Source organism: Akkermansiaceae bacterium (assembly GCA_019634595.1).
Classification (GTDB): Bacteria; Verrucomicrobiota; Verrucomicrobiia; order Verrucomicrobiales; family Akkermansiaceae; genus Luteolibacter.
In genome coordinates this window covers 288358-333406 of sequence record JAHCBC010000005.1, presented here as the reverse complement: position 1 = coordinate 333406, position 45049 = coordinate 288358, and the positions used below count along the sequence as shown (strand labels likewise).

The window sequence follows — 45049 nt, the reverse complement described above, 5'->3', positions numbered from 1 at the left end:
CCTGGTGTAGGTGCCGACGTGGGTGCGGTCCACCGTGCCGGCGATGGGGGCCAGCGTAAGGGGACCGTCCTCGGGATCGACCGCGGTCGCGCCATACTCCGTGTAGAAGTCCACATAGCATTCCAAGGTGATCGGGTTCGCGCCGTTGAGCGTGACCACCGGTGGGCGGTTGCCCGCCAGATTGAAGGCGGATTCCGCAGCCGCCTGGGTGCTCCCGAACGCAAGAATCGTGGTCAGGGTCCTTGTCTGACCGGGCAACAGGCTGAAGTCGTAGCCCGAATGTACGCCCGAGTCCGCGTTGGCGCCGTTGCCATCCACCGGAGAGGAAAAGAAACTGTTGAGAATGTTTCCCGAGTTAATCATGAAAGGGCCACCGGCCGCGAGTGTCACGGAAGACGTGCTGCCCAGTATGAACGTCGCGCCTGCTCCGTTCGTAGCGCGTGCCACGGACTGTGCTCCGAGGCTATAAACATCGTTGAATGTGGAATAGTCGGGATTATGGTCCGGATCGAATGTCTCAAAATAGCGAAGCGCGGCCGTGTTGGTATCCGCATTGGTGAAGGTAGTGGTGATAAGGATGGCATTTTGCCCCGCCACCAGCGAATAGGAACGCTCGAAGGTCACCGCCGTCCCGACGTTGTAAGTCCCCGCTGCAAGTATAGAACCCGCAGCGGTCGTGGTGGATACCGGAATCTGTTCCGAGCCGCCGGTCGTATTGCAGCGGAAGGTGGATGTGTCCGTGCCCAACTGGAGGCCGAAATCCGATACGGGCGTTCCGGGGTTGAAGTAATCCACGCCGTTGAAAACAATGGCGTCGATCGCGCCATTGTCGTCGCGGACGGTCAGGCTCAGCGCTCCGTTGCTCAGTGTGCCGGCTGACAGCGGAAATGTCGCGAGGAAAAGCAGGAAGGAGGGAATCAGATGTTTTGATTTCATGCGAATGCTGAAATGATATGAACCGGGGAGTTGGGGGGAGAGGGGAAAAGAGGCGGGGGGGGGAGGTGCACTTATCAAAGATAAGTGATAATTTCACATATCCTCGTCAGGCGACCAACCCCTTGTTTGAATCGACCCGATATGTCAAATGAATTCCAAAAAAAGAACCACAACTTTCACATATCCGGTGGGGAGAAGCGTTGATTCCGCCAAGGATCCGGGGAGGGCATCAGAACTGGTTTCACTTTGTTGGACTTTCATATCTGATGAAAAAGGAGAAAATCGAACCACCATCGAAGCGAATCGACATGGACGGACGGGCTGCCCGGAATCCTTCTCCAGATAACGCAGATGCATCTTCTCCATGCCCCGGAAGACGTGCTGATCTGCAGTGGAATGCCTTTTGTTGTGGGGACCGGTTGCAGCCGGTCAGGGAGGAAGGACATTGCGGCAGAGCCATTATATCCGCTGATACCCTTCCCATAGTTATTCATCAACCGGCGGCGAAGTGCCCTCCAAAGGCACCTCCGCCGCCGCTGGTTGTGAATAACTTGGCCGCCGTGCCGAAAATCCCGGTGGCCATCCCCTTGCCGCCCGGGATAAGCTCGGATGGCAGCAACGCCCCGGACGCGACACGGTCCATGTTCGCTCAGCCTGCGAGGCTCCAGCGAAGAACACCGGCCCGTCCGCGGGTCCATGCCAAGAGGTCTGAGAGGACACCAGCTCACGAAGTTCCCGTATCAGCTCGACCCGGCAAAGGACCAGCGCCGCGCATGCCCGAAAAGATAAACCGGACCCAAACCATGCAGGACGCCCACCAAACACTCAGCCACTTCGCCGGCTTCGATTGGGCGAAGGATCACCACGATGCCGTCATCATCGACCGTGACGGCAAGATCGTCGCCGATTTCCGTTTCGACCACAGCGCCGCCGGCTGGCGGCAGTGGGCCGAGACCGTCCGCCAATGGCCCGCCCCCGGCGTCGCCGTGGAGACCACCTGCGGCCATGCCGTGGACCAGTTGCTGGACAGTGGTGTCGCGCTTTATCCTGTCCATCCGATGAGCGCCAAGCGCTACCGTGAGCGCAAGACCAGCGCTGGCAACAAGACCGACCGCCTTGATGCCTGGGCCTTGGCCGATGCCCTGCGCATCGATGCCCATACCTGGCGACAACTCGGGCCGCAGGATCCGCTGGCTGCCGAACTGCGGCTGCTATGCCGTGACGAGGTCGCTCTCATCGGGGAGCGCACCGCATTGATCAATCAACTCCAACAGGCTTTGCTGGAGTACTACCCGACGGCACTTGAAGCCTTCGACGACTGGACCAGTCCCACGGCATGGGCTTTTGTCGAAGCCTTTCCGGATGCCGCGGCTCTGCTCAAGGCCGGCAAACGCAAGTGGGACAATTTCTTTCACGCCCGGCATCTTCGCTCCTATCCCTGTCCTTCAGCGGCATTGGCTATGTGGATCATGCAGGAATCACTCATTCCTCCGGTTGAGGAACTGGGGACTCCGGACGACGGCCAATACCGCGGTGGAGAATTTCCCTTCGGAAGATTTCAGCGATGACGCGATCTCCTCGATGAGCACCTTGTCGCTCGGCAGGACGGAGCGGCCAAGGGCGTAGCCGATGAGCTTGCGGGCGAGCACCTGGTTGAACTCCCGGTCATGCAGGGCGAGGTAGTCGCGCAGTCCCGCGATGCCATCCATGGTGGTCCCGTCCTTGAGGGAGCCGGTATCATCGATCGCCAGACCGTTCTCGTCCTTTTCGCGGAACCTGCCGAGGGCGTCGAATCCCTCGAGCGCGAAGCCGAGCGGGTCGATCTTGTCATGGCAGGAGGCGCAGGCTTTCTCGGCCCGGTGGGACTCGAGCTTTTCGCGGACGGTCATCGGCTTGTCGGAGTGTTCCGGGAAAGGCGGGACATCGGCGGGCGCTGGTGGGGTCGGCATGCCCAGCACGGCGTGGAGCAGCCAGTCACCGCGCAGCACCGGACTGGTGCGCTGGGGGAAGGAGGTCTTCACCAGCACGCTGCCCATGCCCAGAATGCCGCCGCGGTGGTGGGAGGAAACGGGCACTTTCCGGAACTCACCGCCGGTCACGCCGGGGATGCCGTAGTGCTTCGCCAGCCGCTCGTTGAGGAAGGTGTAGTCGGCCAGGATGATCTCCTTCACCGGGCGGTCGTTGCGGATGAGGTGGCTGAAGAACTCCTTCGTTTCGCGGTGCATGTCCGCCCGCAGTTCCGGCGTGAACTCGGGGAACTTTCCGGCGTCCACCGTGGAGTGCTTGCTGAAATTGTGGAACTTGAGCCACTGTCCGGCGAACTCCTCCGCCAGCGCGGCGGAGCTTTTTCCGGCGAGCATCCGTTTCGTCTGGGCCTCCAGCACCTCCGGCTTCAGCAGGGATCCATCCGCAGCGGCCTTCCGCAGCGCGTCGTCCGGACTGGACGACCAGAGGAAGTAGCTCAGGCGGGAGGCCAGTTCCCAGGCATCCACCGGATGGACGCCGGGCTGGTCCGATTTTTCGAGGCGGAAGATGAAGTCGGGGGAAATGAAGACGCGCATCAGCACCTCGCGGGCGGCGGATTCCCGGTCCAGCTCGCGGCTACGGGCCTCATCGTAGATGGCGTTCAGACCGGCCTTCTCCTCCGCGGCCAGCGGCCTGCGCCAAGCCCTGGACGCAAAGTGGTGGAGATGCCCCTGCACCGACTGGTCCCACTCCTTCTGGAGCTTCGCATCCGGGTTCCGTGGACTGAGGATGCGCCAGTCCTTCAGCATCCGGCGGAGGCGGTCCTGCTCCTGTTCGCTGATGAAGCCGTTGAGCTGGGCATCGCTGAAGTAATAGACGCCCTCGTTCTTTCCGTCCTTGAAGCGGTAGTTCCGCGCCACCTGCTCCAGACGGCGGGCGTATTCATCCGGAAAGACGGTCTTCATCCTGCCGAAGTCGCCCATGGTGCTGCGGGCGATTTCCGTCTGCCGCTTCCACATGACCAGCGCGCCGGGGATGATCTTCGTCGGATCGGGTGGATTCGCTCCCGTGGCGGTGAACTGGACGGTGGCGAAATCCACCTCCGGACCGGACATTTCCAGCCGTCCCTTGACGGTCACGGCCGCCTCCTCCCCGAAGGGCAGGGTGACGACCACCGGAGCCTGTAGCACCAGCATGGTTTCCTCCACCGGCTTGCCGAGCGGATGCTTGCCGAAAAGGGCCAGCGCCTTCGCGCCGTCATCCACGGCTTTCTTCAGTCCCGCGATGCGGGCGGGATCCGCGTCCTGTGCAGCCTCCAGCTTTTTCAGCTCCGTGCTGTTCCCCTCGATCCGGCGCTTCAGCCAGGTGACGTAGTTCTCGAACTTGCCGTTCCGCTTGATGGCGATCTTCTCGATGATGACCATGTCACCGCGGCTGCCATCGCCGGTATCACCGACCACGAGATGGATCGGCTGACCGGCCTTGGTGGGGGTGGTCATCTCATAGGCGCGCAGACCGTCGGAGTCCTGCTGGCGGCGCTGGGTCCGCACCCAGCCGGCGGCTCCGTCCGTGTTGGTCCAGGACTGGCGCTGGGCCTCGATGGCGGAGATTTTCGCGGCGACGGCTGCGGGGATCGCCTTAGGGTTCGCCTCATCCGGGCCCGGCAGTTCGCGCCAGTCCACGCGTGTCAGGTCGAGGAAACGCGACTTGATCTTGTCGCTGTTGAGCATGTCCCACCAGTTGGCGAGGAACGCGGCGGAAAGCCCGGCTTCCTTCGCGAGCTGGTCGAGCGATTCCGCGCCGGTCTTCTCCCGGTGCTTGAACTTCCAGCAGGCGGTCATGTAGTCGCCCTCCCGCATGTCCTCCCCGTCCTTCGGGATGTGCGGCTCCGCCATTTTCTGGTACCAGATGTAGAGCGCGCGCTCCGCCTGGTCCTTCAACTGGAGCGGACCGCGCAGGCCGACGCGGGTGTCCTGGAACATGACGCCGCGGCCCGGCAGGATGGCGGCGTGCTCGGTCAGCTTGCGTGCGGCGGCCAGGTATTTGTCGATCTGCTGCGGGCTGACGAAAAGCACGTCCCCCACATTGGAAAAGCCCTCACCACCACCGCCGTCGGGTAGGAAATCCTTCGCAAAACCATAGTCGATGCCGGTCAGCGCGCGGATGGTGTTGTCATACTCCGCGTTCGTCAGGCGGCGGACGGTGACGTGGCCGGGGTCGCCCGCATTTTCCTTCGCCGCAGCTTTGAGGGATCCATCCAACCACTTCGTGATCAGCTCCTTTTCCGGCGTGGCAAGCTGGGGATCATCCTCCGGGGGCATGTCGCCGCTCGCCATGGCATGGGCGACCTTTTCCCACAGCTCGAAATTGCCCGCCACCTGCGGATCATCCAGCACCTGCTTCAGGTCCACACCACCCCTCGTCCGCTTCCCGCCATGGCACTCGATGCAGTATTTCTCCATGATGGGACGCACCGTCTGCCAGTCCGTCCCGGCGGCGTGCGCAGTGGTCAGGGAAACGGCGGTGGCGAGGAAAGCTCCGGAACGGAAAATCATGCGGGATCGTGAAAATTCGTGGCCCCGGCGGCCAGGGGCGCGGCGAGGATAGCCAGACTACGTGCGTCCGGCCCGGAAAATCTCAACGACCTGTGATTTCCATCTCCTCCGCAGGCCGGGAAACCTGTGGCTCTCCGGATTTCGCCACCTCGACGCGGAGGTCGGCACCGGATTTCGGCAGGTGGGCCACGTAGGTGTAGCCCGATTTTTCCGCCCGGATGAGGTAACCTCCCATGAGATTGTCCGGCAGGATGGCGGTGGATTCCTCCAGAAGTTTCCATCCATCCGCCTGCAGGGTATCCCGGATGATGCCGTGGCTCTCACGGTTCATCCGTTCCTCCGGAAAGCGGTAGGTCGATGACCAGTAGCCACCGAACGGCCACCTCGACGACGACGTCGTACTTTTGGCCGAGATTGCCTCCAGCCGGTCATTGATCGGCACGACCACTTGGAAAACCTGATTGAGCGAGTAAACCGAATGTCCGGCAAGGCCCAGGACGGCGAGCAGCCCGACGATAGCGGCCCGCTTCAACGGCCTGGCCAGCACATGGCGCTTGCCACCGAGCCAATCCGACAGCCCGGCCATCACTGGATCTCCGTGCCGCTCGTCGGGTTGACCCAACGGACGACCTTGCCACCCACGATGTAGGCCTTCGCTTTCCGCGACTTCAGTCCGAGGATGGTCTGCGCCTTGTAGCTGATGGTGCCGGTGTTGAACTTCTTGCCGTCAACTTCCTCCGGTTCACCGCCGGCCCATTCGCTGACCTGGTCGAACTTGATGTCCTTGATGGTGGAGCCTTTCAGGCTGTCCTGCATCGTCTGGACGATCTCGTCCGCGGCCATGGAGGCGAATTCACCGGCAGGCTCGGCAGGGGCGTCCCCTGGCTTCAGCGCCGGGTTGGCACCGTCCGTCGGCGCGTCATTCATCGCTCCACCATTCTGGGCGGTTTCGCCACTGTCCGGCGTGCTGCCTCCCATGGTCGTGGCGGGATCATTCTTCGCCATGCCGTCCTGCGGGGCGGCGGGCTGTCCTTCGGCGGGCTGCCCGTCCATCGTCTGGCCCTGGGCGGCGACCGGGGACGGTGCCACCGGAGCCACACCGATCAACTGCTCCCGGACGTCCGTGTTCTGGACCTCCACCTCACCCTCGATGTTCGGGGAACCGGTGCCGACGATGAGCGTCCCCTCCCCCAAGCGGAGGAGTTTCAGCTTGGTGCCGGTGGGCACGGGTATTTTCAGGCCGGAGGAGGAATCGGTCAGCTCGGCCTCCTTTTTCAGGGTCACTTCCTTCGGAAGCTGCTCCGGGGCATAGACCCGTGGATCCACCCTGGAAAGATACACTTCCTCCTGGTTGCCGGGCTGCTGTGGAGGGGGAGGCGCCGTGGGCGAAAGGCCGGTGAGTTCGAGGCGCAGGGAAGGCTCGGCGAAATAGCCGAAGACACCTGCACCGCCGACCACGAGGAAATTCGCGAAAAGTTTCATGTTGTGGGGTGATACGTATCAAGCGGCCCGGATTTTGGAAAAGAATTTTTCCGGGTTCCGCACGGATCTTCGTCACACCCCTCCGATGTGCGCCAACGCCTTGTCAAAGCTGCAGTTCGCGAGGTAGTGGCGGAGCTGCGGATCGAGCTGGGAGCGGTTCCCCAGCGTCCAGGCGGAGATCCTTTCCGAAACGTCCTTGAGGGCCTCCAGGTGTCCGGCGGAGTCACGGTCGCGCCACGCGTGGTCGGAGATCACGGCAAGACGGCGGCGGAGGAGGGCGGAGAGTTCGGGGTGCATGGGAGAGGGGGCGGGTGCTTGAAGACGCGGAGCGCCAGTGAGGAGGGAGGACACTCCTGTCCTCCGGCGGCATTGGCGAGATAAGAAGGAGAAGTTTTCAGCTTTCAGGGAAGAAAAGAAAGCCGACTAAGGATCAAACGAATCCGGCGAAGTCTTGAAGGGAAACATTTCTCTCTGTGTTCTTTACGCTCTTAGCGACTTTGCGGTAAGTCTCTTGTGATTTGCCAATGCCGCCGGAGGACAGGAGTGTCCTCCCTCCTTACTGCCCCCGCTTCAATTCCTCACCACAAACTCCGGCAGGCTTTCCGCATCCTCCGGCTCCAGCGGCAGGATGGGCTTCGCCGGGTCCACGGTGACGGACGGATCGTCCGCCGCGGGGTGGCGGTGGAAGCAGAGGAAGGTGCCGCGCAGGCCGAAGAGTCCGTCAAAGCGGACGGGTCCCCAGTGCCAGTCGGTGCGGTAGGGTGCGGCGGTGGGTTTCATGGCTTTCTGCGGCGGATGAACGAGAAGAACATCCGCGGGGATATCTCGATGACCAGGAACGCGGCGTGAAGCAGGATCACGCCCAGAAGGCCCATTTTCCAGCGGGCATCCACGGCAGGCTCAAATTTCTTTCCGTAAAGGATGGTGACCGGCGGAAAGGTCGAGGCGGCGTATTCGAGGAAAAATTCGTTGCGGATGGGCTTGAGGAAGAACGTATCCGGCACCAGATGGCCGAAGGTGTCCGCCACTTCCTTCGCGGACCGCTTGTCGTTGAGAACGAGGCGGGTGATGTCCGTCCGGACCTCTGCTTCGGTCAGGCGGCGGCCTGTCTTTTCCTCCAACCGGTCGAGGAAAGCGGCGGGATCGGTTTTCCAGACATTCACCAGGGAGCGGGCGAAGTTGTAGGTTTTGAAAAGCGGCTTCAGATCCTCGTTCGGGATGATGGAGGGATGGTCGCGCAATCCGCAGATGGCGGCCTGGTAGGCCCAGCGGGACGGCATGGCCTGTGCGGGCCAGGGCGGAGGCGCGGGCTCGTCTTCCCGGATGACGGGGCGCTGGTTGGGCCAGTGGAGGTGGGAGAGATCCTTGAAATCGAAGGGCGCGGCTCCGCAGAGGATCATCTGCGGCACCAGCATGAGCGGAACGGCGGCCAGCGCCACGCGTTCCGAGATGCCCGGGAGCGCGGAGACGAACAGGCCGAGCGCCACGCTGGTCCACCCGGCGAGCGTGAGGGCCAGCCACAGCTCCATTTTTCCATACGGCAGGCCGATGATCCATGCGCCGGTCCACACCACCAGCGCGGCCTGGAGGGCGCTCTGGAAGGCCAGCCCGGGGAGCTTCGCCAGCAGCCAGTATCTGCCCGGTATCCTCAGCAGCCGCTCGCGCAGCCGGTGGGCGCGGTCTTTCACCACCTCCTGCACGGAGGAGGAAAGTGCGAGGAACTGGACGAGGATGACATTCAGGAAACAGAACGCGGGCAGATGCCGGTTCGCGGTGAAGGAGTATCCCCCCTCCCCCGTGATGATGCGGCAGACCCAGGCGACGATGGCGGCGAGCAGCACGGCGATGACGCAGGACGCGGCGACGGAACGCCAGCCGCGCACACGCCTCAGTGACTCCCGCCGCAACAGGGTGAAGGCCTTGAGGACGAGCCATGGCTTTCCGGCGGTGCCCCCCTGCGGTGCCGCGGGAGCTTGCTCCCGGCGGATGAGCGGTGGCTCATAGGCATGGCGGGCACCGGCGTAGCGCAGCTTCCAGAACGCGGGATCGAAATTCCGCCGTTGCGCCCCCCCGTCGAGCGTGGTCCGCCTGCCGACCAGCGAATCGAGGATGGCGTCAGGCCCCCAGTTCTGGCGCACCGCTCCCGCCGCATGGATGCCGAAGTAGTCCCGCGTCGCCTCCGGAGTACCGAAAAACGCGAGCCGCCCGCCGACATCCAGCACGATGACTTTGTCAAACCTGGCGAAGACCTCAGGTGATGGCTGGTGGATCACGGCCATGACCAGCACGCCCGCATCCGCCCGTGCGCGGAGGATTTTCATGACCCCTTCCGCATCCGCGCTGGAGAGGCCGGAGGTGGGTTCATCCAGCAACAGGGCATCCGGACGGCCGATGAGTTCCAGGCCGATGTTGAGCCGCTTCCGCTCGCCGCCACTGAGCACCTTTTCCGTCACACTGCCCACACGGAGCGCACCCTTCGCCTCCAGTCCGACGGCGGCGAGGGTTCCGGAAATATCGGGCGCGGCCTCCGTCGTGCGGAGGGCGGCGGCGTAGCGGAGGTTCTCCGTAACGGTGAGTTCCGCAAAAAGCACGTCGTCCTGCGGCACCAGCGCAAAGGACGGACGGCTGGCCGGCGGTGAAATGGTGACCTTGCCCGAGGTGAGGGACAGCCCTCCCGACAGCACGCTCATCAGCGTGGACTTGCCGCAGCCGCTGGGACCCATGACGGCGACCATGTCCCCGGATTCCAGGGCCAGCGTGATGTCATCCAGCCCGGACTGTCCGTCCGGAAAGCGCAGGGTGGCGTGGTCCAGGCGCAACGACCAACTACCACGTACGCCGTAGCTGGCACAGCGGATGAGCCTCGCGGCGGGAAGTTTCCGCCCGCCGATGGCGAGCTGGTCCGCGGGCAGGATGGGAACCGGCTCCGTGATCCGGCGGCCGTTCAAAAGGATGGCGGCATACGGAGTGAGGAACCATCCATTTTCCCACGACAGCCGCGCCAAGGTGCCCTCCGCAGTGGAGGAAACCGCCAGCCCATCCGCATCCGGCAGGACATGGAGGTCGGGAAAAGCGGTCGCCGCCGCGAGGGCGGACACGGTGGACAGGTCCAGCCGTTCCTCTCCGCCGATGAGGATGTGGTCCGCTTCCTTCAGCCACTGGCTGTGCCGAGCGGGCCAGCGCAGGCCGGAGAAAACGAGAGGCTCCGGGCAATCGTGCCGGACGAACCAATGGCCGCCGCTTTCCATGGCGCGGAGCTTTCCACCGGGCAAGCCGCGCAGCGCGAGGTGGCCCGTCGGTGCGGGAGAGCTGGAAAAGGAAAGGATGCCGTCCTGTCCCACGGAGGATCCGCCGATGAACGCCGCGGCTTTTTCCAGCCATGGCCTGGTCCAGCCCAGCGAGGCGATCTTTTCCGCCAGCGGCGCGGCCAAAGACGGCGGCAGCGTGGCGGCGGCTTCCACCAGGTTGATGGTGAGATAGATCTGGTGTTCCGTGGCGGCGGGCGGTTCCACGGTGGAGGGGACTTCCGCGCGGCGCAGCATCACCTCCGAAACGAGTGCCGCACGGGCAGCAGGCAGGAACATCCCGATGCGCTCCTCCGTGTAGCGGCAGAACGCCTCCAGCGCCTCCGTATCCCCCGCCGCCAACCACGTCAGACAGCGGTAGACCGACTGCAGCACCGGATCCTCGAACGAGGCGGAGGTGGCGAGCGCGGTGATGGCGGAGGGCGCGGACATGGAAGGAAAAAGGGAGGACTTCCGCCCTCCCTTCCACGGTTCAGATGAGGTTCATCAATACCACGCGTATTGCAGCACGTAGTGGGCGCCGTTAAAGGTGCTGTTCGACATGGTGATCTTCACGAAGAAGGTTCCGGTGTAGATGGGGGTCACGCGGGCAACGGCGACCGGCTGGAGGTCGGAGTCGTTGGCGACGAGGTTGCCGTTGCCATCGAACACGGCGATGTCCACATCATAGGCGTCCTCGCAGCCACCGGCGGCCAGGATGTAGTTGTTCCCCGCGTGGAGCGTGGTGCGGATGACGATGGACTGGCCGCGCTTCAGAAGGCCGTAGGTGTAGGCCGGGCGGACGTTGAGCGAATATTGGCCCGCCAGCGTCTGGAACATCTGCGCGGCACGGATCTTCGCGCCGTTCACGGAGGCATCCGCCGTGCCGGGGATCCAGAGCAGCGCGGCCATGAGCAGGCCGGTGAACAGGGAGCGGAGAGAGTTGTTTCGGAAAGTTTTCATGGAGTCGGTTGGAAAGTGGTTCGGTGTGCGGGGATGGTTCACTTGTCCGGCAGCGCGCCCTTGGCGATCTCGGCGATTTTCTTCGTCGCTTCCTCGGAGACCGTGGCGTCCTCCGCCACGGAGACGAGAGGCTTCAGAGCGGCGAGACCTTTGCCCAGCGAGGCGATCTCCGGGGTGTCACGCGTCGCCTGGGGCAGCGCGTTGAACTTCGCTTCCAGCGTCTCCAGCAGGGAGACCTGGCGGAGCGCCTTTCCACCCTCGGGCGAGTAGGATTTCGAAAGCTGGCCGGCGAAGATCTCCACGCCGCGGGTCCAGCCGGCGATGAGCGCCACTGAGGCGGAGTCCGTGTCACCCAGCTCCTCCATGGTCTTGAGGGCGTCCTGGTAGGTCAAGTCCAGCGGCCCGGTCAGTTCCTTCCACTTTCCGGCGGCTGCCTTCGCCTTGATGTCGGCGGCGTGGGCGAGGACTTCCTCGGAAGCACCGAGCTTCGCGGCGGCCTGGAAGATATCGATGGAGGCCACATCCAGCAATTTCCCGTCCTCCGCCTGGATGGCGAGGAAGGCGTCCGCCACGCGGATGCCGAGGCCGATCGCGGCGAGGCGGCTGTCCTTCGAGCCCGCCAGCTCGGACGACTTGCGGGCGGCTTCCGCGGAGGCGGCCCAGTCGGCGGCCTTCGCGGTCTTCAGCACGGAGAGGATCTCGCCCGGCAGGGGCAGAATCTCCAGGGACGCCTGCTTTTCCTCCGCGCTGAGGGATGGCGGGGCTTTCGGAGCGGCCGGGGTGCCGCCGTTTTCCTGTGCCATCAGATGTCCGGTCTGGAGGGCTGCTGCGATGGCGGCGGAGCGCCAGAGGTATGCTTTCAATGGGGATGCTTTCATGTTGCCTGGTGGTGTATCTCCAACGTGCGTGCGCCGGATTTGTTAGAAGAAAATATGGGGACTGCGGACAGGTGGCCGCCGCCCCGTGGGTATGCCATGCGTTCGGACAGGGTGTCGAGACAATCAGATCATGCATCTTTGCGTATGGAATGGCGAACCGTCTGCGTTTAGATAAGTCATGATGATTTCCACAGGCACCACCCGGCGGACTTTCCTGCAGACCTCGTTCATGACGGCGGCGGCCATGGCCGCGATGGGCCGGGAGAACGGAGGAAAGTTGCGCGTCGCCGTGATCGGCCATACGGGGATGGGTGACTACGGCCACGGCCTGGACAAGATGTGGCTGGAGGTGCCGGGCGTGGAGATGGTGGGCGTGGCGGACGCGGGCGGACTGGAGAAGGCGGCGGCCAATCTCCCCGGGGTGAAGGGTTTCAAGGACTACCGGGAGATGCTGGCGGAGGTGAAGCCGGACATCGTTTCCGTGGCTCCGCGGCATATGGCGGAGCACCACGCCATGACCATGGCCGCCATAGCCGCCGGGGCGAAGGGCATCTATATCGAGAAACCTTTCTGCCCCACCCTGCGGGAAGCGGAGAAGATCGTGGAAGCGGCCGATGCGAAGGGAGTGAAGATCGCCGTGGCGCACCGCAACCGCTTCCACCCCGTCCTGCCGGTGGTGAAGAAATTGGTGGAGGATGGCAGGATCGGCCGGTTGCTGGAGATCCGCACGCGGGGGAAGGAAGACCACCGCGGCGGCATGCTGGACCTGTGGGTGCTGGGTTCCCACGTGCTGGACCTGGCGGTCTATTTCACGGGAGATCCGTTGTCCTGCACCGCCACCGTGCTGAAGGACGGGAAGCCGGTGGTGAAGGCGGACGTCGTGGAGGGCAAGGAAGGCAGTGGTCCGTCCGCCGGAAATGAAGTGCACGCCCGCTACGAAACGAAGTCCGGCGTACCCGTGTTCTTCGACTCCATCGCCAGCGCGGGGACAAAGGAAGGCGCGTTCGGCCTCCAGCTCATCGGCACGAAGGGAATCATCGACCTGCGGATCGACATCGAGCCGCTGGCCCACATCATGGAGGGGAACCCCGTGGTGATGTCGAAGGAACCGCGGGCCTGGGTGCCCATCAGCACCGCGGGCATCGGCGTGCCGGAGCCCATCGAAAAGCTGGGCCGGAAAGTCGGCGGGCATCTCGCTGCGGCGGAGGACCTCATCGCCTCCATGCGGGATGCGGAGCGACAGCCGCTTTGCTCCGCCGCATCCGGCGCGATGACCGTTGCCATGATCTCCGCCGTGATGGCTTCCCATGTCCGCGGCGGCGCACGCGTGGAAATGCCGCTGACGGAGAAAGGGAATCCCTTCGGCGGGTGGAAGTGACGGATGATGGGACACCCCACCCGAACCAGAGTGCTGTCATTTCGCGGATCTCGACCACCGCCCCATTCCAGGCATACTCCCCGCGTGCCCGCCCGCGTCGTCATTCCTGAAATCCTCGACCGCCTGCCCGCGGATGATCCGGAGGCGCTGCGCAGCCGGAGGGATCTGCGGCGCATCAATTTCTTCATGGGAAACGAGCGCTGGGTGCTGGCCACCGCGCGGCGTTTCCCCGAAGCCGCGGCCATGGGCATCACGGAGCTGGGTGCGGGGGACGGGCATCTCACGGTGGCGCTGGCACGGCTCCACCCGGAAACAAAGGTCACCGCGCTGGATCTGGCACCGCCACCAACGGATCTGCCGGAAAACGTGGTCTGGAATCAAGTCGACCTGTTCCGGTCCCCCACCCCGCCGCAGGGCGGCATTCTGATCGCCAACCTTTTCCTCCATCACTTCGAGGGAGATGCGCTGCAGGATCTGGGCAGGCTGGCGGAGGGCTTCCGTGTCCTCATTTTCTGCGAGCCGCTGCGGGCACGGCTCCCTCATCTGCTGGGCTACGCCGCCCACCCGTTCATCAACCGGGTCACCCGCCATGACATGCACGTGAGCATCGACGCCGGATTCTCCGCCAACGAGTTGCCACGGCTGATGGATCTATCCGAAAAACGCTGGATGATCGCAGAACATTCCACATGGCGCGGTGCGCTGCGCGTGTTAGGTTGCCGCGCTTGAACCGTGAAATCACCATCGCCGGAGGCGGACTTGCCGGATTGTCGCTTGGCATTGCCCTGCGCGAACGGAACATCCCGGTGACGGTTCTGGAGGCGGGTTCCTATCCGCGGCACCGCGTCTGCGGGGAGTTCATCTCCGGGGTGGATGAAAGCACGCTCTCCCGCCTCGGCATCCTGCCCCTCTTCGCCGACGCCCGCCGCCATGAGACGTTGATCTGGCATGAACGCGGGAAGGTCCTGCACCGCAACCGCCTGCCGGAGGCCGCCATCGGCATCTCCCGCCACGAGCTGGACGAGCGGTTGAGGCTGCGGTTCGAGGAACTCGGCGGTGACCTGAGAACGGGCAACCGCGCCCGCCCGCAACCCGCGGACGGGCTGGTATGGGCGGCGGGACGCAGGCCGCGCAACGGACGATGGATCGGCCTGAAGGCCCACGTCCGCGGACTGCCGATGGAAGCGGATCTGGAAATGCACGCCGGAACCAATGGCTACGCCGGGCTGGCCGGAGTGGAGGACGGCTGGGTGAATGTCTGTGGGCTGTTCCGGATCGACCGCAAGCTGGAGGCGAAGGGACCGGACCTGCTCACCGCCTATCTGGCCGCGGGCGGTCATCCACGCCTCGCGGAGCAACTCCGTGCCGCGGAGTGGCGCGAGGGATCTTTCTCCGGCGTCGCCGGGTTTGAGCTGGGCAGACAGCCCGCGGTCCCCGGCCTGCTGTGTCTGGGGGACGCGGAAAGCATGATCCCGCCGTTCACGGGCAACGGCATGTCCATGGCATTCCAGGCGGCGGAGGCGGCTGTCGGCCCGCTGGCCGCATGGTCCCATGGAGGCATCTGCTGGGAGTCCACCCGACACACCATCTCCTCCGACCTGCGGAAACTTTTCCGCCGCCGTCTTTCCACCGCGCTCTTTTTGCATCGCGTGCTGCTGAGTGACCGGGGCAGAACCCTGCTGCAGACACTCTCCTCCGCACGGCTGCTGCCCTTCAAGCCCGTGCTCTCCCTCGTCCGTTAGATCTCCGAAATGTTCCTCCGCTCCATCGCATCGGCCGTGCCCGAATACCCCTTCACCCAGGAACAATGTTGGCATGCGATGCGGGATGGAGGGCTGACCTCCACACTGAAACCGCGCTCCGCCGCTCTGGTGGAAAAGATCCTCACCGGCGGGAACTCCGGCATCGCCACACGGAACTTCGCCGTGCCGGACATCGTCCCGCTTTTCAGCCGCGGGCCGCAGCAACTCAGCGAGGACTATGAGCGGGAGGCCCCCGCACTGGCGGCGGATGCGCTATCAAAGGCCATCGGGAAAGCGGGCATCTCCGCTGCGGAGATCGACGCGTTGTTTCTCTGCACCTGCACCGGCTATCTCTGCCCCGGCGTGACCAGCCATGTGGCGGAAAAGCTGGGCCTGCGGCCGGACGTCTATCTGGCGGACTTGGTGGGACTGGGCTGCGGTGCGGCCATCCCCACCCTGCGGGCCGCCCACGGCTATCTGGCGGCGAATCCCGACGCCACCATCGCCGTGGTCGCCGTGGAGATCTGCTCCGCGGCCTTTTATGCCGATGATGATCCGGGCGTGCTCATCAGCCTTTGCCTGTTCGGGGATGGTGCTTCCGCTTCGGTCTGGTCCGGCAAGGGTCAACCGGGTGACTGGCAGGCGGGTGACTTCACCACGCTCCATTTACCGGAAGAACGGGAGAAGATCCGCTTCGTCAATGCGGAAGGGCATCTGAAAAACCAGCTCCACAAATCCGTGCCCGGCCTGGCCGCGGATGCGGTCGCAAAACTTTATGCCCGGCGCACGGCGGGTCCCGACCAGGTGCTGGCCCACTCCGGCGGGCGGGATGTGATCGACGCGCTGGAAAACGTGCTGCCCTTTTCCCTGACAGAGACGCGTGGGGTGCTGGAGCATCATGGCAACATGAGCAGCCCGTCCGTGCTCTTCGCGTTGGAAAAGCGACTGGCGTCGTCAGCGGACGACCGGCACCTCTGGCTCACCGCCTTCGGCGCGGGCTTCGCCGCGCATGCTTGTGAGATAAGGAAGGAGTGATGGCAGGGCAAAGGCGGAGGTAACAGCGCGAAGACGGCGACCGGTGATCGCCGCCACGTCAGCTCACTTCTTCTTTATATGCCAGATCTCGCAGATCTGGTTGCGCTCCGGGGAGCTGCCGCCGAAGCGGGTGGTCTGGCCGATGTAGACGGCCTGCACCATCTGGTCCGGACGCTTTACGGTGGAGACTGCCTGCGCGGCTGCAGTGGCGCGGTCGGAGGAAAGAACGCGGTTCGATTCCGGATTGCCGGTGGTCGAGGCGTAGCCGACGACGAAAATGAGATCGCCTTCCTCCACCTGCTCCACCAGACCGGGGATGGCCTGGATGTCCTCTGGGGTGAGTTCACTGGAGCCGGTCGGGAAATCGAGGGTGCGGAGGACACGTGCACCGAGCTTCACGCCGATGTCGCTGTAGGCGGTCATGTTGTCGGCATCTTTCGTGCCCTCCAGGCCGCGCAGCGTGCGGAAAAGTTCGACGGCGGCGGGCAGAAGCTCGCTCTCCGACTTGGCGAAGATGCGGAGCTTCGCGAGTTCCGCCTCCAGTTCCTTGACGCGTTTCTCGAAGAAGTCGCTGGAACGCTTGGCCTCGGCATGCTGGCGTTGGAGGTCCGCATATTCATCCTGGGAACGTCCTCCGGCGGCGGATGCCAGGTCACGCTGGACCTTCGCCAGTTCCGCGGCGAGGCGGTCACGCTGGCCCTTGATCTCCGCCACTTCCTTCTTCGCCAGGTCTCCGTCCGCGCCACTCACCAGCAGGCGGCTGAGTTCCGTCTGGAGGCGGTTGTTCTCCGCGGCGAAACTCTGCCGCAGCTTTTCCGAAGTGATCAGTTCGCCATTCTTCGCGTCCAGCGCGGCATCCTTCTCCTTCAGCATGCCCTGGAAACTGTGCGCCAGCCCGACGATGGACTCCGCATCCTTGGTGAGGCGCTTGGTGATGTCATCAATGGATTCGCCGCCGTTCTCCAGCGGACGCAGCCCCATGGACATGCGCTGGCGGTTCAGCTCGCCGCGCATGGCTTCCACCTCCGCTTTCATCGCGGAGCGATCTTCCTCAGAGTCCGCCTTCTTCTTCTGTCCGTTCATCACGACCAGCACCACCACCAGCACGGCGGCCACAAGCAGACCGACAACGACGAAGGGGGGAATCGCCTGCTTCGGCGCGGCATCAGCTTCATGGGCCTGCGGCGCGTCATTCGCAACGGCATCCTGCTTGACGATTTCCGCTTCTTTTCCGGCGATCGTGGATTCCGCGTTCTTCTCGGGGGTTTCTGGCATGGACGGAGGTTGGTCGGTCAGCCCGCCTCCTGTCAATGCCCCGCCAACCGGAGAAGCTCGGCCGGTCTGTCCAGCAGGTGCTCCGGCTGCTCCGCAGCGAGGCGTTCCCGGGTATTGAAGCCCCAGGTGACACCCGCACAGGGGATGCCGGCTTTCTTCGCAGCCTGGAGATCCCGCACCTCGTCACCGACGTAGAGCATTTCCTCCGCCTTCAACCCGTATTGCTTGCGGGTGGCATTCAGGTGCCGGGATTTCCCGGTGAGCTTCGAGGTGGAGGAAACGAAATCGAACAGCCCGCGGATGCCATGGCTGTCCAGGAACAGCTCCACATTGTCCACCGCGTTGGAAGTCAGGATGCCAAAGCGGTCCACCTGCGCGCGCAACGCGGGCAGCACCTCCCCCACCCCAGGGATCAATGGCAGCCCGGCGATGCTCCGCCGCATGGCCAGTGTCCCCTTCGCGATGAAGAAAGGGATCTTCGTCTTGGGGATCTTCATCTCCTCGATGAACTGGTTGATGGTGTAGCTGCGGAAGCCCTCCATCTCCTCGCGGTCGATCTGGCGGATGCCATAGGCCGGGCCGATCTCGTTGAAGATCCTCCGCCCTTCCTCCATGGTGTCCGCGATGGTGCCGTCGAAGTCGAATATGATGGTCTTGTATATCATCCGTTTGTCCACCCTAACACGGAATGGGGCTTCAAACGAGCGGCAAGTTGGGAAAGATGTCCTCATCCAGCCGTGAGGACTGCCCGTCCAGATGGCGGAGCAGCGCGGCGAAGGCGATCATGGCGGCATTGTCCGTGCACAGCGCGGGTGGCGCGATGGCCAGTGCGATGCCTTTTTTATCACAGGCCTGTTGGAACGCGGCCCGCAGCGCCTTGTTCATGGTGACGCCGCCAGACAGAGCGACCATCCGGTGGCCGGTGCGCTCCACCGCCTTCATGGTCTTTCCGACGAGGATCTCGATGACCGCCTGCTGGAAGGACGCCGCCAGATCCGGCAAGCGGATGTTCCCTTCCTCCCTCTGCAGGGTGTAGAGAACCGCCGTCTTCAGACCGGAAAAGGAGAAGTCCAGATGGGGATCATGCAGCATGGAGCGCGGGAAATCATAGGCTTTCACATCCCCGCCGACGGCGGCTTTCTCGATCTCCGGGCCACCGGGATAGGGCAGGCCGAGCATTTTCCCAACCTTATCGTAAGCTTCGCCCGCGGCATCGTCCCGGGTTCCGCCGAGCTTGGTGTATTTCCCCGCACCCTCCACCTCCAGCAGCAGCGTGTGGCCGCCGGAAACGATGAGGGCGATGTGCGGCGGCACCTGGGTCCCGCCGACGAATGGGGAAAGGAGGTGGCCCTCCAGGTGGTTCACGCCGAGGAACGGCCTGCCGAGGGCGCACGCCATCGCCTTCGCCGCCGTGCTCCCGATGAGCAGGGAGGAAGCGAGGCCCGGGCCGGTGGTCGCGGCGAAGGCATCGATGTCCGTGACAGCCACGCCCGCATGGGCGATGGCCTGATCCACCAGCGGCCGGAGGTTGAGCGAATGGTTCCGCGATGCCAGTTCCGGCACCACCCCGCCGTGCTCGCGGTGCAGCTCGATCTGCGATGATATCTCCGAGGAGAGGATGTCGGTGGTCTTTCCGGGTTCCCCGCGGAGGATCGCCACCGCGGTTTCATCACAGGAAGATTCGATCGCCAGGAGTAGTGCCACGCGCGGAGGCTAACGCCGGTTCCCGCCCGTGGACTAATAAAAAATGGAAGGATGCAAGCGGTCCGCTCCGTCCCCGCATCAGAGCCTCCGTCTGCGCAGTGCGAGGCCCAGCGAGGCACCGGCGAGCAAAAACGTGACGGAAGGCTCCGGGATGAGGGCGACGATTTCCCCGGTGTTCAGGATGGAAGCCCCGAAGGTTCCCGTCCGGAGGATGCCGTCCACCTCGGGATCGACGAAGAAGATCTTCGACAACTGGCTGCCGGTGACACCGTTCGCATCACTGCCGATGAAGAACCGGTCGGATCCGTTGCCGGCCGCATTGCCATTCCAGTTGAGGATGGTAAGGCTGCTGCTCCAGGTTTGGTCCGCGGAGGACGCCATGCGGATGGTATTGGCAAGTCCGACGAGATCGAGCGTGTTGTCTCCCAAGAGGATCAGGCGGCCCATGGTCTCCGTCTGGTTGCCGACGGTGATGATCCTGCCATTCTCCAGCGTGATGTCCGCCGCATTGTTGATGACCTCGGTGGACTGCAGGCCCAGAGTGGAGTTGGCCACATGGATGGCGGTGGTTGCGGTCAGACCGCCGCCTCCGACCAGCAGCCTGCCCCCTTCAATGCGGGTGGTTCCGCCGTAGTCGTTGGTCCCGGTCAGTTCCAGCGTTCCGGAGCCGGTTTTCACGAAGCGCGAAGCAATGCCGGTGCCGGTGAGGCCCCCGGAAAGACGGGCGTCCACGGCTGCGGATCCATTCTCCACCTCGACGGTTCGCGAGCGGCCAGCGAGGTCGATCCTAGATTGGAAATCGAGGGTGGCGTCCGAGCGGACAGAGGAGAGGCGGAAGGTGAAGTCCGCGTCCTCGTTGGAGTTATTGCTGAGGAAATTCGCAGCCCCCCAGGTGACGGATGCCCCCAGCGACACTTTCCGCTCCGCACCGTAGGCGCTGAAACCCGCATCGCCGGTGAGACGGAAGTTGGTGGTGGTCCGGTCGAGATCGAGCGCCCCACCGCCATTGAGGTTGGCACCGATTTCGAACACGCCGCTGTTGATCCGGTGGGCGGCGCCGTTCAGGGTGAGGGGCGCGGTGGGCGCGTAGCGGAACAGGCCGCCGTTGAGGACGAACTCTCCGTTCGCCCCTGCGGCCAGTCCATTGCCGGTGTAGTTGGTGAAACCCGTCCCGCCCACCAGCAGGTAGCTGGTGCTGCCGAACGAACTGCTGATGTTCAGGTCCGCTCCTTCCAGATAGTTGTGGATCCACGTGGACTGGGCGATGCCGCCGCCTGCTCCGCTGATATTCACATCATGCCCGCCGGTGAACAGGATGCCCCTGCCCGTTCCATCCGAGTTGAACGTATGCCCGGCGGCTCCGAAAACCAGATTGATGGCCCCTGCGGTGGAGTCGAAGGTCATCGTCTGGTACCTCAGCGCGGCCCCGGTGGTGTAGTCGCCGGCACCGAAGCGGTAGTTGGTCGTGTTGCTGGTGACATTGCTGAAAGTGCCGGTGGATACCTCGGTTTGCCCGGAGAGTTGTCCGATGGCACCGGTGGCGGCGTCCCGTGTGGCGAAGCCGTAGGAACCGGCATTCCCCCTGACGACCATGTTCGCCCGCGTGTTGTTGTTCGCCATCAGGAGATTGTTGCTCCCCGTGCCCATCGTGGTGCCAAGGGCGGTGGCAGTGAGGGAATTCGCGTTCCCGGCAAGATCGATGAGGACGTGCCGCTGGCTCTGGGTGGTGGCGGTCAGCGTGGAGGCGGTGAGCGCCATGCCTCCGGTGATCCTCAAGGTGGCGAATCCGTTCTCGGTTTCCGACAGGCTGAGGGTGCTGATGGTTTTCGCGCCGCTGCCGAGAACCTCCAGGGTGCCGTTCTGGAGGGTGACCTGGCCGGTGGCGGAGATAGGGTTTTTCCCGCCGGAGTAGTCGAGGACGAGCGTGCCGCCACGCACGGTGGTGATGCCGGTGTGGGTGTTGTTTCCGGAGAGGATCCATTTTCCGGAGCCATTCTTGATGATGGCGGTGGTGTTGGTGCCGGTGGTGACGTTGGCCAGGTTGAGCCCCATCCGGTTGTCATCCTTGTTGTAGCCGGTCAGATAAAGCGTCCTGGCACCGTTTTCCGCGCCCATGGTCCCGGCGTTGTTGAACACCAGCGCGCCGGTCCCGGAGGCCTCGATGGTGGACGAGGCGGTCATGTTGAACAAGCGGTCGGTGGTGCTGCCCGCACCGGTGTACTGGAGGCGGCCTCCGGCGAGGATGATACCGTTGACCACATTCCCCGAAGCGCCCATCGCGCTTGCCACTCCGCCATTCCTGATGTCGGAAACGGAAAGGGTGCCGCCGGCGATCTGGGTGCCGCCGGTGTAGGTGCTCTGCCCGGTGAGGAAGAGCGTGTTCGTGTCCGCCTTGGTGAATCGCGTCGTACCGGAGTCCGGCAGGACGCCCCCGTAGCTGAAGTCCCCGTTGGCGGTGCTGATGCCGAAGTAGCTGGTGCTGGCATAAGTCACGGATGAGGACGCCCGGAACGCCGCGATGTCCGCCGCGCTGAAGCCGGTCCCGCCCGCACGGACGATGAGGGCCGCATTGGTCGCCACGCTGACATTTCCCGTGAGACGGCCGGGAGCCGCGAGAACCAGGCCACCCTCGCTGATGGTCAGGCCACCGGCGGCGTTGATGGTCCCGGTGAGCAGCAGGTTGTTGCCGCTGGTCTTGAACAGGCGTTGGCTCGAGTTATAGGTCCCCTCATAGGTTCCGCTCCCATTGTTGGTGTCCAGGGCGATGAACGCGCCCGTGGCGAAGTTGGCCCCCGCGATGTGGGCGTCGATCTGCGCGGAAGTCATCCCGCCGTTCATGCGGAAACTCAGGGTCGCACCGGCAGCCACGGAGATGGTGGACGGAGCCACGCCCACCGCGCCGAGGCGCAGGGTGCCTTCATTGATCCGGGTGGTCCCGGAGTAGGTGTTTGCCCCGTTCAAGGTCCAGACGCCGGAACCTGTCTTGAGGATGCTGAGGACGCTCTTGGTTTCATCGGGACCGCCGGCCGCGTTGCCGATGACGCCTCCGATGTAGCTTCCCGTGTTGCTCCCCGTCAGTTCGAGGGTTTGCTCGCCGAGTTCCGCCGCAAGGGTGACGTTATTGTTCACGAAGAGCGCCTGGGCGGTCCCGGTTCCGGTGGTGCGGGCACTGTTCCATTTCTGGCCGGTGGCGAGCACGACATCCACCCTCTGCCCATCCGTGCCGGAGCCGATGGTGAGGCCGCCACTGTAATGGTTGATTCCCTGTGCGCCGATGGTAAGCGTCCGGTTCGCACCCTCCCCCAGCAAGGTGTGGACGTTGGTAGCCGCTCCGGAAATGGTTTCCAGCCCTGCGACCGTCTGGTTGGCATCCAGTCTGACGTTGATCGCGCTGGTGGAAAAAGAAAAGGTCGCCACATCCGTGGAGGAAGGGGGATTTCCACCCGCCCAGTTGGTGCCGAGGGACCAGACGCCGTTGGTGGCACCGGTCCAGTTGATGGGATCCGCGTGGGCGCTGATGGCCGCCACGGCGACCGATAGCGGCAAAAGTACACGCGGGAACAGAGAGAGACGGGAGGGTTTCATCGGGGTTTATCGAAAAAGGCCGGGCTGATCCTTTCTCACTTCTGCGAAAAAAGGGTCACGGTTCGCAAGAAAATTACCAATCCCGCCGGAGGGATGATTTTCCTCCGGCGCGAATCGTACAACGGTGGACCTGCCCTGTCCGCGACAACAGTGTGTCACCAGAGAGGCAGGACTGAAATTCTCCGTCCCTGCTATTCCTTCACGGAGATGTTCCGGAATTTCACCGGATCACTGTGGCCGGCGAAGCCGAAGAAGCCGCTTTTGCGGTCCTTGCCCGGGTGGGCCTTGCCATCCATGAAGGTTGCGGCATCGAGCTTGGAAAGGTCGGTGTCGAGGATGGTCACACCGTTGAGTTCCACACGGATGGTGGAGCCTTTGACGGTGACTTCCTGGAAGTTCCACTCCCCCGCCGGGCGGGTGTAGCCGCGGTGGGCCGGCGCCATGCCGTAGGCACTGCCATGGAACTGCCGGGGATCCAGCTTGGCGTATTTCTCCGCGTTGTCGTCCAGCACCTGAAGCTCGCACATGGCGATCTGGGATGGATTCCCCTCTCCGGGATGGCGGATGGCGAGGCCGTTGTTGCCGCCGGGCGGGGTGTTGAACTCCATGCGGGCGGAGAAATCGGAAAGTTCCTTGTTCCAGTAAAGGGTACCGCTTTTCCCTTCCTTTATGAGGATGTTGCCGTCCCGCACCTCATGGTCCGCCACATCACCGGCCCAGCCATCGAAGTCCTTTCCGTTCCAGATCGGCTTGAAGCCGTCGCCACCCTTGGAAGCCAGGATGGTGTTCGCCTCCTCCGGCTTGAGTTCCTTCAGGAAGATGTTCCGCCAGCGGATCTCCCCGCCATGGGTCTGGAGCTGGATGGGACCGTGGGATGGCACGGGCACCTTCCGGTCGTAGTAATTCTCCATCACCACATGATCGACCACCAGCGTGTCGTTCAGCCAGACACTCACGCGGCTGCCGACCATGACGATGCGGAACTTGTTCCACTCACCGAACGGCTTGTCCGCCTTCACCAGCGGATCTTTTCCGGGTGCGCCGGGAGAGTTGTTCCAGAGACCGCCGGAACCGAGCGGCTTGCCCAGCTTCACTGACTTCTCGTCATTCTCGGTGGAGTCCCAGATCTGCACCTGTGGCACGCCGCGCAGATAGACGCCGGAGTCCGCCTTCGGGACGGTCTTGTATTCCAGCAGCAGCTCGAAGTCGCCGTAGTCCTTCGTGGTCGTGGCATAGTCGCCGAAGCCATCGTTCACCAGCTCTCCGTTCTCCACACGCCAGTGGGGCTGGCCGTCCTTACCCGGCTGGGTCATGGTGGCGGTCCATTTGTCGATCTGGGCGTTCCGCTCCGCTTCCGGCATGGCGAGCAGCTTGCGGTGGTCGAAGGTGCTGCCGCCGCGCCATCCGTCGAGGCTGGTTCCATTGAAGAGGCTGACGAAGCCCTCCGGCGGCTGCTCCGCCGCCAGGGATAGGGTTGTGAGAAGCGTGCCGAGGACGAGATGGCGGGCGGTTTTGAGCGGATTCACGATGGATGTTGTTGCTGGGGTTTTCCGTAGGTGGAAGAAAACGTCCGGTCGGGACCGCGACTTCTCTCTTTTCCCACCGATTTCGAGCGTTTTTATCAAGAAATGGCAAACTCTCCCGTGGAGATGCGTTACCACGTCTCCGACCTTGCCGCCTTCCACCCAGGCTGGTATTTCCATCGGCCTGAATCATAGCCCGCCATTCATCCCGTGAAACCCGTCAGAGAACAGATCCCCTCCTCCGCATCCGCCGAGATCGTTTTCTGCGAACGCATCCGGGGGAAGGACTTCGGCTGCCTGTGGCATTTCCATCCGGAGTATGAGCTGACGCTGGTGCTGTCCGGCGGCAGCTCACGGTGGATCGGCGACAAGATCTCCCCCATCACCAAGGGGGATCTCACCTTCATGGGGCCGAACCTGCCGCACGACTACCGCAACGATTCCGTGGCGGGATCCCCCGTGAAGAAAGTGGATGCCATCACCGTGCAGTTCCATCCATCGTTCCTCGGCGCGGACTGGCTGGAGCATGCGGAGATGGCTCCCATGCAGCGCCTTTTCCAACGCTCGCTGCACGGCCTCCAGATCACGGGAAAGACCCGCGATGAAGTGGCGGCCATGATGCTGAAGATGCCCGCCGCGAAGGGGGTCCGCCGCCTGATCCTGCTGATGGAGATCATGGAGCGCCTCAGCCTGTCCCGGGACTTGGTGCGCATCTCCTCCCCGGGTTTCACCCCAGAGATCCAGTCGTCCGACAACGACCGGATGGAGAACATCTCGCGCTTCATCGAGGCGAACATCGAGCGCCCCCTCTACCTGACGGATGTGGCCCGCAACGCGGGGATGACCGGCGTGACCTTCAGCCGCTACTTCCGCTCAAGGACGGGCAAGACATTTCCCGACTACGTGAACGAGCTGCGCGTAGCCCGCGTCTGCCGCCTGCTGGCGGAAACGGAGGACACCATCAGCGAGATCGCCTGGAATTGCGGGTTCGACTCCATGGCGAACTTCCAGAAGCAGTTCCGCCGCATCCACGGCTGCACGCCGAAGGCCTACCGCCAGAAGGCGCACAGGCAGGAGTGATCTCCGGCCTCTCTTTTTCCCACGTGACCTGAAAGAGGATCACTATGACGGAAAACCGTTCACGCTTCCGCGGTGTGTCCGCGTATGAATGGGACGGTTCCCATCATGAAAAAATACAACGTCGGCATCATCGGATATGGCTGGGTGGCCACCGCCCACATCCCCGCCATCAATGCCTCGCGCCAGGCACAGGTCACCGCCATCTGTTCCTCCCGCCCGCAGGATGACGCCGCGCTTTCCGCGAAGCATGGCGGGACCATCCGTTCCTACACGGATCTCGATGAGATGCTGGCGGACCCCGACATCCACATCGTCTCCATCTGCAGTTACTCCGGCCTGCACGCGGAACACGCCATCAAGGCGGCCCAGGCGGGCAAGCACCTCATCATCGAGAAGCCCATCGCCCTGTCATGGGAGGACTGCCAGCGGGTGGAGGAAGCCGTGGCCGCCGCCGGGGTGAAAGTCTGCGTTTGTTTCGAGTGCCGCTTCTCCAGCCAGCTCCTCGCCACCCGTGCGGTGATCGACCAAGGACTGCTGGGTGACCTGCACTACGGGGAGGTGGACTATTTCCACGGCATCGGCCCGTGGTACGGACAGTTCGAGTGGAATGCGAAACGGAACGGCGGCGGCAGCGCGCTGCTCACCGCCGGCTGCCATGCCCTGGACGCCCTGCTGCTCTGTCTCGGGGGTGACGTGCAGTCCGTCTCCAGCTACTCCACGAAATCAAAGAGCCCCATCTTCGGGCCTTATGAATACGATACCACCAGCGTGACCATCCTCCGCTTCGCGGATGGCCGGGTGGGCAAATGCTCCGCCGTGGTGGACTGCCTGCAGCCCTACTACTTCCACACCCAGCTCTGCGGCAGCGAGGGCAGCCTGCTTGATGACAGGTTCCACTCGATGAAGCTGAAGACGGACAAGTCCGCGTGGAGCAAGCTTTCCTTCAAGGCGCTCGATTCCGGCGACGTGACGGACCATCCCTACCAGACCCAGTTCCAGGCATTCCTCGACACGCTGGACGAAGGGAAGGACATGCCGCTGACGGACCTGAAAACCGCCCTCCACACCCACCGCATCATCTTCGCCGCGGATGAATCCGCCCGCACCGGCCGTCCGGTCGATCTCTGACGCCCACCTTCTTCCCTGAAACTCATGCCACGCAAAACCAGCGCCCTCGCCCCCGGATGGTGGGACTACACCACCCTCGACCTCTCCATCATCGAGGAAGCCGCCGCCCTCACTCCGGACGCCCTGCTCAAGCTGTCCCGCCCCGGTTTCACCGTGACATTCCATGACACGCTGGAGGATTTCTACTGCGCGCAGGCGCTCGAATACATCGAGGCATGGCGGCAGGCCACGCCTGACAACCCCACCGGCATCTGCGGCCCCATCGGCCCGACAGAGCAACTGCCACTGGTGGCCCGCATGGTGAACGCCCTGGACCTGAAACTCCACGACGCCCACTTCTGGGGCATGGATGAATGGATCATCGATGGCAAGGTCCCGTCGGTGGACCACCCGTTGTCCTTCGAGCGGTGCGACCGTGAGCTGTGCTTCAACCGCATCCGCCCGGAGCTGGTGATGCCGGATGCCAACCTACACTTCCCCACGGAGAACCATGAGGTGTTCGAGAAGACCTGGGATGCGGGGATCCGCTGCGTGGTCATGCAGGGCGGCCAGGGGGATGTGAAACACTGGGCCTTCAACGATCCCCTGCCGCGCGCAGGTGCCTACGCCGACGCACCTCCCACCCCGGAGGAATACCGCAAGCTGAAGACCCGCATCGTGGATCTGCACCCGGTCACCATCGCCCAGAACGCGCGGACCTCCGGCGGAGGAAATGTTTCACTGGTGCCCACCCGTGCCGTGACAGTGGGACCGCGCGAGACCTGGCTGGCGGACCGCGTGTCCATCTGGCAGGCAGGCGTCCATGACAACCCCTTCGGCCAAAGGCTCACCGCGCTGATGATCTCGAAACGCTACATCGACACGGCCGTGCCGATGTCATTGCTGGCGGACCATCCGGACGTGCAGTTCCACTACTACCGCGGCGGCCTCGGCACCTGCGCGGTGGAGATGCATTGATCCAGTTCGCAAAAGAAGCTGCGGACCGTTGGGGTCTCTCTTGGGCAGGGACCGCATTCCATGCGGTCAGGCTGGGGAGATTTCCATTCTCCCGGGATCCCCTTCTTATGAGCACACTCCCCCCCCCAATTCTCCGGGAGGCAAGTCAACCGGATGCCGGGATAGCCGGACATTATCCGCCGTTCCCCGCCTGACCGCATGGAATGGAAGCGAAGCGGACATAGCGGCTATGCCGCTATGCGGTCCCTGCCCCCTTTTCCTAGAAACTATCGGGACTGCGCTGGCTTCGCCCCGCCTTTCTCCATCCACCACAGATAACCGAACGCCAGCAGGTAACCCGCGAGTTCGACCGCCTTCGTCCAGTAGTTCAGCCGGGTGTCACCACCGTGGCAGCCGCAGGAAATATCGAGGTTCTTCGACCATGCCCAGCCGACGGCGGTGACGAAGGTCAGCACCAGTCCGGTCATCGCAAGGAGTGTTCCCTTCCGCAGCACGCCCAGCATCAGGCAAAGCCCACCGATGACCTCCACCCACGGCACCGTGTAGGCCGCCACCGCATCCAGCGGGGCGGAGACGAGCTTGTAGTTGCCCACATCCCGGGTGAAGCGGTCCAGCCCGGTCACGAAAATCTTCAGACCGCCGCTGTAGGTGAACCACGCTCCCAGCGCGATCCGCAGCACCAGCGCGGCCAGTTCCGGATTGTTCTTCGGGATCGGGTGCACCGGATCAGACGGGTTGCAGGAAACGGCGCTGGGCCTCGGCCTCCGGGTTGAGCGGGACCGTATCGAGTTCCCCCACCGTGTCCGCCAGCAGTTCCTCGCGGAACTTGGCGATGATCGCCTCCACCGGCCAGGACGATGCCTCGCCGAACGCGCAGATGGTCCGCCCGTCGATCTGATAGGCCACGCTTTCCAGAGTCTCAATGTCCTTCGGGGTAGCCTCCCCGGCCACCAGACGGTCGGAAATCTTGCGCATCCAGGTGGAACCCTCACGGCATGGCGTGCATTGGCCGCAGGATTCGTGCGCATAGAAAGCGTTCAGGTTGTTGAGCACCCACGACATCTTGCGCGTGTCATCCAGAACGATCACCCCACCGGAGCCGGCCATGGAACCGCAGGCCGCCAGCGTGTCGAAGTCCATCTGGATGTCCCAGAATGGCAGGTCGCGGGTGGAGCCGTCCGGGTTCTTCAATTTGAATACCTCATCGCAGCGGAGGATCTTCGAGGAAGATCCGCCGGGGATCACCGCCTTGATCTCGCGCCCATCCTTCGGACCACCGCAGAGGTCGTAGATCACCTCGCGCATGGTGAGCTTGCCCACCTCCACCTCGAAGTAGCCCGGGTTCTTCACATCCCCGGAAATGCAGAGGATGCGCGTGCCGGTGTTCCGCGCCACGCCCAGCTTGGCATACTCATCCCCGCCCATGCGGACGATGTGCTTCACATGGCAGAGCGACTCCACGTTGTTGACGATGGTCGGGCACATGTAGAGGCCCAGGGCAGCAGGGAAATAGGGCGGCTTGATCCGTGGGTAGGGACGCTTCCCTTCAAGCGACTCGATCAGGCCCGTCTCCTCACCGCAGATGTAGGCACCCGCACCGCGGTGGACGTAGATCTCCACGTCAAAGCCGGAGCCGAGCACGTTCTTGCCGAGAAAATTGTGCGCGCGGGCTTCCTCGATGGCGCGCTCGACGATCAGCGCGGCCTCCGGGAACTCCTCGCGGATGTAGATGTAGGCGACATGCGCTCCCACCGCGAAGCAGGAGATGACCATGCCCTCCACGAGCTGGTGCGGATCCTGGTGGAGGATGTAGCGGTCCTTGAAGGTGCCCGGCTCGGACTCGTCACCGTTGCAGATCAGGTACACCGGCTTGGTGTTGTTCGGCGGGATGAAGGTCCACTTCATGCCCGTCGGGAAGCCCGCACCGCCACGGCCGCGCAGACCGGATTTCTTCACCTCCTCCGTGATGTCCTTCGGGGCCATGGTGAAGGCCTTTTTCAGGTCATCATAGCCGCCATCGTTCATGTAGGTGCCGATGGACACATCCCAGCCTTCCCGGTCCACGTTTTTGAAGATGAGCCGGTGCTCGCGTGGATGGGGTTGCTTGCCTTCCTTGTAGGTGATCATGGGGTCTGGGAAATGGTGGGGATTCTCTCCAACAGGAGTCCGTAGGGTATGAAGCGTTCGAAGTCGGAAATATTCCGCGTGGCCACCGGCTCGCGCGAACAAAGTGCGGCGGCGGCGATCATGCAGTCGGCGTGGGATCCGCGGCGGCGGCCGGTCTGGTGGAACAGCCGGGATGCCTGCTCCGCATGGTCTTCATCGAAAGGACGCACTCCTCCGGCCAGCACGGCGCGTACCGCGTCCTTCTGGGAAAGCGTGTGCGGACCGTTCAGAAACTCGGACCAGGCAACGGCGGAAGCGGTGAGCACCTCGCCTTCCTCCAGCCACTGCTTCACCACCTCCACCTGCGGCGGATAGGCGGTGACCAGGTCGATCAGGATATTGGTGTCGAGATGGATCATGCTTCCCACCAGTATTTCTTCGCCTCCCGCTCCGCCCGCAGGTCAGCACGATAGGCAGCGGCTTCTTCCCGGAGCACACCGCCACCTCCCTGCAGCCAAGCAAGAGCCTCCAGCGGAGACGGAGCGGCCTTCTTCTGGTCCAGCCGTTCCTTTGCCTCCTGCACGGCACGACGGATCACCCCGGCCTTCGAGGTGTCCCAATATTTGCTCAATTCCTCGAGCAACTGGATGGTCAAGCCATCCAGAGCCATGCTGGTGCGGGTCAGTTTGCCAAGATCACGGTAGTTGATGCTCATGTGGTAATTATTACCTCAATATTTACCGCGCCACAAGTCTTTTATGCGGGATACTTCCCCAACAGCCCCTCCGCCTTGTCCGGGGAAATACCCTCGTGGAAATCATCATTCACCATGCAGACCGGCGCGGAACCGCAGGAGGCGAGGCACTCCGCAAACTCGACGGAGAACTTGCCACAGGGCGAAACCGAGATCGGATGATGGTGGGAATCGCTGTTGGAACGGTCGATGCCCGTCAGTTCGCAGAGTTTCTCCATCAGCTCGTAGCTGCCGCCCATCGCGCAGGACAGCGTGCGGCAGACACGGATGTGGAACTTGCCCGGAGCGGACTGGCGGAAGCCGGGATAAAAGGTCACGACCTCCACCACCTTGATCGGCTCCAGGTCCAGCTTCGCCGCCACCCATTCGATGGCGGCCGCGGAGATGTAGCCGAACTTGTGCTGGACGATGTGGAGCAGGGGCAGCGTCGCGGAGCGCTTGCTGGCCGGATAATGGGAGATCCTTTCATCGGCCTCCGCCTCGAGTTCCGGTGTCACCGCGAACGGTGGATAGAACGGCGTGCCCGGTGTTTCATGGGACGCGATGGTTTCTTCGAGGATGGAACCTGACATGGATGAAAATCGTTTTTCCGGCGCGGGGCCGTCTGTTCGTTGCTACTTCAGGAGGGACTCAAGGTGGTTCATCACGGAAGCCGGTCCCATGTATTTCCCATCGACGTAGCTGGTCTTGATGAGTTTGCCCTCGGTGTCGGTGAGGACCAGGTTCGGGATGCCGGTGCCGGGATGCTTGAACTCCTTCTTGAACCTGTCCGCCCTGGAGAGCTTCAGTTGCGGCCACTGCATCTTGAATTCCGCGGCGTAGTCCTCCATCGCACCTTCGTCGGAGTCGCTGGTGATCAGCACGACCTCGAAGTCGTTGGTCTTCGGACGGTACTCGTTGTAGAATTTGACCAGCGACGGGGTGAACTTGTGGCACGGACCGCACCAGGAAGCGGTGTAGTAGAAGAGGTAATACTTCTCCGGGCGGACCGGATCACCGTGACGCTTCAGGGATTTTCCATCCAGTTTCACCAGATTGCCTTCAAAGGCTTTGTCGAAAACGGAGGTCGTGGTGGCCGCAGCCGCTTCACCGGCAGGAGCCTCCGCAGGTTTCCAATCCGCCAGCCGTTGCGCATCCGCCTCCGAAAGGGCGGAAGCCTTGATGGAGACGGTCTTGCCGTTCTTCATCTTGAACTCGCCGGTCTTCTCACCGCCGCTCTCACTGACGGAAACGAGTTCCAGTTCGGCGGCCTTTCCATCCTTGCTGGTCCAGGTTTCGAAGCCCGCGAAGGCGGAAACCGAAAGCAGGCCGGAGACGACGGGAATGAGGAGGGAGGTTTTCATGGTGGCTCTCACTTAGCATCAACGGTCGCACTCGCCCATCACGAAATCGAGCGAGCCGAGGATGGCGGGAATATCCGAAACCATGTGTCCGGGCAGCAGCTTGGAAACGATGGCCAGATTGCAGAACGAGGGGCTGCGGATCTTCATGCGGTTCGGCACGCCGCCGCCCTTCGAGTGGATGTAGAAGCCAAGCTCACCCTTCGGGTTCTCCGCCGCGAAATAAACCTCTCCGGCCGGAGCGTCGATGCCCTGGGTGGAGACGATGAAATGGTGGATGAGTTCTTCCATGGACATGAGCACGCGCTCCTTGTCCGGCAGGATGCTCTTCGGATCGGCGAGGTTCACCGGCCCGGATGGCATGGCGTCCAGCACCTGGCGGCAGATGCGGATGGACTGCCTCATTTCCTCCATCCGGATGAAATAGCGGGAGTAGCAATCCCCCTCCTCCATCACCGGCACATCGAAATCATACTTCTCATAGCCCAGGTAAGGGCTGTCCTTCCGCAGGTCCCGCGGCACGCCGGAGGCCCGCAGGTTCGGGCCGGTCATGGCCCAGGAAATGGCGGACTCACGGGTGATGACACCGATGTCCACCATCCGGTCGAGGAAGATCTTGTTCTTGTCGAGGAGCTTGGAGATCTCACCAATCGCCACTTCGCATTCGTCGAGGAAGCGCCTGACGGACGACTCGAAGCCGGGAGGCATGTCGCGCAGTTGGCCGCCCACCCGGGTGTAGGAGGTGGTGAAGCGCGCGCCGGTCAGTTGCTCGCAGAGGTTGTAGATCTTCTCACGCTCGGTGAACGTGTAGAGGAAAACGGTCATCGCGCCCACGTCCATCGCGCAGACACCGACGCCCAGCATGTGGGCGGAAATGCGGGCCAGCTCACAGCAGAGCACCCGCAGGGCCTGGCCGCGCGGAGGCAGTTCCCAGCCCATCAACTTCTCCACGGCCATGGCGTAGGCCACGTTGTTCGCCAGCGGAGCCAGATAGTCCAGACGGTCCGTGTACGGGACGAACTGGTTGTAGTGCATGTTTTCCGCGATCTTCTCATCCCCGCGGTGAAGGAATCCCACATCGGGATCCGCCTTGATGATGACCTCACCATCAAGTTCCAGGATGAGGCGCAGCACGCCGTGCGTGGCAGGATGGGAAGGGCCCATGTTGAGCACCATCCGCTCCCCCATCATATCATCCGTCTCCGCGTGGTATTCTTCGGCGGCTTTGGCGGCACGGCCAAGCGTGTCCGGCACCTCGTAGTCGGTGGTGATATTGCTCATGCGGATTCGGGCGCACCAATAAGCACCCAAAGACAGATGGTGGGCAAGGGCTTTGTGAAAATTTTCACAAGCTTCAGCGACCGTACCGCTCGCGAAACTGCTTCAGCAAATCATCCACGCGGTCATCCCCATCGACGGTCGGTTGCGACGGACCCGGCTGGGGTTGATTCGGCTGGGGCGGAGGCGGAGGACCAAAGCCGGCCGCTGGAGAAGCCGGCTCGAAAACCGGTTCAAACACCGAACCATAGACCGCAGGCGGCGGAGCGGACTCATCCTGCGCAACCGGTTGAAAATAGGGCGACGCGACCTGGAAGGCCGGAGGCGTGTTTTCAACGGGAGCCTCCGTTGCGATCTGCTCCTGTTGGAAGGGCGGTTGGAAAAACGTGGAATCCTTCAGGAAACCCGGCACCGGTTCGCTGCTGAATGGCTCATTCCGGGCAGGTTCATCCAGCACCTGGGCATCATAGACCGATCCACCACCCCACTGTTGCGGGGGAGAAGTGCCAGGCCCGGCCACCTCCACTTCCTGAACCGGGAAAAAGCCCGTTGCAGGTTCATCGATCACGGCGGTGAAGAACGTCACGGGAGCCTGCTCCGGCTCCTTCGTGAACAGGGCCTCGTCTTCCACCGGGGAATGCTCCGGGAGAGTCGGCGCTCCCACCTCGGGAACCTGCTCGGTTTCCGCGAAGGCCGCGGCAGCCGGCTCCAGCTCCGCCTTGTCATTGACCGCCTTCATCCAGGCGGTTCCCGCCGCACGGATCAACCCGCGGGCATGGCGCTCGGAAGCATCGATACGCCCGAACACTTCCTTGCCCAAGCCCGGCACGCGGGACTCGAACAGCGCGATGATGTCATCATCGGTCAGTGGATCCAGTTCGATCAGAACCTCGGACAAACGGTCCGCGAGGCCTCCGCTGAGGCGGGGTTTGAACGCGTTCTCCCACACGTCCTTGTTCAGGGAAATGATCACATCCACCCGCTCCGCCTGATGGCGGATGCCACCGATGAAGGCGGCGAAAGCAAGAGCCGCCGTCTCATCCGCGGAGAAACCTTCAAGATCATCCGCCACCAGCACCACCCGCATCAGCAGGGAAACCAGTGCCAGCAGCGAGGTCAGCCGCTCCATGGCAACGCCTTCCGTAACCGCCTCCCCGGCCACTTCCAGGCCCAGCGCACCAGCCCGGCCGGGATGGTCCACCGGAGTAGCCGCGTAGCGGAAAAACGCGCTCACCCAGAATGAAACCTCCCTCACCGGCAGGCCGCAGCGTTGCGCCAGCTCCATGCTCAGGCGTGGCCCCAGCACTTCGAAATTCTCCCTCGCCCAGTGGGCGGTGACCGCATTCGGGTGGTGGAAATCAAACGTCTCCACCGGCCGGTTGCGCAGCGCGGCAAGCGCCCCTTCCCTATCCTGGCACGGCACCTCGCCGGACACCACCAGCGGTTGCAGCGCATAGGAAAAAAGCCGGCGGACCACCAGATCCAGCACCGTCAGCCCTCCGGCCGCAGGGAGCGCCCTGCCCAGCCGGTTCAGCGCATCCTCGGTGACCGAAATGGCACCCACCCGGCTCCCGGACGGATGCAGCGGGATGAATTCATGACTGCCGCCGAGCTGGTGCTGGACCCTGGAAAGGAGGTGGGTCTTTCCATGACCGGCGCGCGGCGCACGCAGGAGGATGCAGCGGCCCTGCCTGTCCGTTTCCACGTCCAGCGTGGAGAGCAGCTCATCATGAGCCTTGCGGTTGACCATCTCTGCATGGGAGGCGGGAAGCCGCCCGAACGATTCGAAGAGCGTTTGAAAGGGATGATCGTTGGCCATAGGGGGCATGGAAATTTAGCTTGCGGGAAAGGTGGTGGATCATCGCCGTCTTCACAAGCTTTCAGACGAGAATCTCGAAAAACCGGAATGAATCCCCCCATCTGTTTGAAATCTCTCGCATCACCTTCCATACCCACCACAAACTAACCCTATGACCGCTTCCCTCGTGATGACCGTTCTCGGCCCGGACCGCCCCGGCCTTGTCCGCACCCTCTCGGACATCGTCGCCACCCATGGCGGAAACTGGCTGGAAAGCCGGATGGCCCGCCTGGCCGGACAATTCGCCGGCATCGTCCGCGTGGAGTGCGCGGATGCGGCCGCGGACACACTTATTGCGCAACTCCAGGCCCTCGGCGCGGACGGCATCACGGTACAGACCGTGCGGGAAGCCGCCCCCGCCCCGGAGAACCGCCGCACGCTTTCCGTGGATGTCGTCGGCAACGACCGCCCCGGCATCGTCCGCGAACTCGCCGCCGCCATCGCAAATGCGGGCGGCAACGTCGAGGAACTCACCACCGGACTAGAGAGCGCGCCGATGGCGGGCCATCCGCTTTTCCGCGCGCGGGGCGTGGTTTCCATCCCGGAGAATTCGGATGCCGACGCCCTCACCACCGCGATCGAAAGCCTCGGCGGGGACCTGTCCGTGGACGTTTCCTGATCAGAACGGCCAGATGAACGGGATCAGGGTGCAGGCGATGACCCAGCAGATGATGTTGAGGGGGATACCCACCCTGAGGAAGTCCACGAACTTGTAGCCGCCCGGCCCGAAGACCATCATGTGGGTCTGGTAGCCCATCGGCAGCGCGAATGCCGTGGAGGCTGCCACGGTGACGCCCATGACGAACGGACGCGAATCCACGTTCAGCTCATGGGCCAGCGTCACGACGATGGGGACCATCATCACCGCCGTCGCGTTGTTGGACAGCACTTCCGTCAGCAGCAGCGTCAGCAGGAAAACCGTCCACAACAGGACAATGGGTAGGTAATCCGGTGAAACGAAACGCGCCGTGAGTTCCACGATCTCCCCGGACAGGAACTTCGCGGTCCCCGTGTTCTGCATCGCCAGCCCGAGGCCCAGCAGGCCGTACAGCATCAGCAGCACCTGCCAGTCAATGCTCGTATAAGCCTCCCGCGGGGTGAGGATCCTCATCCACAACAAGCACAACGCGCCCACCAAGGCGGCGTAATGGATGGGGATCTCCGGAATCCATGAGACATAAGGGTTGAGGAAATCCGTCAGAGTCGCCGTGGCGACCACCCCGATCAGGGTCGCCCATGAAATCCAGATATGCTTGGCCTGTTTCGGCGGTGCCTCCTCCTGCTCGTCCTGCCCTTTCTCATCGGGCGAGTCCGTGAGGACGAAATCGCGGGTGGCCTCCAGGGCATCCAGATTGTTGCGCGCGGTGATGACCAGCAGCGTGTCACCCGCCTCAAGGGAAACCCCGGCGAGCTGGCTGGTGATGTTCACACCATCCCGGTGCACGGCCAGCACCACACAGTTGTATTTCTGCCGGAAGTCGGACGCCGCGAGGGTCCGTCCCAACAGCGATGACTCCTCCCGGATGACCAGCTCCGACACGATGCCATCCACCGTCGAAAGCACCTGCACTCCGTTGTCCCCGAACAGTTCCTCGATCTTGGCCCCTCCACCCCGTCGACGGTGCATGGCCACCATCACCCGGTCGTTCTCCTGCACCGTCAGCTTCGAGAGGGGCGTCATCACCCGGGTGCCTCTCCGGCGGACTTCCATCACGTGGACTCCGGATTCGCGGTCAGCCAATCTGGTTTCGATCAATTTCGCCCCGATCAGCGGGGAACCCTTTCCCACCAGCAAATGATACAAAGGGGAGGTCCGCAGATCGATCTCCAGCGCCCCGGTGATCGAAGATCTCTCAGGAATCAATTTCGGCCCGAAGATCGTCAGGTAAGCGACCCCCGCGATGGCCATCGGTATCCCCAGCGGCGCCAGTTCGAACATGCTCATCGGCTTTTCGCCGAGGTCCTTCAGCGTGCCATTCACCAGCAGGTTCGTTGATGTGCCGATCAGGGTGCAGCATCCGCCAAGGATCGAGGAATAGGACAGGGGCATCAGCAATCTCGAAGCGGAAATGTTCTTCGAGCGCCCGAAACCAAGCGCGACGGGGAGCAGGATCGCCACCAGCGCCGTATTGTTGAGCCACGCGCCGAAGAACGCGGTGAGCGCCGAAAACGCCAGGATCGCGGTCCTGACATTTCCCGACAGCTTGTCCTTCAGCAGGCGGCCGATCTTATCCACCGCCCCCGACCTTTCCAAAGCTCCGCCGATCACGAACAGCGCGGCGATGGTCAGCGGAGCCTCGTTGCGGAACACATCCATCATCTGCGTGGGACTCACCAATCCCAGCGCGACCACCAGGCAGAGGATCGAGAGCGCCAGCACATCCGGCGCGGCCCATTCACGGATGAACGCGACCAGGGTGATCACAATGACCAATAGGGTGAGGCCGATTTCTAACGTCATGGATGGAAACATCCCCACGTGGGGTGCCCGTCAATGGAGGCCACGCGCGCCTTTGACAAGACTGTAACGATCCCCCACCCTCACACCATGCAACGCCCGCGGATCTCCACCAATCTGGCGATCTCCGCAGATGGCAAGATCTCCTCCCCCGCGCACCCCCCCTCCGGCTGGACCTCCGCCGGGGACAAACGGCGGTTCATGGCCCTGAGGGAAAATGCCGACGCCATCCTGGTGGGCCGCGGCACCCTCAACAACGACCGCATGACCATGACCGGCCCGAAGAACCCGCTGCGCTGCATCGTCTCCCGCACCGGAAACCTCGATCCAGCTCATCCCATCTTCTCCACGCCGGGTGGTGCCATCCACCTGCTGGTGACCGGCGGTCCACCTCCGTCCGTCCCTTCCGGAGTCACCGTGCACAGCGGTGATCTGACGGGATTTCTGGCGGAACTGGCGGCCAGGCATCAGGTCAGGCACCTCCACTGCGAAGGCGGCGGAGAGTTGATCCGGGAACTGGCGGCCCTGGATCTGGTGGATGAATTCCACGCCACCCTGGCAGGCCACACCCTTTTCGGCGGGCAGGAGGCACCCACCGCCACCGGGACCTCACGGGAGTTCCTGCCGGCAACCCGCCATTTCAGAATCTCACACTTCGAAGCCTGCCCGGAATCCGGTGAATGCTTCGTCAGCTACGCACGGGACCGGGAATCCTGATCCCCGGACCGGCTCAATGGCCGTGGCCGTCGTCTTTCTTGCCATGGTCCGCACCGTGGTCATCGCCATGGCTGCCATGTGACTGATGGAGCTTTTTGGTTTCTTCGAAATCGTGGCGCTCGCAGGAAAATCCAAGCACACAGAGAGGCAGCGCGATCAGGAAAAATTTCATCACGCGCCTTCAATACCCACTCGCCGGGGGAACGCAACACCCAACGGCCAAAAAAGCAGCGGCCCTACGGCAGCCACCCCGCCACCACCTCCGCTGCCCGCGAATGCGCTCCCAAGCCCCCCAGCTTCGCGGAAGTTTCCGCCAGGCGGGCCTGCAATGCCTCACGGCACGCGGGATCTTCGATGAACCGTTTCAAGGCGGGCACCACCCTCTCCGGCTCCGCCGCCCCTTGGATGAATTCCTCCACCACCTCTTCCTCCGCCAGAATGTTCACGATGCCGATGAATTTGATCTTCACCAGCAGCTTCGCCATCACGTAGGTCAGCCCCGCCACCTTATAGACCAGACAGTAGGGCAGGCCGTAGTAGGCCGCCTCCAGGGTCGCCGTGCCGCTCGCGATCACCCCGCACCCCGCCTGCTGCATCAACGCATGGGCACCGCCATCGGTTACGGTGATGAATGCTTCCGCCCCTGCTTCCCGCACCATGCCACGCATGATTTCCGCGAGCTTCGCGGATGCGGCCGGGGCCTCGAACCTGAGTCCATTCCGCCATCCATGGAGCTGCTTCGCGGACTCCACCATCATCGGAAAGAGGGAGGCCACCTCCCTCTCCCGGCTGCCAGGGAACAGCCCCACCAGGGATTCATCCCGGACCACCTCCATCCGCCGCTCCTCCAGTTCATCCACCAGTGGGTGCCCGACGAACTTCGTCTTCAGTCCGGCGTTGGCAAAAATCGGCTCCTCGAACGGGAACAGGCACATCATCTGGTCCAGCAGCGCGACCATTTTCGGGATCCGCTTCTTGTTCCACGCCCATACCTGCGGGCTGATGTAATAGACCTGCTTCACCGCCGGAAACTCCCGCTTCACCGCCTTCGCGAAGCGCAGGTTGAACCCGGGGTAGTCGATCAGCAGCAGCACATCCGGCCGGAAGCGTCTCACCTCCTCCAGCATTTCCCCGAAGCGTTCCTTGAACCATCCATAGCGCTTGAGCACCTCCCACACCCCCATCACGGCGGCGTCTTCCACCCAGTCCTTCGTTCCCGCGACCTCCGCCATCTGCGGTCCACCCACTCCGGCCACCACGGTTCCCGGTTTCCGCTCCAGCAGGGAACGCAACAAACCCGCGCCATGAGCGTCACCGCTCAGCTCCCCCGCCACCACATATACGCGTCCGGACATCGCGCGCATCCATAGCGTCCCCCCACCGCAATACCACGAAAAATCCGCACCTTCTGACTTCCGGATTGCTTTCGACGCAGCCCCGGCTTTGATCACGCCTCCGCCCCACCGCGAAATCCAGCTTTCCAAATGTCCGCAGATTCCCACGAAACGCCCCGTCCCCTCGGAGAGATCTCCCAAGAGCCGTCCGCATTCGACCAGTTCCTCGACCGCAACCAGAAGAATCTTCTGATTCTGGCCGTCGTGGTGGTGATCGCGGCTGCTGCCTTCATCATCTACCGGGGGCTTGAGAAAAGCCATCAGCACACCGCCGGTGCCGCTCTCAGCCAGGCGGAGGATCTCGCCTCCCTGCAGAAGCTCGTGAAGGATTACCCGGAAACTCCGGCCGGAGGCAGCGCACGCCTGCTTCTCGCGGAAAAACAATGGACCGACGGCCTGCAGGACGATGCCATCAGCACCCTCCGTTCCTTCATCTCGGAGCAAGCGGAACATCCTGCCTTGGCAACCGCCAAGGCCAGCCTCGCCTCCAAGCTGGCCGCCCAAGGCAAGGCGGACGAAGCGTCCAAAATCTTCGGGGAAATCGTCTCCGGCGGAGAAGCCACCCGCTTCCTCGCCCCCTATGCCCTTCTTTCGCTCGGCGATCTGGCGAAGAACGCCGGTAAGACCGACGAGGCGCGGAAACACTATGAACAGGCGCAGAACGAGTTCCCCGGAAGCAACTTCGCCACCACCGCTTCCTCCCGCATCGGTCTGCTGAACGCGAAGCCGCCCGTGGAAATCGATCCACCACCTGCTCCGGAACCTGCCCCTGGTGATGCACCCGCACCGGCTCCGGAAAATCTCCTCTCCCTTCCCGGGTTGACCCCTGCCCCGCCCGCACCAGCTCCCGAGGCACCCGCACCAGCTCCTGAGGCACCCGCACCAGCTCCCGAGGCACCCGCACCGGCTCCTGAGGCACCCGCACCAGCTCCCGAGGCACCCGCACCGGCTCCCGAGGCACCCGCACCGGCTCCTGAGGCACCCGCACCGGCTCCCGAGGCACCAGCACCAGCTCCTGAGACCGCGCCAAATCCTTGAATTCCGTTTGACATTCAATCTCACCCACCTCTCTTTTAATCCGTGTTCAAAAAAGTAATCGGCCAAGACCTCGGGCCCACCGGCAGCCCGGCACCTTCCCAAGAGCTCCCTCCGGCAGCTCCCTCCGCACCTGCGGCATCTTCCTATTCCGTTCCCGCTCCTCCTTCCTCCGGCGCCGCCTCCCAGGCTCGCCCTGCCGCTGGAGCCACCCGGAATGTGCTTTCTTCCGACGTGGAGATCAAAGGCACCGTCAAATTCGCCAACGACCTGGTGGTCGATGGCAAGATCGAGGGCGAAATCTCCTCGGACGGCAACCTGACCGTCGGTGAGAACGCCCGCATCAAGGCGGAGATCAAGACCAACACCGTCGTCATCTACGGCAAGGTGCATGGAAACATCAGCGTCACGGACCGTGTCGAACTGAAGTCCAGCGCTGAAGTCGTCGGCGACATCAAGGCGAAGACCCTTTCCATCGAAGCCGGTGCCATTTTCGTCGGCAAATCGACGGTCGGCACCCCGGCCCAAGGCGCTCCCGCGTCCAAGCCCGCCGCGGAACCGAAGCAAGAGGAACTTGCGGGAACCAAGGCTTGAAAAGCCCCACTCGCCCCTTGCCCGTCTGAATGACCATGGCCGATGAGCCCAAGCGCCATCGCATCGAACTGGTGTGCCCGGACTGCGGGCACCGCCAGCTTGAGCCCGCCATGGTCGTGTCCACGCAGTGCCGGTCCTGCCGTGGGAATTTCCAGGTGATCGACGGCAAGGCGGTTCCGCGCTACCGGGCCGCCACCCGCCTCGCCAAAGTGCGGCCGGAAGTCCCGGCGAGCGAACCCCAGGTGAAGGTCACCCCGTTCAAACCGCAACCTGCCGTTCCTCCGAAGCTTTCCCTGCTCCGCCGCCTCATTTTCCGGCAAAAGCCTCCCCGGGAGGTGACCTGCTTCAGTTGCGGCCATACCCACAAGGCCGTCGCGGAGGCCCAGTCCAGCCAGTGCCCGCGGTGCAGCGCCTACATCAGCCTGCGCGACTACGTCATTTCCGAGCCGTGGAACCGGCGGATCCAGACCCGGGGCGACGTAATGATCGAAAAATCCGGCGTGGTTTCCGGAATCACCATCCAGTGCCACCACCTCACCGTGCTGGGCGAACTCGCGGGGTCGGTCGATTGCTCCGGAGACCTGGTGATCCGCAGCCACGGCAAGATTCTCGGCAAGGTGTCCTGCCGCCAGCTCCGCGTGGAACGCGGGGCGAGGGTCGAGTTCCTGAACCCGGTGACCGCAGCATCCGCCTACATCGACGGGAATGTCCGCGGCCAGATCTCCTGCACCGGCCCCATCACCCTCGCGAAACGCGCCCATCTCCAGGGACTGGTGAAAACCGCCTCCCTCGTCATCAAGGAAGGGGCCAGGCACACCGGCGCCATCGAGATGATCCAGTCCCCGAAATCCTGACAACCGCATATTGCCGCTGGTTTCATTCCCCCAAATCTCGCTTACAATCCCCGCATGCCCGCCGCCCTCGACCTGAAGGAGGAAATCCTGGCCCTCAAGAAAGCCCGGAACGCCGTCATCCTCGTCCACAACTACCAGTCCGGAGACATCCAGGACCTGGGGGACTACGTGGGGGATTCCCTCGGCCTCGCCTATCACGCGAAGGCGACGGATGCGGATGTCATCGTCTTCTGCGGCGTGCATTTCATGGCGGAAACCGCCAAGATCGTGAACCCCGGAAAGATCGTCGTCCTTCCCGACAAGGATGCCGGCTGCTCGCTGGAACAGTCCTGCCCCGCCCCGCAGCTTGAGGCATTCCTCAAGGCGAACGCGGAAAAGAACTACTACGTCATCGCCTACATCAACTGCTCCGGCGCGGTGAAGGCGCTCTGCGACGTGATCTGCACCTCCGGAAACGCGCTGAAGATCGTCAACCAGGCTCCGCCGGATCGTCCCATCCTTTTCGTCCCGGATGAGAACCTCGGTGCCTGGGTCATGGAGCAGACCGGCCGGAAGATGGATCTCTGGAAAGGCAACTGCTACGTCCACGTCGAATTCACGCGGGACTCCATCAACCGCATCAAGGCGGAGTACCCGGACGCGCTGGTGGTCGCCCACCCGGAGTGCACGCAAGCCGTGCGCCTGCTGGCGGACGAGGTTTGTTCCACCGAAAAGATGGTCACCTACGTCAAGAACGCACCGGTGAAAAACATCATCGTCGTGACGGAGAGCGGCATGCTCCACCGCCTGCGCAAGGAAGCTCCTGACAAGAACCTCATCGCCGGACCGACGGACCGCTGCGCCTGCGCGGACTGCCGCTACATGAAGATGAATACCCTCGAAAAGCTCCGCGACTGCCTCGACAAGCTGGAGCCCCGGGTGGAAATGCCCGAGGACATCCGCAAGCGGGCGGAGGCTCCGCTGCTGCGGATGTTGGAGCAGTCGAAGTGAGCGCGACGTAACGAATCTCGTGAGAGATTCGGCGGGGCGGACGACAACTGACAGGTCCGCTCCGGTTTTTCATGGGCTTCCCTACGGAAAAGATGCCGGTCTGAAGACCGGCGCTCCCAGCTCCCCCACGCGGAGCTTCCCGCTGATGATGGCATCCATGGACGGCATGAGACAGTTTCATCGCATTTCGCCCTCTTCACTTGATTCCTGGGGCCTAAATCTGGACTCTCCCCGCATGTCCGCATCCGCAGAGCTTCACGCAGCCATCCGCGACGTGATCGACTTCCCCAAGGAGGGCATCATCTTCAAGGACATCACCCCCATCCTGGCGGACGGACGGCTGTTCCGCCGCACGATCGACCTGCTGTGCGAAACCGCAGGCGGGGCGAAGGTGGACAAGGTGGCCGGGATCGACGCGCGCGGTTTCATCTTCGGTGCCGCGGTCGCGGACCGGCTGGAAGCCGGATTCGTCCCCATCCGGAAAAAGGGCAAACTGCCGTGGAGGACCCACCAGGCCGCCTATGCGCTGGAGTACGGGGAATCCGTCATCGAACTCCATCAGGACGCCATCTCCCCTGGCGAGAATGTTCTCCTCATCGATGATCTGCTGGCCACCGGAGGCACCGCCGCGGCCGCGGCCGGGTTGCTCGGAACGCTGGAAGCCCGCATCATCAGCATCTCCTTCGTCATCGAACTGGCCTTTCTGGAAGGGCGCGGAAAGCTCGCCGGCCACCCCGTCCACGCCCTTCTCACCTACTGATTTCACAAAACGTCCGCACACCATGTCCTGGCAATCCTACAACCAAAGCATCGTCCGATACCCCAAGCTGGCCTTTTCCCTCGACCTGTCCCTGATGGATATCCCGGCGGGCCATGACGCCTCGCTGGAAGGCAACATCACGAAAGCATTCACGGACATGCGGGAGTTGGAGGGCGGTGCCATCGCCAATCCGGATGAGCAGCGCATGGTCGGCCACTACTGGCTGCGCACCCCCGCCCTGGCCCCGACGGCTGAACTCCGCGCGGAAATCACCGGACCGCTCGCCGCCCTGAAGACCTTCGCGGAGAACGTCCACACCGGTGCCGTGGCACCACCTTCCGGCGGCGTCTTCGAACAGATCCTGCTCATCGGCATCGGTGGTTCCGCTCTGGGTCCGCAGCTCGTCGCGGATGCGCTCGGACAGTTCTCCCGCCTGCCCCTCCATTTCTTCGACAACACCGATCCGCAGGGCATCGACAACGTCATCGCCAAGCTCCGCAAGCGCGGCCTCAACAAGACCCTGGTGCTGGTCATTTCCAAATCCGGCGGTACCCCTGAGACACGCAACGGCATGCTGGAGGCAAAGGCCGCCTACGACGCCGCCTCGCTCGACTTCGGCAAACACACCGTCGCCATCACCGGCTCCGGCTCAAAGCTCGACAAATACGCCACCGAGAACGGTTTCCTGGCCCGCTTCCCGATGGAGGACTGGGTCGGTGGCCGCACCTCCGTGCTTTCCACGGTGGGCCTCGTCCCCGCCGCCCTCCAGGGCATCGACATCGACGCCCTCCTGGCCGGTGCGGCCGCCATGGATGCGGAGACGCGCAAGCCGGACGCCGCCACGAACGCCGCGCTCCGCCTCGCCCTCGCCTGGCACCACGCGGGCAATGGCAAGGGTGAGAAGGACATGGTCGTCCTGCCTTACAAGGACTCGCTGGTCCTCTTTTCGAAGTATCTCCAGCAACTCGTCATGGAGTCGCTCGGCAAGGAACACGATCTGGATGGAAACGTGGTCAACCAGGGTATCGCCGTCTATGGCAACAAGGGTTCCACGGACCAGCACGCCTACGTGCAGCAGCTCCGGGACGGCGTGAACAACTTCTTCGCCGTGTTCATCGAGGTGCGCAAGGGCCGGAACGGTTCCAGCATCGAGGTGGACCCGGGCACCACCAGCGCGGACTACCTCCAGGGCTTCCTCCGCGGCACGCGGAAGGCGCTCCATGAGTCCGGCCGGAAATCCATCACCATCTCCATCCCGGAAGTCACCCCGTTCTACCTTGGCCTGCTCATCGCCCTGTTCGAGCGCGCGGTTTCCTTCTACGCCTCCCTGGTCAACATCAACGCCTATCACCAGCCGGGCGTCGAGGCGGGCAAGAAAGCCGCCGGCATCTTCCTCGATCTCCTCAACCGCGTCCGCAGCCGCCTGATCGCGGATGCGAAG

At 63.3% G+C, this 45049-nt stretch carries 42 protein-coding genes (1 of these 42 cut by a window edge); 16 read left to right on the top strand and 26 right to left on the bottom strand.

Annotation, left to right across the window (positions count from 1 at the left end; genetic code table 11):
* Window positions 1–936 (bottom strand): hypothetical protein (locus KF712_19430; GenBank protein MBX3743166.1); only part of this gene is annotated, 936 nt, incomplete at its 3' end.
* A 144-nt stretch (window positions 937–1080) separates the two neighbouring features.
* The gene (locus KF712_19425; GenBank protein ID MBX3743165.1) at window positions 1081–1302 is read right to left on the bottom strand and encodes a hypothetical protein; all 222 of its coding nucleotides are present in this window, start codon (window positions 1300–1302) and stop codon (window positions 1081–1083) included.
* 437 nt (window positions 1303–1739) lie between these two features.
* Between KF712_19425 and KF712_19420 the strand changes: the two genes are divergently transcribed.
* Window positions 1740–2504, top strand: a complete 765-nt coding sequence (locus KF712_19420) for an IS110 family transposase (protein MBX3743164.1) — start codon at window positions 1740–1742, stop codon at window positions 2502–2504.
* On the opposite strand, the gene KF712_19415 is transcribed toward KF712_19420, so the two are convergent.
* The 8 genes from KF712_19415 to KF712_19380 all read right to left on the bottom strand — a co-directional run bounded on the left by KF712_19415 (window position 2415) and on the right by KF712_19380 (window position 12063).
* Window positions 2415–5456, bottom strand: a complete 3042-nt coding sequence (locus KF712_19415; GenBank protein ID MBX3743163.1) for a DUF1592 domain-containing protein — start codon at window positions 5454–5456, stop codon at window positions 2415–2417. The two genes, KF712_19420 and KF712_19415, sit on opposite strands and share 90 nt — an antisense overlap.
* An 82-nt stretch (window positions 5457–5538) precedes the next feature.
* On the bottom strand, window positions 5539–6042 hold the full coding sequence (locus KF712_19410) for a hypothetical protein (GenBank protein MBX3743162.1): 504 nt from the start codon (window positions 6040–6042) through the stop codon (window positions 5539–5541).
* On the bottom strand, window positions 6042–6938 hold the full coding sequence (locus tag KF712_19405; protein ID MBX3743161.1) for a hypothetical protein: 897 nt from the start codon (window positions 6936–6938) through the stop codon (window positions 6042–6044). The genes KF712_19410 and KF712_19405 overlap by 1 nt, the downstream gene beginning before the upstream one ends.
* 72 nt (window positions 6939–7010) lie before the next feature.
* The gene (locus KF712_19400) at window positions 7011–7235 is read right to left on the bottom strand and encodes a hypothetical protein (GenBank protein ID MBX3743160.1); all 225 of its coding nucleotides are present in this window, start codon (window positions 7233–7235) and stop codon (window positions 7011–7013) included.
* Window positions 7236–7508: 273 nt separating this feature from the next.
* Window positions 7509–7718: a hypothetical protein gene (locus tag KF712_19395; protein ID MBX3743159.1), complete on the bottom strand. Its 210-nt coding sequence runs from the start codon at window positions 7716–7718 to the stop codon at window positions 7509–7511.
* Window positions 7715–10675, bottom strand: a complete 2961-nt coding sequence (locus tag KF712_19390) for an ATP-binding cassette domain-containing protein (protein ID MBX3743158.1) — start codon at window positions 10673–10675, stop codon at window positions 7715–7717. The genes KF712_19395 and KF712_19390 overlap by 4 nt, the downstream gene beginning before the upstream one ends.
* A 54-nt stretch (window positions 10676–10729) precedes the next feature.
* Entirely contained in the window at window positions 10730–11185 is a 456-nt protein-coding gene (locus KF712_19385) for a hypothetical protein (GenBank protein ID MBX3743157.1), read from the bottom strand.
* A gap of 38 nt (window positions 11186–11223) precedes the next feature.
* On the bottom strand, window positions 11224–12063 hold the full coding sequence (locus KF712_19380) for a hypothetical protein (protein MBX3743156.1): 840 nt from the start codon (window positions 12061–12063) through the stop codon (window positions 11224–11226).
* 178 nt (window positions 12064–12241) lie between these two features.
* Here KF712_19380 and KF712_19375 point away from each other — a divergent pair, with 178 nt between their 5' ends.
* The 4 genes from KF712_19375 to KF712_19360 all read left to right on the top strand — a co-directional run bounded on the left by KF712_19375 (window position 12242) and on the right by KF712_19360 (window position 16218).
* The gene (locus tag KF712_19375; GenBank protein ID MBX3743155.1) at window positions 12242–13441 is read left to right on the top strand and encodes a Gfo/Idh/MocA family oxidoreductase; all 1200 of its coding nucleotides are present in this window, start codon (window positions 12242–12244) and stop codon (window positions 13439–13441) included.
* Between the two features lie 84 nt (window positions 13442–13525).
* Complete coding sequence (locus tag KF712_19370) at window positions 13526–14170, top strand: class I SAM-dependent methyltransferase (protein MBX3743154.1); 645 nt, start codon at window positions 13526–13528, stop codon at window positions 14168–14170.
* Window positions 14167–15183: a hypothetical protein gene (locus KF712_19365; GenBank protein ID MBX3743153.1), complete on the top strand. Its 1017-nt coding sequence runs from the start codon at window positions 14167–14169 to the stop codon at window positions 15181–15183. The genes KF712_19370 and KF712_19365 overlap by 4 nt, the downstream gene beginning before the upstream one ends.
* 9 nt (window positions 15184–15192) lie before the next feature.
* Entirely contained in the window at window positions 15193–16218 is a 1026-nt protein-coding gene (locus KF712_19360) for a stilbene synthase (GenBank protein MBX3743152.1), read from the top strand.
* A gap of 63 nt (window positions 16219–16281) precedes the next feature.
* Here KF712_19360 and KF712_19355 read toward each other — a convergent pair whose 3' ends face one another.
* From KF712_19355 to KF712_19335, 5 genes are all read right to left on the bottom strand, one after another.
* Window positions 16282–17493 (bottom strand): OmpA family protein, encoded by a 1212-nt coding sequence (locus tag KF712_19355; GenBank protein MBX3743151.1) that lies wholly within the window; start codon window positions 17491–17493, stop codon window positions 16282–16284.
* A 32-nt stretch (window positions 17494–17525) separates the two neighbouring features.
* Window positions 17526–18158, bottom strand: a complete 633-nt coding sequence (locus KF712_19350; protein MBX3743150.1) for an HAD hydrolase-like protein — start codon at window positions 18156–18158, stop codon at window positions 17526–17528.
* 31 nt (window positions 18159–18189) lie between these two features.
* Window positions 18190–19197 (bottom strand): tRNA (adenosine(37)-N6)-threonylcarbamoyltransferase complex transferase subunit TsaD, encoded by a 1008-nt coding sequence (tsaD, locus tag KF712_19345; protein MBX3743149.1) that lies wholly within the window; start codon window positions 19195–19197, stop codon window positions 18190–18192.
* 78 nt (window positions 19198–19275) lie between these two features.
* On the bottom strand, window positions 19276–22782 hold the full coding sequence (locus tag KF712_19340; protein ID MBX3743148.1) for an autotransporter-associated beta strand repeat-containing protein: 3507 nt from the start codon (window positions 22780–22782) through the stop codon (window positions 19276–19278).
* A 191-nt stretch (window positions 22783–22973) separates the two neighbouring features.
* On the bottom strand, window positions 22974–24485 hold the full coding sequence (locus KF712_19335) for a DUF1080 domain-containing protein (GenBank protein ID MBX3743147.1): 1512 nt from the start codon (window positions 24483–24485) through the stop codon (window positions 22974–22976).
* Between the two features lie 30 nt (window positions 24486–24515).
* Between KF712_19335 and KF712_19330 the strand changes: the two genes are divergently transcribed.
* The 3 genes from KF712_19330 (at window position 24516) to KF712_19320 (ending at window position 27470) form a co-directional block, all read left to right on the top strand.
* Entirely contained in the window at window positions 24516–25385 is an 870-nt protein-coding gene (locus tag KF712_19330; GenBank protein MBX3743146.1) for a helix-turn-helix domain-containing protein, read from the top strand.
* Window positions 25386–25490: 105 nt separating this feature from the next.
* Window positions 25491–26513, top strand: a complete 1023-nt coding sequence (locus KF712_19325; GenBank protein MBX3743145.1) for a Gfo/Idh/MocA family oxidoreductase — start codon at window positions 25491–25493, stop codon at window positions 26511–26513.
* A 24-nt stretch (window positions 26514–26537) separates the two neighbouring features.
* On the top strand, window positions 26538–27470 hold the full coding sequence (locus tag KF712_19320; protein ID MBX3743144.1) for a glucosamine-6-phosphate isomerase: 933 nt from the start codon (window positions 26538–26540) through the stop codon (window positions 27468–27470).
* Window positions 27471–27736: 266 nt separating this feature from the next.
* On the opposite strand, the gene KF712_19315 is transcribed toward KF712_19320, so the two are convergent.
* The 8 genes from KF712_19315 to KF712_19280 all read right to left on the bottom strand — a co-directional run bounded on the left by KF712_19315 (window position 27737) and on the right by KF712_19280 (window position 34767).
* Entirely contained in the window at window positions 27737–28192 is a 456-nt protein-coding gene (locus KF712_19315; protein ID MBX3743143.1) for a DoxX family protein, read from the bottom strand.
* A 4-nt stretch (window positions 28193–28196) separates the two neighbouring features.
* Window positions 28197–29597, bottom strand: coding sequence for an NADH-quinone oxidoreductase subunit NuoF (gene nuoF, locus KF712_19310; GenBank protein ID MBX3743142.1), 1401 nt, complete (start codon window positions 29595–29597; stop codon window positions 28197–28199).
* Window positions 29594–29995: a PIN domain-containing protein gene (locus KF712_19305; GenBank protein ID MBX3743141.1), complete on the bottom strand. Its 402-nt coding sequence runs from the start codon at window positions 29993–29995 to the stop codon at window positions 29594–29596. Before KF712_19305 ends, nuoF begins: the two co-directional genes overlap by 4 nt.
* Entirely contained in the window at window positions 29992–30291 is a 300-nt protein-coding gene (locus KF712_19300) for a hypothetical protein (protein MBX3743140.1), read from the bottom strand. Before KF712_19300 ends, KF712_19305 begins: the two co-directional genes overlap by 4 nt.
* A gap of 41 nt (window positions 30292–30332) precedes the next feature.
* Window positions 30333–30902, bottom strand: a complete 570-nt coding sequence (locus KF712_19295; GenBank protein ID MBX3743139.1) for an NAD(P)H-dependent oxidoreductase subunit E — start codon at window positions 30900–30902, stop codon at window positions 30333–30335.
* A gap of 42 nt (window positions 30903–30944) precedes the next feature.
* Window positions 30945–31673 (bottom strand): redoxin family protein, encoded by a 729-nt coding sequence (locus KF712_19290; GenBank protein ID MBX3743138.1) that lies wholly within the window; start codon window positions 31671–31673, stop codon window positions 30945–30947.
* A gap of 18 nt (window positions 31674–31691) precedes the next feature.
* Window positions 31692–32951, bottom strand: a complete 1260-nt coding sequence (locus KF712_19285; protein ID MBX3743137.1) for an NADH-quinone oxidoreductase subunit D — start codon at window positions 32949–32951, stop codon at window positions 31692–31694.
* Between the two features lie 73 nt (window positions 32952–33024).
* Complete coding sequence (locus KF712_19280; protein ID MBX3743136.1) at window positions 33025–34767, bottom strand: hypothetical protein; 1743 nt, start codon at window positions 34765–34767, stop codon at window positions 33025–33027.
* 151 nt (window positions 34768–34918) lie between these two features.
* Here KF712_19280 and KF712_19275 point away from each other — a divergent pair, with 151 nt between their 5' ends.
* The gene (locus KF712_19275; GenBank protein ID MBX3743135.1) at window positions 34919–35425 is read left to right on the top strand and encodes a hypothetical protein; all 507 of its coding nucleotides are present in this window, start codon (window positions 34919–34921) and stop codon (window positions 35423–35425) included.
* Here the strand turns inward: KF712_19275 and KF712_19270 are convergent, their stop codons facing one another.
* On the bottom strand, window positions 35426–37267 hold the full coding sequence (locus KF712_19270) for an SLC13 family permease (protein MBX3743134.1): 1842 nt from the start codon (window positions 37265–37267) through the stop codon (window positions 35426–35428).
* A gap of 87 nt (window positions 37268–37354) precedes the next feature.
* On the opposite strand from KF712_19270, the gene KF712_19265 reads away from it, so the two are divergent.
* Window positions 37355–37981: a RibD family protein gene (locus tag KF712_19265; GenBank protein ID MBX3743133.1), complete on the top strand. Its 627-nt coding sequence runs from the start codon at window positions 37355–37357 to the stop codon at window positions 37979–37981.
* Window positions 37982–37994: 13 nt separating this feature from the next.
* Here KF712_19265 and KF712_19260 read toward each other — a convergent pair whose 3' ends face one another.
* On the bottom strand, window positions 37995–38153 hold the full coding sequence (locus tag KF712_19260; GenBank protein ID MBX3743132.1) for a hypothetical protein: 159 nt from the start codon (window positions 38151–38153) through the stop codon (window positions 37995–37997).
* Window positions 38154–38217: 64 nt separating this feature from the next.
* Window positions 38218–39345, bottom strand: a complete 1128-nt coding sequence (lpxB, locus tag KF712_19255) for a lipid-A-disaccharide synthase (protein MBX3743131.1) — start codon at window positions 39343–39345, stop codon at window positions 38218–38220.
* Between the two features lie 120 nt (window positions 39346–39465).
* Here lpxB and KF712_19250 point away from each other — a divergent pair, with 120 nt between their 5' ends.
* The 6 genes from KF712_19250 to KF712_19225 form a co-directional block, all read left to right on the top strand.
* Entirely contained in the window at window positions 39466–40413 is a 948-nt protein-coding gene (locus KF712_19250) for a tetratricopeptide repeat protein (GenBank protein ID MBX3743130.1), read from the top strand.
* 216 nt (window positions 40414–40629) lie between these two features.
* A complete protein-coding gene (locus tag KF712_19245; GenBank protein MBX3743129.1) occupies window positions 40630–41004 on the top strand; it encodes a polymer-forming cytoskeletal protein in 375 nt (124 codons plus the stop codon).
* A gap of 35 nt (window positions 41005–41039) precedes the next feature.
* Complete coding sequence (locus KF712_19240; GenBank protein ID MBX3743128.1) at window positions 41040–41858, top strand: polymer-forming cytoskeletal protein; 819 nt, start codon at window positions 41040–41042, stop codon at window positions 41856–41858.
* 54 nt (window positions 41859–41912) lie between these two features.
* Window positions 41913–42848, top strand: a complete 936-nt coding sequence (nadA, locus tag KF712_19235) for a quinolinate synthase NadA (protein ID MBX3743127.1) — start codon at window positions 41913–41915, stop codon at window positions 42846–42848.
* Between the two features lie 235 nt (window positions 42849–43083).
* The gene (locus KF712_19230) at window positions 43084–43608 is read left to right on the top strand and encodes an adenine phosphoribosyltransferase (GenBank protein MBX3743126.1); all 525 of its coding nucleotides are present in this window, start codon (window positions 43084–43086) and stop codon (window positions 43606–43608) included.
* 22 nt (window positions 43609–43630) lie between these two features.
* A protein-coding gene (locus tag KF712_19225; GenBank protein ID MBX3743125.1) for a glucose-6-phosphate isomerase crosses the window boundary here: on the top strand, window positions 43631–45049 show its 5' portion. It continues 135 nt past the right edge of the window; the window shows 1419 of its 1554 coding nt (coding positions 1–1419); the start codon lies at window positions 43631–43633; the stop codon falls past the right edge of the window.

Excerpts from the sequence above, each read along its gene's own strand:
- KF712_19425 (MBX3743165.1), bottom strand. The coding sequence starts at position 1,302 with ATGGAGAAGATGCATCTGCGTTATCTGGAGAAGGATTCCGGGCAGCCC.
- KF712_19420 (MBX3743164.1), top strand. The coding sequence starts at position 1,740 with ATGCAGGACGCCCACCAAACACTCAGCCACTTCGCCGGCTTCGATTGG.
- KF712_19415 (MBX3743163.1), bottom strand. The coding sequence starts at position 5,456 with ATGATTTTCCGTTCCGGAGCTTTCCTCGCCACCGCCGTTTCCCTGACC.
- KF712_19410 (MBX3743162.1), bottom strand. The coding sequence starts at position 6,042 with ATGGCCGGGCTGTCGGATTGGCTCGGTGGCAAGCGCCATGTGCTGGCC.
- KF712_19405 (MBX3743161.1), bottom strand. The coding sequence starts at position 6,938 with ATGAAACTTTTCGCGAATTTCCTCGTGGTCGGCGGTGCAGGTGTCTTC.
- KF712_19400 (MBX3743160.1), bottom strand. The coding sequence starts at position 7,235 with ATGCACCCCGAACTCTCCGCCCTCCTCCGCCGCCGTCTTGCCGTGATC.
- KF712_19395 (MBX3743159.1), bottom strand. The coding sequence starts at position 7,718 with ATGAAACCCACCGCCGCACCCTACCGCACCGACTGGCACTGGGGACCC.
- KF712_19390 (MBX3743158.1), bottom strand. The coding sequence starts at position 10,675 with ATGTCCGCGCCCTCCGCCATCACCGCGCTCGCCACCTCCGCCTCGTTC.
- KF712_19385 (MBX3743157.1), bottom strand. The coding sequence starts at position 11,185 with ATGAAAACTTTCCGAAACAACTCTCTCCGCTCCCTGTTCACCGGCCTG.
- KF712_19380 (MBX3743156.1), bottom strand. The coding sequence starts at position 12,063 with ATGAAAGCATCCCCATTGAAAGCATACCTCTGGCGCTCCGCCGCCATC.
- KF712_19375 (MBX3743155.1), top strand. The coding sequence starts at position 12,242 with ATGATGATTTCCACAGGCACCACCCGGCGGACTTTCCTGCAGACCTCG.
- KF712_19360 (MBX3743152.1), top strand. The coding sequence starts at position 15,193 with ATGTTCCTCCGCTCCATCGCATCGGCCGTGCCCGAATACCCCTTCACC.
- KF712_19355 (MBX3743151.1), bottom strand. The coding sequence starts at position 17,493 with ATGCCAGAAACCCCCGAGAAGAACGCGGAATCCACGATCGCCGGAAAA.
- KF712_19350 (MBX3743150.1), bottom strand. The coding sequence starts at position 18,158 with ATGATATACAAGACCATCATATTCGACTTCGACGGCACCATCGCGGAC.
- KF712_19340 (MBX3743148.1), bottom strand. The coding sequence starts at position 22,782 with ATGAAACCCTCCCGTCTCTCTCTGTTCCCGCGTGTACTTTTGCCGCTA.
- KF712_19335 (MBX3743147.1), bottom strand. The coding sequence starts at position 24,485 with ATGGAAATACCAGCCTGGGTGGAAGGCGGCAAGGTCGGAGACGTGGTA.
- KF712_19325 (MBX3743145.1), top strand. The coding sequence starts at position 25,491 with ATGAAAAAATACAACGTCGGCATCATCGGATATGGCTGGGTGGCCACC.
- KF712_19320 (MBX3743144.1), top strand. The coding sequence starts at position 26,538 with ATGCCACGCAAAACCAGCGCCCTCGCCCCCGGATGGTGGGACTACACC.
- nuoF (MBX3743142.1), bottom strand. The coding sequence starts at position 29,597 with ATGATCACCTACAAGGAAGGCAAGCAACCCCATCCACGCGAGCACCGG.
- KF712_19305 (MBX3743141.1), bottom strand. The coding sequence starts at position 29,995 with ATGATCCATCTCGACACCAATATCCTGATCGACCTGGTCACCGCCTAT.
- KF712_19300 (MBX3743140.1), bottom strand. The coding sequence starts at position 30,291 with ATGAGCATCAACTACCGTGATCTTGGCAAACTGACCCGCACCAGCATG.
- KF712_19295 (MBX3743139.1), bottom strand. The coding sequence starts at position 30,902 with ATGTCAGGTTCCATCCTCGAAGAAACCATCGCGTCCCATGAAACACCG.
- KF712_19290 (MBX3743138.1), bottom strand. The coding sequence starts at position 31,673 with ATGAAAACCTCCCTCCTCATTCCCGTCGTCTCCGGCCTGCTTTCGGTT.
- KF712_19285 (MBX3743137.1), bottom strand. The coding sequence starts at position 32,951 with ATGAGCAATATCACCACCGACTACGAGGTGCCGGACACGCTTGGCCGT.
- KF712_19280 (MBX3743136.1), bottom strand. The coding sequence starts at position 34,767 with ATGGCCAACGATCATCCCTTTCAAACGCTCTTCGAATCGTTCGGGCGG.
- KF712_19275 (MBX3743135.1), top strand. The coding sequence starts at position 34,919 with ATGACCGCTTCCCTCGTGATGACCGTTCTCGGCCCGGACCGCCCCGGC.
- KF712_19270 (MBX3743134.1), bottom strand. The coding sequence starts at position 37,267 with ATGACGTTAGAAATCGGCCTCACCCTATTGGTCATTGTGATCACCCTG.
- KF712_19265 (MBX3743133.1), top strand. The coding sequence starts at position 37,355 with ATGCAACGCCCGCGGATCTCCACCAATCTGGCGATCTCCGCAGATGGC.
- KF712_19260 (MBX3743132.1), bottom strand. The coding sequence starts at position 38,153 with ATGAAATTTTTCCTGATCGCGCTGCCTCTCTGTGTGCTTGGATTTTCC.
- lpxB (MBX3743131.1), bottom strand. The coding sequence starts at position 39,345 with ATGCGCGCGATGTCCGGACGCGTATATGTGGTGGCGGGGGAGCTGAGC.
- KF712_19250 (MBX3743130.1), top strand. The coding sequence starts at position 39,466 with ATGTCCGCAGATTCCCACGAAACGCCCCGTCCCCTCGGAGAGATCTCC.
- KF712_19240 (MBX3743128.1), top strand. The coding sequence starts at position 41,040 with ATGGCCGATGAGCCCAAGCGCCATCGCATCGAACTGGTGTGCCCGGAC.
- nadA (MBX3743127.1), top strand. The coding sequence starts at position 41,913 with ATGCCCGCCGCCCTCGACCTGAAGGAGGAAATCCTGGCCCTCAAGAAA.
- KF712_19230 (MBX3743126.1), top strand. The coding sequence starts at position 43,084 with ATGTCCGCATCCGCAGAGCTTCACGCAGCCATCCGCGACGTGATCGAC.